Here is a 57,671-nt window from a genome sequence, read left to right as displayed (position 1 = left end):
TTTTTTCATTATCTAAAAAGCTCATAAAATTTGCTCTCTCCGTTTAGGTCGAAGCGTAAAATTTGAGCTATCTCATCGTCACTTAGATCGTAGTCGTAGAGGAGTTTGTAGCTCTTTTTCATCTCGTCTTTTAAATTTATATGCTCCGTTCCTGAAAATAGCACGCTAAACCACGCCCAGCCCAGGTGCGATTCACCCGTAGGCGGCTCCCACATATCGCCTCCCAGAGGCATTTTATAGACGGCTTTTTGCTTGACGGCTTTTACGTTTTTTAAAATTTTATCGTCAAAAAAGTCCCGCGGCGTAAGCTCGTCAAAGTTGCTAAGCAAGATAACGTCTGGATTTTGAGCGAGAATCTCTTCTTTATTTAAAATTTTAAATCCCCCGAAATTCGCCGCATTTGCTCCGCCGCTTAGCTTTATCTCGTAGTCGAAATACGTCCCGCCTCCTGCGGCCTCGTAGCTTTTATCTCGGCCGAATATAAAAAGAACCTTCGGTTTTTTACTAAGCCCTTCTACGAAATTTTCAATCTTAGCTCTTACCTCGGCTCTATTTTGCAAAATTTGCTCCGCTCTTTGCTCTTTTTCGTAAATTTTACCCAGCATCGTAAACCAAAAAAGCGGGTCTTCCTCCGTGCCGCTTAAATTTACCAAAGCTACGCTTAGGCCTACTTTTCGCAGCGGCTCGATGATCTTTTCGCCTCTCATGCCCCACTGCACGACAAGATCCGGAGAGAGCTTTAGCAGCTCCTCGATATTTGGAGTAAAATCCTCTCCGATACCGCCTGCGGGGATACTAGCTGCGCCTTTGATCATTTTTCCGAGCATTCCACGCCCAATATTTTTCTTAGCCATCGGATGGACGGAGGCTAGGCGAGATACGTTGTTTTCGACACTAAGGGAAAACGAAGCTAGCGGCACCGGAAACAGCGCTACACTCTTAACGGAGCGGTCGAAGTGGAGTTTATTGCCGTTTTGATCGGTAAATTCAAGCGCGCCCAGCGTCGCTGCTAGTAACAATAAAGCAGATATGATTTTTCTCAAATTTGATCCTTAAATTTGTAAATTTTAGGGTTTTTGAGCGGGCCGGTTTAAAACCCGCTCGGCAAATTTAAATTTTAAAAGCTAGCCTTAAAGCCTAGTTTGAAATTTCTGCCCGGATTTATGAGCGGGTTGCTAGCGCTTCTAGGCTGGCTGATTAGCTCGTAGCTTAGGCTCGGGGCGTATTCTTTGTCGAAGATATTTTCGACGCCGAAATTTAGGCTAAAATCTTTTAGGAAGCCTAGTTTGCCTAGGCTCTTGCCCAAGTATAGGTTATGCACGAAATATCCCGCTCGCTCGCGCTCTATGCTGTCGTCTATACGCGTCTTTCTCGCCGCCCAGTCGCCGCTATACTCTATGTAAGAGTTAGCCAAAAACTCCGGCGAATAAGAAACAGCCACGCGTCCGCTAAGCGGAGCGATCTCCGGAAGCGGTTTGCCGGTTTGTTTATTTTTGCCGCGCGTGTAGGCGAGGTTTGTTTTAAATTCCAAATTTGACAAAATTTTATAAGCTAGGTCAAATTCCGCTCCGCTTATCTTGGCTCTATTTACGTTCTGCGACTGATAGTAGGTTACGCCGCCGCTTTGCCAGTTTCGCTCGACGATCAGATCTTTATAATCTCCCGTGTAAAATATCAAATTTGATCTAAGCGCTTTATCCGTATAGCGAAGTCCGGCCTCGTAAGTGACGCCTTTTTCGATATTTAGATCAGGGTTTGGCAGATACGCCTCGCTGCCTGAAAACGTAAGTATCGGAGCAACCTCGCCGCTCATAGGAGCTCTAAACGAAGTCGAGAAATTTCCTACAAACTCAAACCCCTGGGCGATAGGGTAAATAAGCCCTAGTCCGTAGCTCGCTCTACCGTCTTTTCTATCGTTGGCGTTTTCGTATAGGGCTTTTACGGCGGGACTCATCGAGCTATCCATATCAAAGGACGTTTTTATGCGGTCGTAGCGTAAATTTGCACTTAAAATCGCGTCGTTGCTAAACGCATATTCGAGCAATCCAAATCCGGCGACGTCAAGCTGTTTGGTTCTTAGCCTGTTGCGCACACTTGGGCCTTTGTTTACGCTTTGATACACGCTGTCCCAGTCCTCGTAATAAAAATCTACGCCGTAGGTTTGGGTTAGGCTGTCGCCTATAAATTTGCCGATAAATTTACCGCCGTAAACTTTCGGGCCGTTTACGTAGTTATCGACCTGTCTAGGCGAAAACGAGCCGATGTAGGGCCTTATGTTTAGATGAGTATAAAGCTCTCTATAATACAAGCTAGAATCTAGCAAAAATTTGTCGTTTATGTTGCCTTCGTAGTTTAGCGCTACGTATTTTTCTCTAAGAGGCGCTTCTTTTATGTATTTTTGAAAGCCTTTTTTGTTCGCCGTTCCGGGAGCGCCGACCGCCGTACCGACTACGCCGCGCTCGGACTCCGTATATCTAGTTACGAGCTCAAGTCTGTGAAAATCGGCAAAGCTATATCCGCCTTTAAAATCAAGGCTTCGGTAGTTATACCTTGTGTTTGGTATTTTACCCGCCGGAGTGTCATAGTCCTTGCCGTGCTTGTAGTTTAAGCCGAGCAATGCGTCAAACCCGTGTCCGACTACGCCGAGTTGTAAGCGGTTTTGCACGCCTTTGTTCGCGCTTTGATACTGGGTGCTTAGATACGTATCCGATAGCGCCCAGTCGCCGTGCACGTCCCCGCTAGCTCTTTTGGTGACTAAATTTACTATGCCGCCAAAGGCATCCGTGCCGTAAAGCGTGCTAGCAGGACCTCTTATTATCTCTATCCTTTCGATTTGATCGGGCGTAAAGATCGAATACTCAAACACAGGCCTACCTCTAAATCTAAGCCCGTCTACAAACATCGGCACGCGGTAATCAGACGAACTAAAACCTCGCACGTTTACGGTGCCCGAGTCCATACCTTCGTTTACGATTGAAACTCCAGGCGCCTCGCTGATTAGCTCCGGTACGCTTTTGCCGAGCTTTCTTTCTATCGTCTCTTTATCTACTACCGAGACACTTTTGCTTATCTCGTCTACACTTTGAGATGATCTTTGCGCCGTGACGGTTACGCCTTCTAATGATTTTAATTCTACTTCATTCTGCGCGGCAGCTAAAACGCCCGCAAGCGCTAAACTAAGCGCGATTTGCTTTTGCATTTAAACTCCTTTAAAAATATTTAAGTAATTATATAGAAATATATAATGATTTTCAATATGCATAAAAGTGATATTATATTTTAAAAAGCTATAATTGATATATTTATACTATATATTAAGACACTAAGATATACCATGTTGACTGGCATGATATTTATGATATGTGCTAAATAGTACCCCCTATTGTACCCCAGTACAATAGACAAGCCCTTCTAAAATTTATATAATTCATTCAAAATTTCAAATACTATAAACAATAAGGAGAACATGATGGCTAAAGAAGCCGGAGTAGTTAAAAGTATAAACGGAGGAATAGCAAGAGCACTTAATGACTTAACAGGAGAGGTAAGACAATTAAGTGTAGGAGATATTGTATACCAAGGTGAAAAGATAGTTACAGAGGGTTCTAACTCTAAAGTAACAATAACTCAAACTGATGGTAAAGATATAACTTTAATAGGTAAAGATACTCTAACTCTAGATCAAGACTCTAACAATAACGAAACAGTAGCTGATATCTCAGCTTTACAACAAGCCATCTTAAAAGGAACAGATCTTAATGCTCTAGAAGAAACTGCTGCAGGTGGTCCACAAGCAGGTGGTAATGGTGGAGATGGCGTAAGTTTATCTTCTACTAGCTTTGCAGAAGGAGGCCACATTAGTAACATCAATGCTAATGTAGGAAGCATAGATGCTTTAGCTCTAGCAGCAGGTGGAGATAATAGCTTTGGTGTAAGTGGTGGAAGTGCTGTTGGAGCTGGAGCTGAAGCAACTACGCCCAAAGTTGGTATAAATATAAGCTCTGCTGGCTCTAACGAAGGTGGAGTTATGACTTACGACCTATCTTTACCTACTGCATTAACGGCTAGACCTACTACGTTAAATTTAAATTTTAGCGGCGGAGTAGCCGGAGTAGATTATGATGCAAACTCTGTAGAGTATTCTACCGACGGCGGCAATACTTGGACGCGCGGTACTACCGTAAATCTTACCGACGCAAATCAAATCAATAACGTCAAAGTAAGAGTAACTACTATAGATAACTACGGACACGAGGGTGTAGATATAGCTACTAATCCTACGGCCCAAAGCGCCAATCAAAACCAAGGCGAACAAGACGGAAGCAAGTATTCTAATCTAAACGGAGTAGAGTACGGCGTATATAAAAGAAATTTAACCCTAAACGTAACTACCGATAACGACGAGATTATTAACTCTCAAGCTAACGGCAAAATTACCGATAACGACGATTATGTAAATATTAACGAGGGGCTAAGCGAAGCGGTATTTACGGGCGACGGCGACGACACCGTAAATATGAGCGGAGCGTTTAGCGATGTAAATTCGTATGTTAGCACAGAAGACGGCGATGACGTTATCAACGTAAAATCAGGCTCCGTGTTGAATTACGGAAACGCCCAAATAGATGCCGGCGACGGTAACGACACGATCAATCTTAATCAAGGCTCATTCGTAGGGATTAGCGGTAGCTCCGGCACTAGAATATACGGCGGAGACGGCGACGATACCTTTAACATGGATGGAGAGATCAAGGGCGGACTTGTTTACGGCGACGACGGCGATGATACGTTTAACGTAGGTTCGACAGGAGTTCTTAAGGACGGCGCGACTATTTACGCTAATGAAGGCAACGATACTATAAATTTCGGCGGAAGGGCTGAAAACGGAACTCAAATCCAAGGTAACGAAGGATACGATACTATAAACATCAAATCCGGTGCGGTAATAGATAATTCATCGGTATACGGCGACGACGTCAATGAGAATTCTTTTGACGCAGGTAACGAAATAAATATCGACGGAACGGTTAGAAATAACTCTAACGTATACGGCGGCGCGGGAGTAGATACCGTAAACATAAACGGAACGGTAGAGAACTCGTCGACGATAAATACTCGCAGCGGTGACGACAAGGTAAACATAAATGCTGGAGCGGAAATAAAAAATAGCAATATAAATACCGGCGAGGGAGGCGACGTAGTCAATATCAAGGGCAAGCTAGGCGATAATACGATGATAGATACCGAAGACGGCGATGATACCGTAAATTTTGCCGGAGAAGCGAGCGGATATGCCGCAATAAATACCGGACTCGGAAAAGATACGTTTAATATCGAAAGCGGAGCAACTTTTAACAAATTTCTTGGCGTAGATACCGGTGAGGATGATGATACGGTTAATATTAAAAATGGCGCAAATTTATCTTGGGGAAGTATAAAAACTGGAGCCGGAAACGATACTGTAAATATAGATGGCAATATGATCGGTAATCCAAATCATTTTAATGAGATAAGTACTGGAAGCGGCGATGATAAGATAAATATAAACGGGCACGTATCCGGAGAATCAAGAATAAAAGCCGGCGAGGGTAACAATACCGTATACGTTAGAGGAACCGTCGACGGCAAAGCTAGAATAGAAGCGGGTGATGTCGATAATGACGATAAACACAGCGAACTTCATATAGAAAGCGGAGCTACGCTAAGCGGAGGCAGTAGCGTAGGTATGGGCGGCGGCAACGATACTATTTATATTAAGGAAGGCTCAAACGTAACTAGTGCCACTATATCTGCCGGAAACGGAAATGATACCGCATATATAAATGAAAATCTGGATACGGTTAATATAAAGATGGGTAATGGCGAAGATACGATAAATTTCAAAAAAGGGATAACTATAAAAAGCGGCGTAATAGATTTCGGAGAGGGTAACGATAAAATCGATATCGACGGTATTACCTTTACTAATGGCGCGGAACTACGCGCCGGCGTATCTGATCAACCTGCTTGGTATAGCGACGATGACGACGATATTATAAACATTACAAATTCTAAATTTGAACAAAATAGTAAAATAGACGCCAAAATCGGAGACGACAGGATAAATATCGGTACCGGAGCGATAATAGACAACTCAAAAGTTATAGCCGGATACGGTAGCGATACTATAAATATTAATGCGGGTTCTAAGGTAATAAACGGTAGTAAGATTTATTCCGGACTAGATAATAAAGACGGCGGCACAAACGACTTAGATACCATAAATATTAACGGCGGCGAGATTACGGACTCTGAAATTCATACATCTCATAGCAAAACGACGACGAATATAAATGACGGAATTCTTACGAATGCGAAAATTTTAGGCGCTTACGGAGAAGACAAGATAAACATAAACGGGGGTGTAATTAAAAATTCGGAAATAACCGGCGGCGACGGAGACGATAAGATAAATATAAACGGCGGAAATTTTACCGAAACTAAGATAAGTACTGGAAACGGGAAGTATATGGGCAATGGGGATGTCGTAAATATCGCCGGAGGTACGTTTAGTAAAACTACCGTAGAATTACAAGGAACAAAAAATACCGTAAATATAAATTCCGGAGCGGTATTTGGCGATCAATCGGACGCTATAGTCAATAGGCAATATCAAACCAAGATAGTAAACTACGGTAACGACGAAGATCACGTAAACGTAAATGCCGGAGCTATCGTTAAAAACGCGACATTTGATCTTAACGGAGGTAGCGATACTATAACCGTAGCATCGGGCGCTACTGTAGAACATTCTCAGCTTATAACCGGAGACGATGTCGATACGCTAAACATAAACGGTACTGTTAGCGGAGATACGCATGTGGATTTAGGATACGGTGCGGATGTCTTAAATATAGGAAACGGCGCCATCGTATCGGATTCTGATATCCATATGGACGACGGTAGTCAAGGATACAACGATACTGTAAATATCGCAAACAACGTTACCCTTAAAGACTGGGCGGATATCAAAGGTGGCGGTGGAGTCGATACTATTACCGCGGGCGACAACCTAAAGCTTATTAATGGCGCGGGTATACACGGCGACTGGGGAAATAACGGAAGCACTGGAACTGGTAGCAACGATGACGGTGATATAATTACAATAGGTAAAAATTTAAATATGAGCGGCGGTTCTATGATAAGTGGCGGCGGCGGAGACGATATTATCTCTATCGGTAAAAATGCAAGTATTCAAGATACTTCGACTATCGATGGTGGAGCTGGATATGATACATTAAAGATTGCTGATGATAGCGTAAACCTTACTAAAGTGACAAACATAGAGAAACTGGATTTAACCCAAGGCAATCACAATATAACTCTATCAGCTAAAGATGTTCTAGATATGACTGATAGCAACAACAGACTAAGAATAGATGGCGATAGTGGCGATAATCTTGGTCTTGCAAGTAAGGGTTGGGTTGAAGATACTAGTGCTAACATTACTGGTTATAAAGTCTATACTAACACAGAGGGTGTACATACTGTAACTCTAGAAGTTCAAGACCAAGTACACGTATTTTAATATTTAGCTAACTAATCCCAAAGGAATTTTCCTTTGGGATATTTTTTATCTCACTAAAATTTATAATTGCTCTAGATTTAAAACCAAAATAAGATCAAGAAATAAATCTATCAAGCCAAAAGAGCTGCTAAGATAGTGCTGTTAGAGACAAGTTTTATAAAAATTCGGAGATAAATAAAAGCCAAGTGATTTAAAATTTAGCGAGCAAGAGCTTTTTAACCCACACTCACTATAAAATTTCTATTTTCCCTCTGAGTCTAGGCCATTTAGGATATAGTTAACTTCATTGTCATTTAGATCGTAGTGCAGAAATTCTTTATAAAATTTCTTTGTTTCAGTAGCTACGTCGATATCTTTAAAAAGCTCAGGATGTAAAGTTTTAGCCGCCCATAAAATTTGCAAAGCTCCCTCGGCTCCGTATCTATCCCAGCTAAAAACGCCTGCTGGATTTACGAAAACTTTTTTGTTTTTGATAGCATTTGTGACAGCATAGGCGTTGTTTTCATATATCTTTTCTGCGTTTAGTTCAAGCATATTTCCGGTTATAAAGTATACTCTTTTATATTTAAGTGGTTAAATTTATTGTTTTGATTGTTTTAGAATGAATGAAAAACGATGTTGGTAAATTTGTAGCAAGTGCTCCCCCTCTTGCACTGGGCAAAAAAGGGAGAAAAGAGAGATTATTTCTCAAAAGCTTTTTGCAAGCTAAATGGAAATGCCTGATAACCCATCGCATTTGTCATTTTTATCTCGATGCCAGGCTCTTTTGCGCCCCACTCAAACTCATCGATGTGTGGGCTAGGAAGTCCTACTGGGCGACCTTTTGCAATGTCAAACTGCATGCCAGCAACAGCTGAATAGACCATCACGCTATCAAGGTCATCTTGATACTGCGTAAGGCTAGTAACCGAACTATACCACTCTTTGCCACGCTCTTTGCCGTACTCCCAAATTTGCTCAACGGTCTTTTTCTTTTCATCTATCTTATAAACGACTGCGCGAGAGTACTTCATGCCAGCGATGGCTGGTTGCTCCATGCCCCTTGTGTCGCCGTTGTCAAAGACGCTTAGATAAATTTCGCCTTTTTTAGACTTGCTATCTATCCTAAATGCTGTGTGTTGCGTCCATTGCCAGTCAAAGCCACCTTTGTCGCTCTCGTATCCTGGACATTTTGAGTACTCATCTTCGCAGATGATCTTGTTGCCTTTGCTATCAACTGGCTGAAGGAGTTTATCTTTAAATTTATCGCTCCAGTCCTTGTGAGCGCCCATGATCCATTTTACTTGTTTATCACGGCCGATCTTGATGACCGCATCTTGGTGGCGGCTTGAGATGATGATGCTATCGTCGCTTGGGTCATAATCCACGCTATTTACGTGCGCCCAGTTGCGTCCCGGACCAGCGCCAACTATGTCGCCCCATTTATCATGCGTATCCATAGACTGAAGCTCATCAGAGCTTGCAGTGTGACCTGCTTTTTTAGCGTCTATGTTTAAGCAAACCGCACCTTGATCAAGCGTTTTTAGCACGATATCGCGGTAAGGATCGAGAATTTCATATAGTCTAAAGTCATCAACTACGTTGCCATCTCTGTCAAGCTCAACGATCACGTCGCGCACTGTTCTTACGTTTTTGCCATCAGCTCTTTTATAATCAGCATTTGCTACGCGCAAGAAGTAGTGTCCATTTTGCGCTACGTCCATTGAGTGTGAGAAGTCGTTGTAGCTAGCTGGTAGCTCGCGGTTAAAAATTTCTCTACCCATGATGTCGTATTTTGCGTATCTTTGGCCGTATCCCCAAGTCATAGCGCCGTCGTCATTTTGCTTAAAGCCCATCATTACGCCAGCGTGAAATGGCTGTTTTAGATCATAAATTTTGCTTGGCTCAAGATACCATCTAACCTCGCCTTTTGTATCAAGGATGAAGTTATTTGGGCTGTAGTTCCACTCGATCGCACCGCCAGCTGGGTTGTTCCAAACGACTTTTGTGCCCTTGCCTGTTTTATTTACGAAGTTATTTACGTAGTAGAGGCGGTTAGCAAATTTAGCACTCGCAGGCTTAGTAACCTCGATCTTGTCAAATAGCGCGCCCTTTTGATTTGGCGTGCCAGCGCTCTCTAGATAGATAGCTGGAGCGTAAATTTTATAGCTCTCTTTTATATGCTCAGTCTTGCCTTTGTAGCTCTTGTCGTACTCGACCTCAACAGTATTTTGGTAGTCAGGATACATTCCAAAAACTGGGATGCCGCCATGTGTGCGAAGATGCTTATTAGCCACTTTGTAGCTTATCACCTGACCGCCTTGTTTTGGCACGATGGTTACTTTGGCATTGCTTAGTGTGTAGCCGCCATTTTTGATGACTGCTGTAAGTGGGGCAGTGTCGTACGGATTTACCACTACTTCGCCGATTTGCCCAGTGATAGCATAGTCAAGCTTGGCTCCACTTGGACCACCTATGGCAAAGGCCGATGAACAAAGCACAGAGGCTAGTGCAAGACAACTCAAAGTATTTTTCATAACATCTCCTTTAAATAAATTTTATAAATTCTACCCATAGAACTTATAAAATTTAGTAAAGCCCTGGAACGCCCAAGGCTTAAATCAGGTAAAAGGAGTAATAAAAAATATTGCGTCCTTCGTAATTGTAATAAAACCTTATAACATAAAAATCACGATAAACTTTATAATGGCTTAAAACCTAAATTTATATTAAAAATTTTTGTCTTTTCGGATCTTAAGCTAGCATTTACGCTTTAGCACTTATAATCAGCCCCAAACAATGGAGCAAAACTTATGACACTAACTTACAATGCAAAGAAAATTTATGAAAATTGGTTTGACTCAAAAAGTGAGCTTGAAGAGAGCAATGCTAGCTTTTTAGAGGATTATTTAAATTTTTTAGGCGATATTAGTGAAGTGATAAATATTGATGAAAAAACAAGACTTTCGGTTATCATCGCCTCTCTTTGCGTGAGTAAAGGCGCAAAAAGCTCATTTAAAAGCTTCATTAGGGCTGCTTTAAATGTAGGCATATCAGCAAAAGAGATAAGAGAAATTTTATATCAAGCAGTGCCTTATGCTGGGCTTGGCAAGGTAGAAGATTGTATATTTTTAGCTGATGAAATTTTTAATGAGCGCTATATAGAGCCTGAAAATATGCCTAAAAAATCAAGAGAAGGCAGAGGTGAACGAGGCCTTGAGATACAAAGAAAACTCTTCCCAGCGGTTGATAAATTTATCGCATCAATGCCAAATGATCAAAAACATATAATGGAGTTTTTATCGCAAAACTGCTTTGGCGATTTTTATGCAAGAGATGGACTTAGCTTAGAGCTTAGAGAGCTTTTGACATTTGTCTATATCACGACTCTTGGCTTTGCAAAACCACAGCTTTTAGGGCACATTGCTGCAAATTTTGGCATCGGCAACGATAGAGCTAAGCTAATAAGCGTTGTTACGACACTTATACCATTTATAGGCTATCCAAGTGCTTTAAACGCATTATCAGCAATAAATGAGATAAGTTCTAGTAAAAATTAAATTTTTAATCAATGCGATATCTTATAAATTTCAGCCAAAATTTATTCTAGCGTTAAATTTGCGGTTGAGCTTGGTTGTAGAATAACTCAAAATAAATCATCTAAAGGAGATTATCATGAGTTTTCTATCTAAATTTAGCAAGGCTATCTTTGCTGTTGCGGTGGCTGGAGCGATCAGTGCTAGTGCATTTAGCGAGGGTGAGGACTACGTCAAGCTTGAAAAGCCACTAAGTGTGGGACAAAATACGCTAGTTAAAATTTTTAGCTACGCTTGCCCATTTTGCTACAAATACGACAAGAGCGTCACTCCAAAAGTAGTTGAGAAAATCCCTGGACTAAAATATGAGCCATTTCACCTAAAGACAAAGGGCGATTACGGCGAGGTTGCGAGCAAGGTCTTTGCCGTGCTTATCGTTATGGACGAGGCAAAGGGAGTGAGCTTGTTTAATGAAAATTCGCTATTTAAAAAGGCTAAATTTGCCTACTACAAAGCTTATCATGACAAAAAAGAGCGCTGGAGCGATGGCAAAGATGCTGAGGGCTTTTTAAAGACTGGACTTGATGCAGCTGGCGTTAGTAAAGCAGACTACGAAAAAGAGCTAGCTAATCCAAAAGTGACTGAGCTACTTAAAAAGTGGGACGAGAGCTATGATGTGGCTAAAATTCAAGGCGTGCCAGCATTTGTCGTAAATGGCAAATATCTCATCATGACAAAATCAATCAGCTCGCTTGACGGCATGGCAGCACTCATCGAAGAGCTTCTTAAAAAATAAGGCGCCACATGAGCTTTTTTAAAAAAATGGCTAAATTTCAAGACTCACGCATCTCTTGGGCGATCTTAGTCTTTGTAAGCGTTGCACTTGTCGTTATCGCGCACTCGCTCTTTCAAAACTACGCTTATATGCCTCCTTGCGAGCAGTGCGTCTATATACGTTTTGCCTTTTTATGTATGGCGCTTGGTGGCGTGATCGCTATGATAAACCCAAAAAATTTACTCTTTGCTCTAGTTGGCTACGTCTTTGCCTTTTGGGGAGCGGTGCAGGGCATAATGTATAGCGTAAAGCTAGCTAAAATTCACGATGCGGTGCATGGCGATGATCCTTTTGGCGTGCAGGGCTGCTCGACTGAGCCACACTATCCATTTGGTTTGCCGCTTGAGAAGTGGGCGCCTGACTGGTTTATGCCAACAGGCGACTGCGGATATGACAGCCCTATGGTGCCTGATGGCGTGGTGCTAAGTGATTTGCAAAAGAGCATAGTTGATCTTTATGCGGACGGCTGGTATCTTGTGCCGTCGTCTAAATTTATGTCGATGGCTGATTGCACGCTGCTTGGATTTGGTGTTTGTTTTGTAGTGCTTGCACTTATGCTCGTTTCAAAGCTTTTATCCTTTTTAAAATGAATTTAGTTAGCCCAAATTTGGGCTAACTTAGGATATACTGCACGCATGGGTATTAATTTAAAATCACAAAATATTAAAATCTACGCCATCATCTTGCTTGCTAGCCTTTTTGTAATACTTCTTGGGCTAAATATTTACAGCAATGCAAAAGAGAAAATCATAGAGCTATCTGATAAAAATAACATAGCAGTCAGCAAAAATATCGTAAATAACTTTCAAATTTGGCTTGATGAACGTATAAATTCACTCATTCGTGCGTCAAAATTTATACAAAATGCAGGCATCGTAGATGACGATAAAAAGATAGCTGGCTTTATAAAGCTCTTTAAACAAAACGCAAAAGAATTTGATCTAATGCAGCTTTTAAGGGATGATGGAGAAATTTTTGTAGATGGAGAAAAAATTTTAGAAGAAGTTATGCCAAAGAGCGAAAGAGCAGGGCTTATCTGGTATGTTGAGACAAAAAATACAAATGCCCCAAGCGTAAATTTCATGCAAAAACATAAAATTTTAAAAGGCTCAACTCTAAATTTATGCGTTCCAGTCACAAAACAAGCGAAATTTAAAGCAGCACTTTGTGGCGTCGTGCGTATAGAAAATATCTTTAATAGCATTAAAAATTTTAGCCTTGCACCAAATTCTTACTCATTTTTAGTAACTCATAGCGGTGAAATTTTAACATCGATACCTGATCTTGTTTTAAAAAAAGAGATCGAGGAGAAATTTAAAGAGTTGTTTTTAAAAGATGAAGACATTACAAGCTTAAAAATAGGACAAAATTTAATCCAAGTAGCTGAGATACCAACGATAAATTGGTTCATAGGAGCTGGCACAAATAACGAAGAGGAAATTTCGGCCTTAACAAAAGAAGCTTTAAAAAATGCTCTAAGCTTGCTCTTTGCCTTCGTTGCGCTCACATTTTTGGCAAATATTCTTCATAATTTTATGTATAACAAGATAAAAAAGATACAAGATGAGTATGAAACATTGCTAACTCATAGAGCCAAAATGAGTGAGGCTGGCGAGCTAATAAGTGGTATCAATCATCAATTCATTCAGCCAGTAAATTCGCTAAAACTAATGCTAAGCTCGTGCATAATGTTAAAAAAAGAAGGCAAATTAAGCGATGAGGAGCTAATAAATTTACTTGAAAAAGGGCAAAGCTCGGTCAAACTTCTTTCAAGTACTATTGAAATTTTTAGGAATTTTTACAAAAGCGCTGAAAATGTGAGCGAATTTGAGGTGCAAACAAGCGTTAAAAACCTAATAACTCTCATGCACACAGAGCTAAGCCGTGCAAATGTTAGTGTAAAATTTAGTGGCTTTAACGAACAAAAAGTTCGTCAGATAGAAAATATAATCCAACAAATTTTGCTAATCCTAATACACAACGCAAAAGACTCACTTGTCGAAAGTTACAAAGATGAGCCACTAAAACGTATCATCGAGATAAAATTTAGAAGCTTTAAAGATAAATGCTACATCGGAGTTTATGACAATGGGAATGGCGTAAGCGAGCAAATGAGCGAGAAAATTTTTACTTGGCTAAATACCACCAAAAAGCAAGGAAATGGCATAGGGCTTTATTTTGCTAAAAAGCTAGCACAAGAAAAGCTAAATGGTGATGTAAGGCTCGTAAATAACGCAAAGCCAACGGTGTTTGAGCTAAGTTTTGATATAAATTTAAAGGACTAAAATGCAAGAAGTCTTAGAAATTTTAAAAAAGACGTCCGTCTTGGTAGTTGAAGATGATGATATGGCAAGAGAGCTTATTATTAGCGGGCTTAAACCTTATTGTGAACAGGTAATTGGTGCTTGCAATGGACAAGATGGCGTGGAAAAATTTAAAAAGCAAGGCTTTGATATTGTGATGAGCGATATTCACATGCCAGTGCTTAATGGCTTTGAGATGATGAATGAGATGAAACGTACAAAGCCGCACCAAAAATTTATCGTCTTTACCTCTTATGATAGTGATGAAAATTTGATAAAAAGCATGGAGGAAGGGGCGATGCTTTTTTTAAAAAAGCCTATTGATATGAAGGATCTTAGAGCAATGCTTATTAGTTTAAGTTTTGAACGAGATGAAAAGCTAGTTTATTTAAGCGATGAGGTGAGTATAAATTTAAAAAGAGAGAAAATTTATAAAAACGGCATTGAAATTTATCTTAGTTTTTTGCAAAATAAGATATTTTGGCTCTTTGCTTATAATCTAAATAAGCTAGTTACTTATGAGATGATAGAAGAATTTGTCTATGAGAGCGATGTTAGCAAGGCGGCTATCCAAAATGTGATACTTCGTCTAAAGCGTGAGCTTGGTGTGAAATTTAAAAATATCAGTGAGAGTGGATATATTTTAATCACAAAATCTGAATGATTTAGAATTATCGCTACCTTGTACCATAGTACAATATACAAAAGTAATTAAATATACTAAAATACCGACAAATAAAAATAAGGAATAAAGATGGCAGCAGTAGCTGGTATAGTTAAAAGTGTTTCATCTGATGTTATAGCGATAGACCAAAATGATCATGTAAGAGTTTTAGACGTAAATGATAAAGTATATATCGGAGAGGCTATAAAGGGCGAGAGTGAAAGCTCAAGCATTACAATCACTGCAAATGATGGACAAGATATATCAATAAACGGATACGATACTCTTTGGCTAGACAGTAGCGTAGTAAGCGATGATGTTGGCGAGTCTAGCATAGATACTGACGCATTGTTTAAAGCGCTTCTTGGCAATGATTATGTATCGATTTTAGATCATATAAATGAAAAAGTAGATGATATCCTTAGTGCAACCAATTTAGAGCAAGAAGAGCCAAATGATGAGGCTAGCGTAAATATTAGTTTTAATGAAATAGATCCAAATTTAGCAAATGAGCATGGATTAAGAGAAGATGATCTTTTAGCTAAAATGAATGAACATAAAGAGAGCGATAAGCAGGTAGATCCTAGCTTTGAACATACAAATCTTAACGCAACTACGATATATATAGATATCGATAACGACTTCAATAAACTTTCATAAATTTGAGCTTTTTGCTCAAATTTCTTCTGTTTTAAAAAACTCAAATTTATATAATATCCTCTATAATAAGCTAAAAATTTCAAAGGAAAACGATGAAAAAAATTCTAATCATCGCAGGCTCTTGTAATAGTGGCACAGCTGGGCTTCAAGCAGATATAAAAACATGTGCTAGGTTTAATTGTTATAGTGCAACAGCGGTAACTTCTTTGGTCGCTGAGACTACGGATGCCGTAAAAAGCGTGGTTTGCTTAGAGCCTAGTTTTGTCAAAGATCAGCTAAATACGCTTGCGGAAGAATTTAGCTTTGATGCGATTAAGATAGGCATGTTATTTAGTGAGGAGATCATGGAGGTGGTGCGTGAGTTTTTACTAGCTCAAAATACCAAAGTAGTGCTTGATCCAGTTTGCGTCTCAAAAAGCGGACATAAGCTTATAAAAGATAGTGCGGTGGCAAAACTAAAAGAGCTAATGAGCTTAGCAACGGTAACTACTCCAAATTTAGATGAGGTAAATGTACTTTTTGGTGATGATTATAAAGATTTGCCTTGTGATGTTATCGTAAAGAAACATATCAGCGAAGATAGCAGTATAGACACACTTTATAAAAAAGATGGTTCGCTAAGAAATTTTAAGACCCCACTTGTTAATCCGCTTGTAATGAGTGGAACTGGTTGTAGCTTCTCAACTGCACTTGCTTGCTTTTTAGCAAAGGGCAAGAGCTTAGAGGAGTCTATACAACTTTCAAAAGAGTATATTTGCTCTATCATAAAAGAGAGCATAGATACAAAACTTGGTAAAAATCGCCTACTTTGGCATGGAGCGAAGTAAAATTTATCCCTCTGATCTTTGCACGGCAGCTGAGTGAGTGATGATGTCGTGCAGATTTAGTTTATCTTTTCTAAAGAAACAAAGGCAAAGTCCAAGTATGCTAAAGCCAGCAAAGGCAAAGCAAATTTGGCGCAAGATGGTGTGAAAAAAGCTTAGTTTTCTACCGGTTTTTAGGTTTATTAGATAAATTTCTTGTGCTTTGTAGCCTGGAGTTTGTGCTTTTATGCTAAAAAAAAGGCACATTATAAGTGAGATCAAGCTATTTGCACTAAAAATAGCAATTTGGTTATGCAAAAACGCCTCTTTGCCATCAAGCACAAGATATGTTATCGCATAAAATATCGGCATACCGATGATAAAAAGATCGATAACGAAGGCCTTTGCTCTAGCCCAAACAGGTGCGATTTTTGCCTTTTGCTTTGCCAACTCAATTTCCTGTATTTATGTAGATACGGCTAAATTTCTCCCAGTCGTATAGATAGACTAGGTTGTCACTCTCGCCATTATCATGCGTGACGCAGAGCATAGTAGAGGCACGTGAGACTTTGCACCAGTGATTATAGAGATCAAGTTTTTTGATATCGCTTTCTAGTACACCAAAACAGCCTATATATTCATAAATACTAAGATCAAAAAAGCTCTTATTTTCGGTTTTTAGCAAGCATTTTTTGCTATTTTCTTGCATTAAATTAGCTCTACACCTTTGCCATTTACTACTTCGCCGATCACGTAGCCATCGCTGCTAGCTAGGACAGCGTCAACGTTTTCTTTTGGCACAACTAATATCATACCAACGCCCATGTTAAAAGTCCTCATCATCTCGCTTTCTTCTACTTTTTGAGCGAGGATTTTAAAAATTTCAGGCGTTTTTACAGCACTTTTTTGCACCTTCGCACCAAGTCCAGCAGGAAAGACTCGAGGTAAGTTTTCAACTATGCCACCACCGGTGATGTGAGCCATTGCCGTAATCTTATCTTTTAATCTTAAAAAGTCGCTCACGTAAATTCTAGTTGGCTCAAGAAGCACGTCGATAAGCTTTCGCTCACCTACTTTTTCATCAAATTTTAGTCCAAGCTCGCTAACTACTTTTCTTGCAAGAGAGAAGCCATTTGAGTGCAGGCCGCTACTTGGAAGCGCGACTAAAACGTCACCAGATTTTACAAATTTGCTTCTGTCGATCTCATCAGCCTCAGCGATACCAACGGCAAATCCAGCAAGGTCAAAGTCGCCTTTTTCATACATCGATGGCATCTCGGCTGTCTCACCGCCAATAAGTGCGCATTGCGCCTTTTTGCAGCCATTTGCGATGCTTTTTACCACCTCTTTGGCACTCTCTATCTCAAGCTTTGCTGTCGCGTAGTAATCAAGGAAAAAGAGTGGTGTAGCGAAGTTGCAGATGAGATCATTTACGCACATTGCGACTAGATCCTCGCCCACACCGTCAAATTTCTTAGCATCAATAGCTAGGCGAAGCTTCGTGCCAACGCCATCAGTCGCTCCCAAAATGGCTGGATTTTTATATCCGCTTGGTAGTCTGACCGCTCCTGAAAATGACCCAATGCCACCTATAACGTTTGGTGTTTGTGTAGACTTTACGAAAGGCTTTATCGCCTCAACAAAGCTATTTCCAGCATCTATATCCACTCCAGCATCTTTATAGCTTATCATCTTTGACCTTTTTTGTAATTTTTTAAAACTTTAGCCAAAAGTTGCTAAAATTGTCATCAATTTTCAAAAATGGAGCGAGTTTGCAGAAATTTCCAAACGCCTACGTCATCACAGGCTCGATCGCTAGCGGCAAAAGCACGGTTGTAAATTTACTAAAAGAGCGAGGTTTTAGCGTGATAGATGCGGACCTCATCGCTCACGAGCAGCTTGAAATTTGTAAATGTGAGATAGTGGAATTTTTTGGAGAGCAAATTTTAGATGAAGCTGGCAAGATCGATCGTCAAAAACTTGGTGTCATTGTTTTTAATGATCCAAAAAAATTAAAAATTTTAGAGCAAATTTTGCATCCAAAGATAAAGGAAGAAATTTTATCTCGCGCTACGAAGCTTGAGTGCTTGGGGCAGGTTTATTTTGTAGATATCCCTTTATTTTTTGAAAAAGAGGATCGCTACGCTGAGTTTAAAAATATAGCTGTGATCTATGCGCCAAAAGAGCTTTTGCTAAGCCGCTTAATGAGCCGAAATGGTCTAAGTTTAGAAGAAGCAAAAGTAAGAGTGGAGCTTCAGATGGATATCGAGCAAAAGCGAAAAAAAGCAAATTTTATAATAGATAATAGTGGCGATAAAGAAAATTTAGAGCAAGAACTAGAGAAATTTCTAAGGCAAATTTGTGGCTAGTTTTATATAAATTTGGCAAAAAGTAGAGCAATTTTAAAGGAAAAATAATGCAAGTTTCAAAGTACAACGCTAGTGGCAATGATTTTGTCATATTTCATACATTTTTGAACAAAGATAGAAGCGAGCTAGCAAGGCAAATTTGCAGCCGAACGAACGGCGTGGGAGCTGATGGGCTCATCGTGCTTTTGCCTTACGAAAAGGGCGTGAAATGGGAGTTTTACAACAGCGATGGAAGCTACGCTGCGATGTGTGGCAACGGCTCGCGTGCGGCTGCTAGATATGCCTATCTAAACGACCTTGTAAGTTCAAGCGAATTTGCTCTGCTAACTGGTAGCGGCGAGGTGATGGCAAATGTGAAAGGTGAGTGCGTCGAGGTTGTGCTAACAAGTCCAAAGATTTTAAGCGAGCCATTAAATGAAAACAGCAAAACTTGGTATTTTTACGATACTGGCGTGCCACATCTTGTAAATTTCACACAAAATTTAGAGGAATTTGACGTCAAAGAGTGCAGGGCGCTTCGTCAAAAATACAATGCAAATGTAAATTTAGCCAAATTTGAGGGCGAAGTTTTAAAGGTGAGAACCTACGAAAGGGGCGTGGAGGACGAGACGCTAGCTTGTGGCACTGGCATGGCGGCTTGCTTTTACGGCGCTACTTTAAATTTAAACGCAGCGCAATGCCTAAAAGTCTATCCAAAAAGCGGCGAGGAGCTTGGTCTTAGACTAGAAAACGGCAAAATTTTATTTAGCGGAGCGGTGAAACACTGTTTTGATACGAGTATTGAAATTTAGCTTTTAGGGTGAGTTTTATACTTGCTCTTGGCTAGTTTGGCTATTAATGATAAGCAAATTTTTCAAATTTATATTACTAAATTTGCACCTAGCTGATGAGGTAAAATTTTATAGTGGCAATTATTTAAATTTTGAATACAAAATAACTAATTAAAAAACTTAAAAATAAATTTTGATAAAAATTTGATAGTAATTTAAAAAAAGAAGATCTCCGCCGAAGCGGAGAAAAGGTGTTATTTCAAAGCATCTTTTGCTTGTTTTGCAAGTGCCGCAAATGCCTTCGCGTCATTCATAGCTAGATCAGCTAAAATTTTTCTATCAAGTTCGATCTTAGCTTTGTTTAAGCCGTTGATAAATCTTGAATAGCTAATGTCGTTTAGTCTGCAAGCTGCATTGATACGAACGATCCATAAACGTCTAAAATCACGTTTTTTCTGACGTCTGTCGCGATATGCATAAACTAAACTTCTCTCTAGTTGCTCTTTAGCTTTTCTAAAGTGTTTATGTCTAGCACTGAAAAAGCCACGTGCTAGCTTTAAAACTTTCTTATGGCGTCTTCTTCTAACTACGCCTGTTTTTACTCTTGCCATATTTATCCTTTTACAAATTGGCGCTCACTAAGTGAGTCTTGCCCCTAAATTTGGGGGAGTTTGAATGACTTTTTGTCAAAAACTTAAATCTACGCTACTTTATACGCCGAGCATTTTGCGAACGGCTGAGACGTTTGTGCTATCCACATAGTGTGGGCCACGAAGGTCTCTCATACGCTTAGTAGGTTTTTTTGTTAAGATATGGCTTCTAAAAGCAGAGCCTCTTTTTATCTTATTTTTACCTACTTTAAAGCGCTTAGCAGCACCGCGAACGGTTTTCATCTTTGGCATGCTAATCCTTTTTGAAATTTTATACGCAATTGCGTAAGTTTTGGATTATAGCGAAAAATCCTTTAGAAAATTTAAATTTCACTTAGGCAAAATTTGCAATAAATTTACATTTAACTTAAAAAAGTTTTAAAATATGGAACTAATTTATTAAATTTGGCGTATAATCACATGAAGAAATTTTATTTTACTAAAGGAGTAAAAATGAAAGGCAAAATTATTGCATCAATCGTCGCTATGAGTGCGATTTTAGGCACAAGTAGCTTGGCATGCACTACTATTTTAGTAGGAGATAAAGCTTCAAACGATGGCTCTATGTTAGTCGCCAGGAGTGCAGACAGCAAGGCTGTAAAGGCACAAGTCTTTTTAATCCATCCGGCAAAGAAAAACCAAACTGGCATGCATAGCTCAAAAGCCCATGACGGCGCAAATGACTTTACATATCCGCTTCCAAAAGATGGTATGAGATATACAACTGTTGCAAATTCGCACACAAAACTTCATGGAGCAGTTGGCTACAACGAGGCAGGGGTTGGACTAAGCGGCACTGAGACCATTTACGCAAAAGATGAGCTTTTAAAGATCGACCCATATAATGAAGAGAGTGGCATCACCGAGGATGACATCCCAGACGTGCTTTTGCCACGTATGAAGAGTGCAAAAGAGGGCGTTAAGCTTCTTGGCGAGATAGTAGAGACAAAGGGCGCTGGAGAAGGCTTTGGCGTGGTATTTATCGATGCAAACGAGCTTTGGTACTTTGAGACAGGTACAGGCCATAAATGGATCGCTTCAAAGATCCCACAAGATGAGTACTTTGTCACTGCAAACCAAGGCAGACTTCACGCTTATAAAGAGAATGATCCAAATTTCATGGGCGCAAAAGATGTTATCAAATTTGCGATTGACAACAAAACTTACGACCCTGCAAAAGATGGCGAATTTAACTTTACAAAGGCCTATACAAGGGACGATGAGAGGGATGTGACCTACAACTACCCACGCGTTTGCTGGGTTCAAAGCATGTTTAACCCAAGTCTAAAACAAGACTTCGCCGATGGTCAGAAATTTCCAGTATTTTTAAAACCAGAGAAAAAACTAAGTGTTGAAGACCTAAAAGCTGCGATGAGAGCCCACTACAACGGCACTGCGTTTGATAACTACGCCAGCAAAGATGAAGATAAGAAAAACGTCTACCGCGCTATAAGTGTCTTTAGAACATACGAGTCTCACGTCATGCAGGTGCGCCCATGGCTACCAAAAGAGATCGGCCGTGTGACTTACGTAGCTCTTGGCATGGCTGATCTTAGCGTTTATTTGCCGTATTATGAGGGGCTTGATGGCTTTATAAAAGGTTACTCAGATGGCTCTTATGACGCTGATGATACTTCGATATACTGGGTTTATAGAAAGCTTCAAACACTTGTGATGACCGATTATGAGAAGTATTCGCCAGTGGTTAAAGAGGCTTACGCTAAATTTGAAAAAGAGTTGGCGGTAAAACAGGCTAAATTTGAAGATGAGTACGTAAAGCTTTATAAAAAAGATAAGAAAAAAGCGGACAAACTCCTAAATGAATTTAGCCAAAAGACAATGCAAGAGGCAAAGGATCTAACTCAGGAGCTTACAAACAAAGTCTTTACTATGCTTACAGCTGATATGGACGCTAAGCTAAAATCTCTAAATAAAGGCAAAAAAGACTAAAAACTCTGGGCGTGAAATTTAGTAGCGCCCAAACTTTAAACAAAAATTTGGCAAAGAGCGTTTATAATGCGACAAAAATTCACTACAAAGGAAAAACGCTGATGCCTTGTCCCATGCATAAAGCTCATTAATCTCGGCAAAAAACATATCAGCGATTTTCAAAAAACACGCAAATTTTTAAATGATTTTACATTTTTTCACATTGATATAAATCCATTTTTACTAGCAGGTCCGCTGCATTGTAACTGCATTTTTAATAGCAAAGCTAAGCAATGCCTGAAATTTGGCAAGGATCTTTTCAGTAGGGTTTTTTATAAATTTTACTTTAGTTTAAGAAGAAGTGGGTGTCATCCACCGCGTGTGAGGTGACACAGACTTGTGCGCAGCGCAACAACATTGAACGTGCTGGGGTTTGGGTCGCAGGGATAAGGGGGCGGTTTCGTAATTCTAGCCCCCTTGCACCTGCATAAAAATATTCAAAGTTGCTGTGCTTTGCACAGTTTTAATTAAAAATAGAAATTTAAAAAGGATAAAAATGATAAAAAGTTATGTTTTAGGTTTTCCAAGAATCGGAGAGAAAAGAGAGTTAAAGCGCGCGTTAGAGGGCTTTTGGGCTGGTAAAGAGGGCTTTAGTGAAGAAAATTTGCAAGAGACTGCAAAGACACTTCGCCAAAGACACTGGAAATATCAACAAGACGCTGGTATTTCGGCTATTAGCGTTAATGATTTTTCGTTTTACGACCTAATGCTTGATAACATCATCGCTTTTGGCGCGACACCTCCAAGATTTGCAAATTTAAGCGGCTTAGAGCAATATTTTGCTTGCTCAAGAGGCAACAAAAATGGTGTTGCGATGGAGATGACAAAGTGGTTTAACACAAACTACCACTACATCGTGCCAGAGCTTAGCAGCGAGAGTAAATTTAGCCTAAAAGCGGACAAAATTTTAAATGAATACAAAGAGGCGAAGGCTAACGGCGTAAAAGGCAAGGTAAATTTGATCGGTCCTATCACATTTTTGGCCCTTTCAAAGACGACTGACGGCAGTTGCCCATTTAAGCACCTTGACGCGCTTGTAGGCGAGTATAAAAAGCTACTTGAGCAAATTTCTAAGCTTGATGATGAAATTTTAGTGCAGTTTGACGAGCCGATCTTTGTAACTGACAAAAATGAAAGCGATCTTTTGCCACTTATCACAAAGGTCTATAACGAGCTAACAGGCGTTGCTAGCAATATCAAAATCGTATTTGCGACATATTTTGAGCATGCGATTAAAGCAGTTAGCGAAGTGGCTAAAACTAAAATTTACGGCATCGCACTTGACTTCATCCATGGCAAGAGAAATTTCGAAGCACTTGAGACTATCAAAAACAGCCATTTGACGCTATTTGCTGGCGTGATCGACGGCAGAAATATCTGGAAAAGCAACATCGATGAAAAAGTAAAACTTGTTCGTGAAATTTCAGAGAAAATAGGCGGCAAAGACTTTTACATCGGCACTTCGTGCTCGCTTCTTCACGTACCATACACGCTAAAATATGAAGAGAATTTAAACCCTGAGATCAAAAGCTGGCTAAGCTTTGCGGTTGAGAAGCTTGATGAGATCAAGATCATCACAAAACTAGCAAACGGCGAGAAGCTAAATGAGGCTGAAGCTAAAATTTACGAAGAGAACAAAAATGCCGTTAAAACTCGCGCCACTTCAAAGCTCATCCACTCTGAAAGCGTTCAAAAACGTATCAAAAATTTAAGCAAATTTGAGCGTGACGAGAAATTTGAAGATCGCATCAAAATTCAACGCGAAACACTAAAATACGGTATCTTACCAACAACAACGATAGGTAGCTTCCCTCAGACTGTTGATCTTCGTGTACTTCGCCAAAATTTCAAAAAAGGCGAGATCGACGCGGCCGCTTATGAAGCTGGTATCAAAAAATATATCGATCACTGCGTGAAATTTCAAGAAGATATCGGCCTAGACGTGCTAGTACACGGCGAGCCAGAGAGAAACGACATGGTCGAGTACTTTGGCGAGCAGATCAGCGGATACGCATTTAGCCAAAATGGCTGGGTACAAAGCTACGGCAGCCGCTGCGTCAAGCCACCACTTCTCTTTGGTGACGTAAGCCGCCCAGAGCCGATGACTGTTAAGTGGATGAAATACGCTCAAAGCATCACAAAACACGTAATGAAGGGCATGCTAACAGGTCCTGTGACTATGCTAAACTGGAGCTTTGTGCGTGACGATCTGCCAAGAAGTGAAGTGGCAAAACAGCTTGCGCTTTGTATCTATGACGAGATCGCAGACCTTCAAAATGTAGGCATCAGAGTGATCCAAGTCGATGAGGCAGCGTTTAAAGAGGGCTATCCACTAAGAGCTGAAAATATCCCAGCTTATGAGAAATTTGCGGTTGATTGCTTCAAGCTTTCAGTAAGCTCGGCTGAGGCAAAAACTCAGATCCACACGCATATGTGCTACTCTGAATTTAACGATATTATTAAGACCATTGAAGCAATGGACGCTGATGTTATCAGTATCGAAACTGCAAGAAGCGGCAACGAACTACTTAAAATTTTCAAAGCCGTTGGCTACAAACAAGAGGTCGGACCTGGCGTTTACGACATCCACAGCCCACGTGTGCCAAGTGTTGAGGAGATCGTCGCTCAGATCAAAGCTCTACTTGAAGTCTTGCCAAAAGAGCAACTCTGGATCAACCCAGATTGTGGCCTAAAAACTAGAAAATGGGAAGAGGTCGAGCCAAGCCTTAAAAACATGGTAGAAGCCGTCAAGATCGTAAGAGGTCTATAATACAAATTTTAGCGTCTAGCAAGCCTAGGCGCTAAACTCCGTTTAAATTTCAAAAAAAGTTAGAAAATGTTAAAAGATAAGATCATAAACAATGAAAGTGGCATAGTGCTTTATGGCCTAACGCCTCCAAAGGCTGAATTTGACGAGGCGAAGCTTAAAGAGATCGCCGCAAAGTGGAACAAGAGGATCACGGACGTGCAGGCTGATGGCTTGGTGCTTTATGAGATCCAAGATGAAAGTAGCCGTATAAAAAGCGAGCGAACTTTTGAATTTAGTGATACATTAAGCCCTGAAATTTACTACTCAAAATACCTAAATTTAAAGACACCAAGCATCTTTTATAGGGTCGCGAACAAATATAATGAGAGTGAATTTAGAGCAAATTTAGCCAAAAGTAGTAGCGATATAAATGTTTTTGTTGGCGTTGCTTCTGGCAAGGTAGAGCCTAAAATGAGCTTAGAGCGTGCTTATGAGATCGCTAGAGATGAGTTTAAAGAGCTTGTAGTGGGCGGTGTTTGCATAGCTGAGAGGCATGCTAAAAAAGGCGATGAAGAGCAAAGGATGAGCCAAAAGGCCAAAATGGGTGCGAAATTTTTCATCTCGCAGGCGGTTTTTGATATAAATTTGGCTAAAAATTTACTAACAAGCGTGGCAAAAAGTGGGTTAAATTTGCCTATTATTTTGACATTTACAACTTGTGGCACGCCAAAAACGCTAGAGTTTATCAAGTGGCTTGGTATAAGCGTTGATGAAAATAGTGAAAAAAGGATGCTTGAAAGTGATGATTTTTTAGCCACAGCATCGCAAATTTGCCTTGAAAATTTCGCAGAGCTTTATGAATTTGCCAAAAAGCTTGGTATAAACGTCGGCGTCAATGTTGAAAGCGTCATGGCAAAACGTGCCGAGATCGAAGCGAGCCTAGAGCTAACGCATAAGATGAGAGAGGCGTTTTGATAGTTTAAAAGCTATCAAAACTTATATTTTATATGGTTTTAGTAAGTTCTTAGTCTTTTTTAGCTTTAATTATATAAGATTTTTAAGCTCATTTTAAAGTAGATAAAATTTATGACAAATATATTATTATGTGGCGGTTCTGGTACGAGATTGTGGCCTATTAGCAGGACTTTGATGCCAAAACAATTTATTAAATTATTTGATGACAGGTCGCTTTTTCAGCTAACCGCACTACGAAATAGCGAAATTTGTGATAATACATTTGTAATTACAAATATCGATCACTACTACTTGGCGATGGATCAGATAGAGAATTTAAATATCACAAATTTTAAATATCTGCTCGAGCCAGTTGGTAGAAATACTGCACCAGCGATCACATTAGCTTGCCTCGCACTTGATCCAAATGAGATTGTTTTAGTAACGCCATCGGATCATTTGATAAAAGAGATTAAAGCATACCACACAAGCGTAAAAGCTGCAAAAGAGCTGGCAGAGCAAAATTTCTTAGTTACTTTTGGCATAAAGTCAAGGTCGCCTGAGACGGGATTTGGATATATAGAAAGCTATAATGGTGATGTAAAGGCTTTTTATGAAAAGCCAGACTATGAAAGGGCATTGAAATTTCTAAAAGATCAAAATTTCTACTGGAATTCAGGTATGTTTGTCTTTAAGGCAGGCGTTTTCTTGGATCAGATGAAAACTTTTGCTCCTGAGATACTTGAAGCATGTAAATTAGCTTTTGATAACGCAAAAAAAGACGAAATTGATATCAAGATAGATGTTATTGACATGCAAAATATTCCGCAAAATAGCATAGATTATGCTGTGATGGAAAAGTCTGATATCGTAAAAATGGTAGCCCTAGATGCATCTTGGAGTGATCTTGGAAGTTTTGATAGTTTGGATGAGCAGCTACAAAAAGATATCAATGGAAACACAATAAATAGCGATCTGGTGCAGATAAATTCTCACAATAATCTAGTCCTATCTAGTGGTAAAAAAATAGCTTTGATAGATGTTGATGATCTAACTATAGTTGATACAAAAGATGCTCTTTTAATATCTAAAAAATCCTCTAGCCAAAAGGTAAAAAATGTGGTGGAAATTTTAAAAGAGGAGAGCTCTGAGCTTTGTAATACTCATCTTACTACGAACAGACCATGGGGAAACTACACTGTCCTTGAAAATCAAGATGGTTATAAGATAAAGATAATAGAGGTAAAACCTGGCAAAAGACTATCTTTGCAAAAGCATTTTCATAGAAATGAGCATTGGATAGTGTTATCAGGTAGCGCTACCGTTACGATAGGTGAGACAACTAGACTCGTTTGTCCTAATGAGTCTATCTATATAAAAATGGGTGAAATTCATAGGCTGTCTAATGAAGGAAAAATTCCTGTGGTTTTAATAGAAGCTCAGGTCGGTGAATATACAGGTGAAGATGATATAATTCGCCTAGATGATGATTTTAAAAGGTGATTTATGGATAAAAAAGTAGCGTTAATAACTGGTATAACTGGTCAAGATGGATCGTATTTAGCGGAATTTTTACTAAAAAAGGGCTATATAGTCCATGGTGTAAAAAGGCGAACGAGTCTTTTTAATACAGATAGGATAGATCATCTTTACCAAGATCCTCATGTTGATAATAGAAATTTTTTCTTGCACTATGGCGATATGACAGACTCTATGAACTTAACAAGGATCATCCAAGAGGTACAGCCAGATGAAATTTATAACCTAGCTGCCATGAGTCACGTGCATGTAAGCTTTGAAACTCCAGAATATGTCGCAAATGCTGATGGCACAGGCACTCTTAGACTACTTGAAGCTATAAGGATATTAGGACTTGAGAAAAAGACTAAAATTTATCAAGCCTCTACCTCTGAGCTTTATGGAAAAGTGCAAGAGACACCGCAAAGCGAGACTACACCGTTTTATCCAAGAAGCCCTTATGCTGTCGCAAAGATGTATGCATACTGGATAACGGTTAATTATAGAGAGGCTTATGGCATTTTTGCTTGTAATGGTATATTGTTTAATCACGAATCGCCAGTTAGAGGCGAGACATTTGTCACTAGAAAGATCACAAGAGCAGCTAGTAAGATAGCGCTTGGACTTCAGGACAAACTTTATCTTGGAAATTTAGATGCCAAAAGAGACTGGGGGCATGCAAAAGATTATGTAAAGATGATGTGGATGATACTACAAGCCCCAGAGCCAGAAGACTGGGTGATAGCAACTGGACAAACAACAGCGGTTAGAGATTTTGTAAAATTTGCATTTTCTTATGCTGGCATAAATTTGAGATTTGAAGGGGCTGGCGTAGACGAGGTAGGAGTCGTGGACTCACTAAATTTTGAAAAAGCAAAAGAGTTAAATTTAAATTTATCCCATTTAACTATCGGACAAACTGTGGTTTGCGTAGATCCAAGATATTTTAGACCAACGGAGGTTGATTTGCTGCTTGGAGATCCTAGTAAAGCAGAGAAAAAACTAGGCTGGAAGAGAGAATTTAACCTTCAAGATCTAGTAAACGATATGATGAAGTCGGACTTAAAGCTCATGACAAAAGATGTCTATCTAAAAGATGGTGGATATGAGACAATGAGCTATTTCGAGTAAGAAATGGATAAAAATAGCAAAATTTATGTAGCAGGGCACAAGGGTCTGGTAGGCTCTGCTATAGTGAAAAATTTACGATCAAAGGGCTATGAAAATATAATCACAAGAACTCATAGCGAGCTTGATCTAATGGATCAAAAGGCGGTTTGTGAGTTTTTTGAAAAAGAAAAGCCCGAGTATGTGGTGCTAGCTGCTGCAAAGGTTGGTGGAATAGTGGCAAATAGTACCTATAGAGCCGACTTTATCTATGAAAATTTGCAAATTCAAAATAATGTGATCCACCAAAGCTATGTACATAAGGTAAAAAAACTACTATTTCTAGGAAGTACTTGTATATATCCTAAAAATGCTCCACAGCCAATGAATGAAGAGGTGCTTTTGACATCTCCACTTGAATACACAAATGAGCCATATGCGATCGCTAAAATAGCTGGTATAAAGATGTGTGAGAGCTATAATCTGCAGTATGGTACAAATTTTATATCTGTGATGCCTACAAATTTATATGGTCCAAACGACAACTTTGATCTAGAAACCTCGCATGTGTTGCCGGCGCTTATAAGAAAGATACACCTAGCAAAACTTTTAAGCGAAGAAAAATTTGATGCAGTGGTAAAAGATCTAAAAGTAAAAGATATAAATGAAGCTATGGCTTATCTTGATAAATTTGGTATTTCAAAAGATAGAGTAGAAGTTTGGGGTACAGGAGAGCCTAGACGAGAGTTTCTATATTCAGAAGATATGGCCGATGCTTGCGTGTTTTTACTGGAAAATAGAGACTTTAAAGATACTTATGACAAAAATAGCAAAGAGATAAGAAATACGCATATAAATATAGGAACTGGCAAAGATATATCTATAAAAGAGCTAGCAAATTTGGTTAAAAATATAGTTGGCTTTAAAGGCGAGCCACATTTTAATGATAGCAGGCCCGATGGCACAATGCTAAAACTAACGGATCCCTCAAAGCTCCACTCTCTTAGTTGGAAGCATAAAGTAGAGCTTGAAGATGGAATAAAGACGCTTTATGAGTGGTATTTAAATGACTAATTTGAAAAAGCTATTAGCAATAACAACAAGACAAGAAAAGAAAAATTTTATTATTTTGATTTTTATGAGTATTTTTTTGTCGGTTATTGAAACCATTGGAATATCTGCTATTATGCCGTTTATTACCTTAGCATCAGATCCATCAAAAATAGTTGGTAATGAATATTCAAAAAAAATTTATGACTTTTTTGACTTTTCTGCTACTACTAATTTTATGATTTTTTTTGGTCTTTTTTTAATAGGTTTTTATATTTTTAGAGCTTTTTACTCGATATTTTATAATTATTTGCTTAATAAATTTGCATTTGGAAGATTTCATTCTTTTGCATTTAGACTTTTTAAAAACTATACAAATTTACCGTATAAAAGATTTGTAAAAAGAAATAGTTCGGAACTAATAAAGACTATTGTAAATGAAGCTTCAAACCTTTCTTTTTATATGCAAAGCCTACTTTTGACATTCTCAGAATTTTTTACTATAGTATTGCTGTATACCTTATTGCTTTTAATGAATTGGAAAATGACTCTAGTTTTAACTATTCTTTTGGGGGCAAAAGTATTATTTCTATTGTTTTTTCTAAAAAAAAGAATAGAAAAAGAAGGCACAAGAAGATCAATAATGCAATCAAAATTTTATAAAATTTTAAATGAAACATTTGGAAATTTTAAAATTATAAAACTTATACAGAATGAACAAAAACTTTATAGTGAATTTTCTAGTATAAGCTATGGCTATGCAAAAGCCAATATTGTAAGCAATACTTTAAACCAACTACCTAGACTCTCGTTAGAAACGATTGGTTTTGGTGTTCTTATAGGAATTGTTGTCTACGTTCTTTTTAAATATAATGATGCAAACTTTGTTTTGCCAATCATTTCTATGTATGCTCTAGCTTTATATAGAATTCTTCCTGCTTTAAATAGAATACTTTCTAACTATAATACTCTTTTGTTTTTATCTAGCTCTCTTGATATTGTATATAGCGATCTTAGCTATACTCCGCAAACAGAAGGTAAAGATTTTATGGATTTTAAAAACAAAATAGAACTAATAAATGTAAGTTTTGAATATAATAAAAATAAAAAGGTTCTTAAAAATATCAATATAACTATAAATAAAGGCGATAAAATTGCTTTTGTAGGAGAGAGTGGGAGTGGAAAGTCCACACTAGTTGACTTAATTATCGGATTATATAAACCTCTTAGTGGCGAAATAATCATAGATGGAAAGAAATTAGCTTCTGATAATATAAAATCTTATAGATCAAAAGTAGGCTATATACCACAATCGATATATCTTTTTGATGGTACAGTCGGAGAAAATGTGGCTTTTGGCTATGAATATGATAAAGAAAGAATAATAGAAGTCTTAAAGAAGGCTAATATATATGATTTCTTATCCTCAAAAGAAGGGATAGACACACTGGTTGGAGATGGTGGAATTCAGTTGAGTGGCGGACAAAAACAAAGAATAGGAATAGCTAGAGCTCTATATAGTGACCCCGAAATTTTAGTATTAGATGAAGCAACAAGTGCTTTAGATAACGAAACAGAAGCAAAAATAATGGACGAGATATATGAAATAAGTCAAGATAAGACATTATTAATAATCGCACACAGATTAAGTACAATTGAAAGATGTGATAGGAAGATAATGCTATCTAATGGAAAAATAATATGAACAATATCTTAAGTTTAATAGGACGCACGAAAAATCTTTTTGAAGATGATATAAATGCGCTTGGGAAAAATTTAAAAGAGATAGTTTCAAGTTCGAGCTTTCTAGTTATTGGTGGTGCCGGTTCTATCGGTTCAGCTGTGACAAAAGAAATTTTTATAAGAGATCCAAAAAAACTATATGTCGTCGATATCTCTGAAAATAACCTTGTCGAGCTAGTGCGTGACATAAGAAGCGAGTTCGGATATATAAATGGCGACTTTAAAACTTTTGCTATAGATGTTGCAAGTGCTGAGTTTGACGCACTTGTGTCACAAAGTGGTGGATTTGACTACGTGTTAAATTTATCAGCACTAAAGCATGTTAGAAGCGAAAAAGATCCGTTTACACTTATGAGGATGCTCGAAACAAATATCTTTAACACCGATAAAACGCTAATGCAAGCCTTTAGTATGAAGTCAAAAAAATACTTTTGCGTTAGTACTGATAAGGCTGCAAATCCTGTAAATTTAATGGGAGCTAGCAAGCGCATCATGGAGATGTTTGCGTTTAGACACTCTTTAAATATTGACGTCTCAATGGCTAGATTTGCAAACGTGGCATTTAGCGACGGCTCACTTCTTTTTGGCTTTCAAAAGCGTATAGAAAAGTCTCAGCCTATAGTTGCTCCAAACGATGTCAAACGCTACTTTTTAACACCAAAAGAGAGTGGCGAGCTTTGTCTTTTAAGTACCATTTTTGGCGAAAATAGAGATATATTTTTCCCAAAATTAGATGAAAATTTAGACCTCATAACATTTAGCGAGATAGCCAAGCGCTACTTGGCAAATTTAGGCTACGAGCCATTTTTGTGTGAAAATGAGGAGGAGGCTAGAAAGCTTGCAAAAGTGCTTCCAAAAGATGGCTTTTACCCTTGTCTTTTTTCGCCTAGCGATACGACTGGAGAAAAGGACTATGAGGAGTTTTTCGTTGACGGCGAAAGACTTGACATGCAAAGACTTCAAAATATCGGCATAGTCAAAAATGATACAAATTTTGATAGCAAAAAGCTAGAAATTTTTAAAAACAATATTTTAAATTTAAAATCAAGCTTGACATGGAGCAAAGAGGACGTTTTACGCGAAGTTTTTGAGCTCATACCAAATTTTATGCATAAAGAAACAGGAAAATATCTCGATGAGAAAATGTGATTTTGACGAGGTTTTGAAATTTATAAAAAGTGCCTTTGGCAAGGACAAAGTCCCACTTCACGAGCCTAAATTTATAGGCAACGAGAAAAAATATCTGCTTGAATGCATCGACTCTAGCTTTGTCTCAAGTGTTGGTAAATTTGTCGATGAGCTTGAGAGTAAGCTAGCTCAAATGGTCGGAGCAAAATTTGCAGTTGCTACGACAAATGGCACCTCTGCGCTTCATATCTGCCTAAAGTTAGCCGGCGTAGAGCAAAACGACGAAGTGATCACGCAGCCAGTTACTTTTATAGCCACTTGTAACGCCATTAGCTACCTTTTTGCAAAGCCGGTTTTTGTGGACGTTGATCTTGATACTCTTGGTATGTCGCCAACGTCACTTAGTGCGTTTTTGGAGAAAAACTGCGAGCTAAAAGAGGACAACTGTGTAAATAAAACTAGCGGCAGGATAGTGCGTGCCTGCGTCCCTATGCACACTTTTGGACTGCCTTGCAAGATAGTTGAGATAGCTGAAATTTGCAAGCGTTGGAATATCGTTTTGGTAGAAGATAGTGCCGAGAGCCTTGGCAGCTACTATAAAGGCACTCATACAGGGAATTTTGGTAAGCTTGCAGCGATGAGCTTTAATGGCAATAAGATCGTTACCAGCGGAGGTGGCGGAGCTATCATCACAAACGATGAGGAGATAGCAAGGCATGCTAAATTTATCACCACCACAGCCAAAGTGCCACATCCTTTTGAATACCACCACAGCGAGATCGGCTACAACTACCGCCTGCCAAATTTAAATGCGGCCCTGCTTGTGGCGCAGCTTGAAAATTTGGAACTTTTTTTAAAGAGCAAACGCGAACTAGCGATGATCTATAAAGAGTATTTTTCTAAATTTGATGATGTGAAATTTATAGATGAGCCGGTGGATGCCAGGTCGAATTTTTGGCTAAATGCAGTGCTTTTTGAAAGCTATGAAAGACGAGATGAATTTTTGAAATTTAGCAATGAAAATGGCGTTTTTACCCGTCCTATCTGGCAACTCATGAATGAGCTTGATATGTTTAAGGACTGCCAAAGAGATGAGCTAAAAAATGCTAAATTTCTAAGCGATAGGATAGTAAATATCCCAAGTAGTGCAAGAGTGTAATAATATGAGGACAATAAATTTTTTCCCAAAATTTAATGATTTGAAATTTAATGATTTGATGGTTGATTTTCATTTGCATTCAACTTGGACTGATGGCCAAAATTCAATTACAGAAATTATAAAGAGTGTAAAAAAAAATAATATACATTCAATCGCAATTACTGATCACATTCGAAAAACATCGACATATTTCAATGATTATAAAAATGAAATCAATCATTTAAATAGTCATGAAAATATTAATATATATATAGGCTTTGAGGCAAAAATCAATGATTTTGTAGGCAATATTGATGTGAAAGATATTGTGGTTAAAGAGGCTGATATTGCAATAGCCAGTGTTCATAGATTTCCTATTGGACAAAGACTATATAATGCTTCAGAATTTAAATCAAATATTGCACAAGAAATAGAACTAGAGCTGTCATTGGCTGCCTTAAATATGGGGGGGTTTAATGTGCTAGGGCATCCAGGAGGTATGTCGCTAACCGCTCACAATGAATTTCATCAGAGTTTTTTTGAGGAAATTATTGTTATGTGTAGTAAAAATGATATAGCGTTCGATCTAAATGGTAGATATCATTGTAATCAGTTAAATATTTTATTACCATTGCTTAAAAAATATAACCCTTATGTTTCAATAGGGACCGATTCTCATAGTGTCAAAAGTATCGGTTATTGGAATAACATATTAAAAGGATGCATTAAATGTATGTTATAGGAATTACTGGAACGGGCTCTTTAGTTGGACAAGCTATTATCAAATCAATAAAAAAATCATCATTTAAGAACGAGCTACTTATTGGCATGGATTATTTTTCAGATACAATAGGCTCTTTTTGGGTTGATAAAAATTATGTTTTACCAGACATACTGAATAAAAGTATCAAAGAAAAAGATTGGATAGAAAATATAATCAATATTATTAATGTAGAAAAAATAAATATTTTATTTATTGGTGTTGATTTTGAGTTAAGGTTATTTGCAAAATATAAATTATATATTGAGCATAATACTTCTTGTATAGTTGTTGTAAGTGATGAAAAAACCATACAAATAGCAGATGATAAATATGAAACATATAAATTTTTAAAAGAAAATGGATTGTATTATCCTAAAACTTATTTGAAGGAAGATATTAAAATAGCTATCAATAATAAAGATGTGACGTTTCCTTTGATTATAAAACCAAGAAACGGTTACAGGAGTATAAATGTTTTTATTGTTTCAAATCTAAAAGAACTAAATGATAAATTAGAAATAATTCCAAATCCAATTATTCAAGAATATATAGGTTCAAAAGATACAGAATATACATGTGGTGTTATTGTCTTGGATAATAAAGTAAAAGAAAGTATATCACTAAGAAGAGACTTAAGAGATGGAAATACAATAAATACATATTTTAATATTAACTATCCTAAAATCATTAAAAAATACATAGAGAACATTTCAAGTAAATTAAATCAGTTTGGAGTTTGTAATTTTCAGTTAAGATTAGACTCTGATGGTTTGCCAAAATTGTTTGAAATTAACGCTAGACATTCTGGTACAACATATATTAGAGCATTATATGGTTTTAATGAAGTAGAATATATTTTAGAATATTTATTAAAAAATAGGGAAATATCTTTTAAGTTGCAAGAAGGAGTTGTAAAGAGATACTTTGATGAAATGCTAGTTGAAGGTAGTAGTATATGAATATTTTAATAACCGGTTCTGGCGGATTTATAGGAAGTAATTTAATAAATAATTTAAAAAATGAATATTTTATACTTGAACTATATAATGGGTTGGAATATAATTTTAATGAAAATAAAATTGTATGCAATATGCAAAATGAAGAACATGTAGAAAAGTTATTAAATGAAGATATTAAAATTGATATAATTATTCATGCTGCATCTGTCTTAGCAACTAAAGATAATGTTAGAGATTTGTCTTTATTTTATGATAATATTAAAATATATGAAAATCTTTTGCTTATTGTAAATAAATTTAAACCACAAAAATTGATAAATTTTTCTTCTATAGCGGTTTACCCAAACAAGGATGGGTTTTTTTCTGAAATATCAGAAATTAGACCTTCATTGAATACTGAGTGTTTATATGGACTATCTAAATTTTGTGGAGAAAATATTTTAGATTTTTACTTAAAAAATAAGGATATAAAAGTAATTCATTTAAGGCTTTCTCAAGTATATGGTCCAGGTATGAGAGAAGATAGAATCGTAAAATTAATGGAGAAAGAATTAAAAGAGACCAATAAAATAACAGTTTTTGGTATGGGAAAAAGAGCTAGTAATTTTATAAATATAGATACATTAATCAAAAAAATAAGAATTGTGCTAAATTATAATTCATCGGATATATTTAACATCGGAGAAGAAAATATATCTTATAAAACTTTAGCTGAAAGAATTATACAGCAATATGGCAATAAAGACTCTGTTGTTAAACTAACAAAAGTTGGAATTTCATCCAATGTAATAATAGATTGTAGCAAAGAAATGGAGGTTTTAGTATGAATAAAATATTCATTATAGCCGAAGCCGGAGTTAATCATAACGGGAATATGGAGCTAGCCAAAAAACTAATAGATGCAGCAGTGGAAGCAAAAGTAGATGCAATAAAATTTCAAACATTTAAAACAGAACTTTGTATATCCAAAAATGCAAAAAAAGCTGAATATCAGGTGGAAAATACTGGAAATGCTAAAGAAAGTCAATTTGAGATGGTAAAAAAATTGGAATTAACTAGTCAAAATCATTGTGAATTAATATCTTACTGCAAAGAAAAAAATATCACGTTTCTCTCAACCCCTTTTGATAGCGACAGTATTAAGCTTCTTCATGAGCTTGGGCTTAGTACATTTAAAATTCCAAGTGGCGAGATAACAAATTTACCTTATCTTAGGCAGATAGGCGGCTTAAATAAAAAGATCATTCTCTCAACTGGCATGGCAAATTTAGGCGAGGTGGAAGCCGCGATAGAAGTACTTGTAAAAAGCGGCACAAAACGTGAAAACATAAGCCTTCTTCATGCAAATACGCAGTATCCAACGCCAATGGAGGATGTAAATTTAAAGGCGATGATAACACTAAAAAATGCCTTTGGGCTTGATGTCGGATATAGCGATCATACGCTTGGCATTGAGGTTGATATCGCAGCGGTTGCCATGGGTGCAAAGATCATAGAAAAGCACTTTACACTTGATAAGAATATGCCTGGACCTGATCATAAGGCTAGCCTTGAGCCAGATGAGCTGGCGGCTATGGTTAGGAGCATTAGAAATATCGAGCTAGCACTTGGAGATGGGCTAAAACACTTTAGCAAAAGTGAGAGTGAAAATATAAAAATAGTTAGAAAATCGATCGTAGCAAAACGAGATATAAAAAAAGGTGAAATTTTTAGTGAGCAAAATATCTGTGTAAAACGTCCAGGAGATGGCATAAGCCCTATTAGATGGGATGAGGTGATCGGGCAAATTTCACAAAAAGACTATAAACAAGATGATCTGATATGAGAAAAATTTGTGTAGTAACTGGCACTAGAGCTGAATACGGTCAACTTTACTGGTTCTTAAAAGAGATCGAGGTAGATAGCGAGCTTGAGCTTCAAATAATTGCCACCGGCATGCACCTAAGTCCTGAGTTTGGACTCACATACAAAGAGATTGAAAAAGAATTTAAGATAGATAAAAAGGTTGAAATTCTTTTATCGTCGGATACATCTATAGGAATTTCAAAATCAATGGGGCTAGCTCAGATATCTTTTAGTGAAGCTTATGAAGAACTTAATCCAGATATTGTTGTTGTGCTTGGTGATAGATATGAAGTATTTAGTGCAGCTAGTGCTGCAATGATAGCTCGAATTCCGATCGCCCATATTCATGGCGGAGAAGCAACCGAAGGATTAATAGACGAAGCAATAAGGCATAGTATTACGAAAATGAGTCATTTGCATTTTACTGCAACTAATGAATATAAAAATAGGGTGATTCAGCTTGGTGAGCATCCAGATAGAGTTTATAACGTAGGTGGCATGGGGGTAGAAAATATAAAAAGACTAAAACTCCTAAATAAACAAGATTTTGAAGAGTCAATAAATTTTAAGTTAAATAAAAAAAATATATTAGTTACTTTTCATCCTGTTACTTTGGAAGATGATACTGCGGAAGAGCAATTTCAAGCGTTATTAAATGCTATAGATGAGCTAGAAAATACAAATATTATATTTACTAAGGCAAATAGTGACACAGATGGAAGGATTATAAATTTAATGATTGACAGATATGTATCTAATAATCAAGATAAATCCGTTTGTTTCGCTTCTCTTGGGCAATTAAGATACTTGAGTGCTCTTCAGTATGTAGATGCGGTGGTTGGAAACAGCTCTAGCGGGCTTGCGGAAGCTCCTAGCTTTAAGATAGCTACCGTAAATATCGGAGATAGACAAAAGGGGCGCATAAAGGCGTCTAGTGTAATCGACTGCAAGCCCAATAAAAATTCTATTTTAGAAGCTTTTAATAAGGTATACTCTTATGATTTTCAACAAGTTTTAAAAAATATAGTAAATCCATATGGCGATGAATGCACTAGTAAAAAAATAATAGAAGTTATAAAAAGAGTGGATTTAACAAATATTTTGAAGAAATCATTTTATGATTTAAAGGTTGATTTATGAAAATTCTATTTATAGGCGCCGTTGAGTTCTCATACAAATCCTTGGAAAAACTTATTGAGTTAAATGCGGAAATAGTTGGCGTCTGCACTAAAAAAGTATCAAATTTTAATTCAGATTTCGCAGATTTAACTCCACTTTGTAATAAGGCTAATATACCCTTAAAATATGTTGATAATATAAATTCTAATGAAAATATTGATTGGATAAGAAGTTTAAGCCCGGATATTATATTTTGCTTTGGCTGGTCAAATTTAATAAAAAAGGATTTACTCGGTTTACCAAAAATGGGAGTTGTTGGATATCATCCAGCCTTGCTGCCAAAAAATAGAGGTAGGCACCCACTTATTTGGGCTTTGGCTCTTGGGCTTAATGTTAGTGGCTCTACATTTTTTTTCATGACAGAGGGCGCGGATGATGGTGATATATTGTCCCAAGAAGAAGTTGAGATTTTCTATGAAGATGATGCAAAAAGCCTATATAATAAAGTTTCAAATGTTGCACTAAAGCAAATAGAAACCTTTTTGCCAAAACTACAAAATAATAGCTTTAAGGTAATTAAGCAAAATAATGATTTGGCTAACACATGGAGAAAAAGAGGTAAAGTTGATGGGAAAATTGACTTTAGGATGACTTCTAGGGCGATATATAATCTTGTTCGGGCATTAACAAAACCTTATATTGGAGCTCATGTGGAATATAATGGACAAGATGTATCTATATGGAAAGTAGAGGAAGTGGAATTTGACCAAAATAATATTGAATTTGGTAAAGTTCTAGAGAATGATGGCAAGGGTATTGTGGTAAAAACATACGATAAGGCAATCAAAATTATAGACCATAATTTTAAAGAGCTACCTAAGGTCGGAGATTATATATGAAAAACAAAATTCTTGTGGTGGCTGTTCATCCAGACGATGAGACATTAGGTTGTGGTGGTACGCTACTTAAACACAAGTATGATGGAGATAAAATTTATTGGCTTATTTGTACAAAAATAGATGAGGGTAGTGATTATTATACTACTAGGGAAAATGAGATAAAGCAAGCTTTAGACGTTTATAAATTTGATGGCGTTTTTAGTTTGGGGCTTAAGACAATGCGAGTAGACGAGTATAGTATGAGCGAACTTATAGATAAAATCTCAAGTGTAGTAAATAAGGTAAAGCCAAATATCATATATCTTCCATTTAAGAGTGATGTGCATAGTGATCATAGAAAAATTTTTGAAGCGAGTTATAGCTGTACAAAGGCGTTTAGATACCCGTTTATCAAAAAGATATATATGATGGAGACTCTAAGTGAAACAGAATTTGCACCTAGCGTAAAAGAAGATGCATTTTTGCCAAATTCATTTGTGGATATAGAGAAGTATCTTGATAAAAAAATAGAAATTATGAGAATTTTTAAAAGCGAAGTTGCTGAGCATCCATTTCCAAGAAGTGAAAAGAATATAAGAGCTTTAGCTGTCTTAAGGGGGGCAACTTGCGGGTGTGGATATGCTGAAAGTTTTATGCTTTTAAAGGAAATTTTATGAAAAACATAGAAAACATAAAGCTAGAGCAAAATGCCACTATAAAGGAAGCCTTGGGGATTATAGATAGCGGAGCTATGCAGATAGCTTTAGTTGTTGATGATAATGATAAGCTTCTTGGAACACTGACTGACGGCGATATAAGAAGAGGTATATTAAGAGGGCTAGACCTTGACAGCTCTATAGAGACGATCATTTATAAAGAGCCAGCTGTTGCAAAAATTTCTAACACAAAAGAAGAAATTTTAAAGATAGCATTATCCAAAAAACTTCACCAGATACCAATAGTAGATGATAACGGAATAGTATTAGACTTAAAAGAGATAGAAGAGCTTGTTGAGCCAAAGATCAAGACAAATAGAGTGATTTTGATGGTGGGAGGGCTTGGTACTAGACTTAGACCACTTACGCAAGATACTCCAAAACCAATGTTAAAGGTCGGAAATAAGCCGATACTTCAAACGATAGTTGAGAAATTTGCAGAGTATGGCTTTGTAAATATCACGATGTGTGTAAATTTTAATGCAGACATCATCAAGGACTATTTTGGTGACGGCAAAGAATTTGGAGTAAACATAGACTACATTTTAGAGCAAAAAAGAATGGGTACGGCAGGTGCATTAAGCCTACTTAAAGAGCGACCAAACGAACCATTTTTTGTAATGAACGGTGATCTTCTTACAAATGTAAATTTCGAGCATATTTTTAACTACCACACTCTAAATAAAGCGACGGCTACAATGTGTGTAAGAGAGTATGACTACGAAGTTCCTTATGGCGTTGTAAAAATGAATGACAATAAGATAGTAGAGATCTCAGAAAAACCGGTGCAGAAATTTTTTGTAAGTGCTGGGATATATATGCTCTCGCCGGAAATTTTAGATCTAATACCAAAAAATGAGTTTTATGATATGCCTACGCTGTTTGAAAAGCTAATAAAATTAAGTAAAAATGTTATATCATTTCCAATCAGAGAATATTGGCTTGATATCGGACGTATTGAAGAATACCAAAAAGCAAATGAAGAATATAAAGAAGTTTTTTAATGTATAAAAACAATAGTTTTTTAGCGATTATACCGGCAAGAGGTGGCAGCAAAGGGCTACCTGGTAAAAATATTAAGGAATTATGCGGAAAGCCGATGGTGGTACATACTATAGAACAGGCACTTAAATCAAAGTATATTAGTGATGTAATAATTTCTACGGACTCTAAAGATATAGAAAAGATCGCTATAGAGCATGGAGCAAAAAGTTATTTTTTAAGACCAAAATATTTAGCAAGTGATAATGCAAAAGTTATTGATAATTATATATACACCATTGATAGATTAAATAAATACTTTGGATATAGCATTAAAAGTTTTGTATCACTTCAGCCAACGTCACCATTAAGAAATACGGAAGATATAGATGGTGCAATTGAGCTCTTTATTAATAAAAATGCAGATAGTGTAATCAGCTATACAGAAGAATATCATCCTATAGAATGGCATAAATATATTACAAAAGATGGAAAATTTGAAAATATATTCGAAGAAAGACTCCTGAACCGCCAAGAAATTAGAAAAACCTATTTTCCAAATGGTGCAGTATTTGTTTTTGATTATAATTTAATAAAGCAAAATAAATATTATGGAGATAACTCATACGCCTATATAATGCCAAGAGAACGCTCCATAGATATTGATACTATTGAAGACTTTAGGTATGCAGAATTTATAATGAATTCTATAATAAAAGTAAAAAGATGCAATGATGTATAAAGTTTTAAAAAGTAAGATAAAATTTATTCTAGAAAAAATAGGATTATATAGGGAGGATTGGGAATATAAGATTATAGCGCTAGAAAAGGAATTACTCTCAAGTGAAGTTATAAGAAATGGAAAAAAGGTATTATTTACCCATTCTTTTGGAATATATGAACCTTGTTATATTCACGATAAATTAATGGCATTTGCCTTGTATCTTAGGGGGTTTGAAATATGTGCAACTTTTTGTGATGGAATACAAGAAGTAGAATGCAATGTATATGGAGGGGTTTGGGGAGGTAAAGAAGAATTTAAAGAAAATTGTAAATTTTGTCAAAATAGATCAAAAGAGCTTTGGAGTTTTATAAAACCAGAATGTACTTATAAATATTCTAAATTTTTAAATGAAAAAGATTACATAGAAGTAAATTCTATTATGAAAAACATAAAAGAAGGTGATTGGGTAGACTATAAAGAAGATGGATTAGAAATAGGAGCGTGGGCAAAGGATATATTGGTTAATAACTATGTTGTAGAAGATTATAAGCTTATAGAGAATTATAATGTTTTAGGAAAAGCACACTTAAGAAATCTTCTGATATGCAAGATGGCATGTTGTAAAATTATTAATCAAGTTAAACCGGATAGGATTATTTCAAATGATAGCTATTATGGTATGTGGAAAATATGGGAAGTATTAGCCAAGAAATTTTCAATACCATTCTACTCTCATTGGAGTGGTACTAGAATCGGTGCATGGTGCTATGCTTATAATGATGCTGCTATGAATTTAGATTTTTCTGCTTCATGGGAGAGCTATTCTAGTACTTCACTATCTAATGATGAAAAGAATAGGATTGAAAAATGGTTGCAAAATAGAGCCAGTGGTAAAGAAATGATAATGGATACAGCATCTCTGTTGCCATATAAAAACGAAGATTTTGATTTGAGTGAATTGGATAGCAAGAAGCCAACGGCACTATTATCTGCAAATGTCGCATGGGATTTAGCAACTTTAAATAAACAAATTTTTAATAAAAATATGGCAGATTGGATACTTGAGACAATTGAGTGGTTTTCCGTTCATCCAGAATATCAGTTGATATTAAAATCACATCCTGCAGAATATTTTCCAGGTATTCCGGAAACAAAAGAAACAATCATGTCCATGATACATAAAAAAATTTCAGAAATACCATCAAATGTTTTTCTAATATCACCAAAAGCATCGGTATCTGTATATGATTTGATACCAATGTCTAAGGTCGGTCTAGTTTTTACAACTTCTGTGGGAATGGAAATGGCCGCAAGAGGATTTCCCGTAATAACTGCAGGAAGATCACATTATAGGGGCCGCGGTTTTACTTTAGATCCTAATTGTAGTAATGACTACTTTGAAATTATTGAAAAATGTCTGCTAGATCAGTATCTATTTAACAAAGAGCAAACTATAGACTTAGCACAGAAATTTATAAAATTCAATTTTTTCCACTATTTTATAAAACATGATTTGATAGAATTTAAATTTTACAATAACGCCTCTTATCCTAAGGCAAGGATAAATGTAGACAGTGTTTTAGATTTAAAGAGAGGAAAAAATATTGATTTTGACTATGTAGTTGATTCGATAGAACTAGGACAGCCAATTTTAGATAAAAATAAATGGATGAGGGAGAGTTTTTGATAAGTCGAATATTTAAAAAAATAAAAAATAAAGTTTTTAATATAAAAGAGAGTATATATTTAAAAAAATTTATTGGCAATAGTGCATCAGGGATATATAGTTTTAATAAAAATGACAAAGATTTATATATGGCTGAAAAAATAACTAAGATGCCAAAAATGATTCATAATAATTATAATAAAGATTTAGAATTAATAGCTATTGAAAATAGAAATATTTATTGGCCAAATGGAATTAACAAAAAAGATTTGCCATGGTTATATCACGAAATATTTGATGACTTTTTTAAAAATCCTTCTTCATATAATAATAAAAATATGCATATTGCTAGTGTAGAGTGGGTTGTAGATGCTGGTTGTTGCGAGGGTTTCTTTTCACTATTTGTATTTGAAAGAAATAAACAGACGAAGATCGTAGCACTTGAGCCCTTAAAAGAAATGAGGAAAGCATTGCTTAAAACATTTGAGCTAGAGAACAAGGCTGGTAGATTTTTTTTGGAAGAAAAGGCACTAGGTAAAAACAATGGCTTAATAAAATTTAAAACTAATCAAGATCATTTATGCGATAGTTCATCAATAAGCAATAATAAAGTAGCGGATGGTATTTTGGGTTATGATGTAAAAATGACTACATTAGATCAAATTTCTACTAAATATAATTTATTGCAAAACGGGTTAGTTAAAATGGATATAGAAGGTGCTGAAATGGAAGCATTAATGGGTGGAGTGGAGCTTATGAAGGAGTATAAGCCAAAACTAGCTATTGCTGTATATCATGATTATGAAAATGCAGCAAAGTGCAGAGATATTATTCTGGATGCGAACCCAAGTTATAATATTGAATTTAGAGGCATGTATGGTTATTTTAAACCACCTAGACCATATATTTTGTTCGCTTGGTAGAAACATAATATTAAAAGTATCAGAGTTTTTATGAAAGTTATAATAAGAAAATTTTTTTATTAAATTATTAAGTTTAATAGATAAAAATAAGCACAAGAGCATAAGAGTTTATGGCATATGTAGAGAGTTGATAAAACATATTTATGATATTGATATATTTTAATATGTAAATTTTGGAGGTAGCAATATATATAATTTTCGAAAAAGCTTATAAATGGACAATATAGATTGGGCAATTTTTTGTCTATTTGTAATTTGGGTAATTTTGCATTGACTGTAAGGTTGAAAGAAGGATTTGAATGGAGAGGTATGTAAAAAATGTGGATTATTAAAAAATTTTAATAAATTAAGACCAGAAGATATAAATAGTTTTTATGAATCAGTAGAATATCAATCTATTTGTATGTGGGATTTAGACGATGAAATACATTTTAATTTAGAATATAAAGTTATGAGTAAATATTTTATTGAAATTGTTAATAGACTTTCTTTGGAACCATCTGAAACTAGAATCATGGAGATAGGGTCCTATTCTAGTAGAATTTTATTTGCCCTAAAAGAGCGGAGTGTCTCTTTAGCAAAAAGTTATTATATAGACTCACACAGGATCGAATATAGCAAAAAATTTATAGAAGAACTAGAAGTTTTAGATGTATTAGCTATCAACTCAATAAATTATGATAATTATATTCTTCTAAGTAATATTTTAGAACACTTAAGTGGCCCATTAATCTTTTTAAAAAAATTATCAAGGTGGCTAAGCACAGACGAGGTCAAGATAATTATTGATACTCTAAATTTGGAAACTTATTATGTATATGGCAATAAATTTAATAGATTTTTATATATTGGACATATTTGGTATTTTAGTTCAATTATTACTGAAAGGCTATTAAATAATGCTATCTTAAAGATCTGGAATATTATTTTAAGAAAATCTGACTTTGCTATAATTTGTAGTAAAAATAAAAGTTTTGTTGCGAATGCTAATAATAGTTATTGAAATAGTACATTTCCAATTAATTATACAAACCATATGAATACCTAAAGATAAAATAAGGAGATCTAGTGCAAAAAATATTATATACGAGTCCAATTTTGGAATATCCAGCAGCTGGTGGACCACAGCTTAGAGTGGAAAATAGCATAAAAGCTCTTTCAAAGATTTCTGAGTTGTACGTAGTATCTAGGCAAGCAGAGTATTTTATTGGAGGTAAAAGGGCTATTAATTTCTATAAAAATATTTGCCAAGAATTTTTTTTTACACCATCGGTATCAAATCTTTGTTACAACAAATATTATAGAAAGATTCAAAGAGTTTATAGAAGATTGTTTTCAAATACATTGGCACAAGATGCTGAGTTTATAGTTTCTTTAGCACAAAGAAAAAACATAAAAGTTGTTTGGTTTGGATTCGGAAATATATCATATGATTTAATAAAAGAAGTAAAGAAGATTAATCCATGCTTAAAAATTGTGTGTGATACTGATAGTGTTTGGTCCAGATTTATTTTGAGGGAATTGCCATATGAAACTGATTCTAAAAGAATAAAACAAATCAAAAGTGATGGGTTAAAAAAAGAGTTAGAAGAAAAAGAATGGGTTAATGTTTGTGATATTACTACCGCAGTTTCAACAGTGGATGCAGAATATTATAAAGATTTGGCAGAAGATAAATCGAAAATAATGTTATTTTCAAATGTAATAGATTTGTCAGAATATTCTATACCTGTTGATATACCGTCAGACTTTATTTCACCTAGTATTTATTTGGCTGGAACATTTAGTCCCAAAAGCCCTATGGATAAAGCCACAAGATGGTTTATAAACAATATTTTTCCTTTAATAAAAAAGGATATACAAGATATTCATTTTTATATTATTGGTAATGGGTCGAAAGAGACTCTTTGTGATATCAACGAAAGCTCTATTTCTATACTTGGAAAGGTTGATTCTGTATTGCCATACCTAAGATCAATTGATGTAGCTTTGGTGCCATTGCAATTTGAGTCAGGAACTAGGTTTAAAATAATGGAAGCAGCGGCATGTAAAAAGCCAATTGTTTCTACTACTTTGGGAGCTGAAGGGATTCCGGTTAAAGATAAAATAGAGGTGTTATTGGCCGATAATGAAGTGGACTTTGCTAATGCTGTAATAAAATTAATAAAAGATAAAGCATTTGCAAATTTTATATCCGAAAATTGCTATAGACTTATAAAGAAATTTAATAGCATAGATAGCTTGGTTTCAGAAGGAAATAAAATATTAAAGAGGTTATAATGATACAAAATATAACATATAATCAAAAATTATTATCAGTAATCATAAGAGCAAACTATGAAAAGGATGGAATAGAATTTTTTACTCCGGATGATTTTTCTCAGCAGCTCGCATACATGAAAAGACCTAAAAATTATGTAATTCCTCCACATGTTCATAATGCAGTATCTAGAGAAGTTCAGTATACTCAAGAGGTTTTATATATTAAAAGTGGTAAAGTAAGAGTTGATTTTTATGATGACAATAAAAATTATTTGCAAAGCACTATACTCAACAAAGGAGACGTAGTACTTCTAGCTTTTGGCGGACATGGTTTTGAGATGATAGAAGAAAGTGAAATTATTGAAGTAAAGCAAGGTCCTTATGCAGGGGAAATGGATAAAATAAGGTTTGAACCAGTGCAAAAAGAAAGATTGGAGATTAAATGATGGACTTTATACCAGTAAATGAGCCATTACTAAATGGTAATGAAAAAAAATATCTAAATGAGTGTATAGATACTGGGTGGATAAGTAGCGAAGGTCCATTTATAAAAAAATTTGAAGAAAATATGTCTAGCTATATAGGTAGAAAATATGCTGTTGCTGTAACAAATGGAACCGCTGCTCTTGAGATGGCTATAGAAGCGCTTGAGCTTGGTAAAAATGATGAAGTTATAATGCCTAGTTTTACAATAATATCTTGTGCTCAAGCAGTTGTGAAAGTTGGGGCAAAGCCAGTATTAGTAGATAGCGAGTATGATAGCTTTAATATGAAAGTGGAAGATATTGAGGCAAAAATTACACCAAATACAAAAGCCATAATGGTTGTTCATATATATGGGCTACCTGTGGATATTGATCCGATTTTAAATTTGGCAAAAAAATATAATCTTAGAATTATAGAAGATGCAGCCGAGATGCATGGACAGACATATAACAATAAAATGTGTGGGTCTTTTGGCGATATAAGTATATTTAGTTTTTATCCAAATAAACATGTTACAACTGGTGAGGGTGGCATGGTATTAACAGATGATGAAAATTTGTATGAGAAATGCAAAAGTTTAAGAAATCTTTGTTTTTCGTCAGATGGAAAGAAAAGATTTATTCACGAAAGACTTGGGAGCAATCTTAGAATGACAAATATCCAGGCGGCACTCGGAGTTGCACAATTGGAAAGGATAAAGGAACATATAATTAAAAAAAGATGGATAGGCAGTATGTATCAGGAGCTGCTCGGCGATATAGATACCATAAATTTACCTATAAAAAATAAGCCATTTGCAGAAAATATTTATTGGGTATTTGCCATTACACTTAAAGATGTTTGCAAAAAAATAGCAAAAGATATTATGCAAGAACTTGCTATTAAAGGAGTTGGAACCAGACCTTTTTTTTATCCCATGCATGAACAACCAGTTTTTAAAAATATGGGACTTTTTAAAAATGAAGACTATCCAAATGCTAAAAAACTTTATGAAAGAGGATTTTATATTCCAAGTGGCCTAGCAATTACGGAAGAACAAATAAAAGAAGTTTCGAAAATTATGCATGAGGTTTTAAAATGAAACAATTTGGAGATTTATATTCAAAATACTATGATCTTCTTTATGAAGATAAAAATTATTCTGGTGAAGTTGAATATATAGATTTTCTAATAAAAAAGAATTGTCAAAATGCTAAAACGTTGCTAGATATGGGCTGTGGCACCGGAAAACATGCTGAACTTTTATGTGAAAAGGGCTATAAAGTTCACGGTATAGACTTAAGCCAAGATATGCTTAAAATTGCAAATAAAAGAAAGATTGGAAAGGAAGACAGGCTTGATTTTAGTCATTCAAGTATTCAAAATTTAAATATTGATAAAAAATTTGATGTAACTACTTCCTTGTTTCATGTTATGAGTTATCAAAATACGAATAGTGAGCTATTAAAAGTATTTGAGATAGCTAAGAAGCATTTAAATACACATGGAATTTTTATTTTTGATTTTTGGTATGGACCAGCCGTGCTTACGGATTTGCCGGTAACTAGAATTAAGAGACTTGAAGATAAGAATATAAAAATAACAAGACTTGCAGAGCCTATTATTTATGCCCAAAGAAATATTGTAGACGTGAACTATGATATTTTTATAGAAGATAAGATATCGAAAAAAGTAGTAGAAAAAAAAGAATTGCACAAAATGAGGTATTTTTTTGATACGGAGCTAGAATTTATTTGTGAAACGGTTGGTCTTAAGATTTTAAAGAAATATGAATGGATGAGCTATAGAAAACCTAGTTTTAAGAGTTGGAATGTGACATGGATAGTAAGAAAAGAATTTTGATTATTCATCCTGAAGGAAATATTTATAATAATCCAAATTTATATTCAATAATTAAGTTATTGAATGCTAACTATAGTTTAGAAATTTTTTTACCGAATTTAAAGGTGGCATATGATAGCCTTGAGTTTAAACATATAGTTAAGGTTTACAATAAAATATTCAATAGAATATTTAATAGAATTTTATGGAATCGTTTTTTATTTAAATTTTTTTATAAATTTTTTGAAAAAAAATATTTCTCAAGAGATTTGTATGATTTGATTATAGGTGTAGATCAACTTGGGCTACTATTGGCAAGCGAATTTGCAAAAAGAATAAAAGTTCCATTTGGACTTATATCGTATGAAATTTTTTTTTATGATGAATGTGGCTACAAAGAAAAAAAAATAGAAATAAATGCATCACAAGAATTAGATTTTGCAATAACTCAAGATGATATCAGGGCAAGATTTCTTTCTGAAGAAAATAAAATAAGTAGTAAAAAAATTTTCACAATACCAGTATCATCATCAGATTTTTTTTCTTATAAAAAAGAGTATTTAATTTATGATGAGCTTGATATTCCAAAAGATAAGAACATATTAATATTTATAGGATCGGTTGATAGATGGACTTGTATTGACAAGGTTTTAGCAAATGTTGATAATTTTCCAGATTCTTGGGTATTTGTTTTACATGATAGATATGGTGATACACAAAAAAAAGTAAATAAGCTATACCCACATATTCTTAAATACAAGAATAAGAAAGTATATTTTTCAAATATAAAAATAAAAGATACTGGCGATATGCATAAAATATTACATTGCGCAGATTTGGGGTTAGCAACATATTGTCCTAATTTTGCCAATAAATATACGGGAAAAAATATTGAATTTATTGGGCTAGCTTCTGGGAAAATAAGTACTTATTTGCAAAATGGATTACCAATTATAACTACAAAAAATAAAATTTTGGATGAGAGTATTAAAAAGAATAATTTAGGTTTTTCTATAAAAAGTATAGAAGAAATTCCAGTTATATTAGAACACTTTAAACCATCTCGGCATATTAATAAAGCTTGCATAGATTTTTTTTATAAAGAGTTAAGCTTCGATAATTATTCAAAAGATCTATTAAGATTGATAGAAAAATTATTAAATAAGACTGATGAGGTGAATAACATATTAAAAGAAACCAATGAATAAAGATATCTACTATAAAAATTATGAAGAAAGGCCCACAAGACTTAGTGTAATTACCGCAACTTATAATGTAGAAAAATTCTTACCTAGATTAATAAAAAGTCTACAAGAGCAAGTCGATAAAGATTTTGAGTGGATCATTTCTGATGGAGTGTCTAGCGATAAGACTTTAGAAATTTTAAAAAATACTGGCGGGATAAATATAAAAGTAATTTCGGGCGAAGACTTTGGGATTTATGATGCTTTAAATAGAGGCATAAAAGCTTGTAATGGAGAATTCTATCTTGTTATCGGTGCTGATGATGAGCTTTATCCAAATGCTATTAAAGATTATAAGAAAGCCATGGGGGACGGTGTAGACATAATAACAGCTTGTATTGATACTAATAATGGCAAAATTGAGCCAAATGGTGGACCAAGATGGCTAAAGGCACAAGCTCACTACATCTCTGGACATGCTGTAGGCTCAATATACCGCACAAGTCTTCATCAAAAACTTGGTTACTATTCAAGAAAATTTCCAATAGCGGCAGATCAGCTATTTGTATTGACTGCTGCAAATTATGGGGCAAAGATAAAAGTTGTAAAAAGTGTTGTAGGTAAATTTTCAAATTATGGAGTTAGTAGTATTGATATGTTAGGAGCTCTTTGTGAATTTTATAGAGTTCAGGTGGTGATGGGCGAAAATAAATTTGTGCAAACTACTCTATTTATTTTAAGACTTATTAAAAATTTTAGAAAATTATAAAGATATATAAATGAAAGACTATGGTGTTTCTATAATAGTTCCCATATATAATGTGGAGAAATATATAGAAAAATGTGCAACTACGCTTTTAGAGCAAGACTATAACAATATAGAGTATATTTTTGTAAATGATTGCACTCCAGATAGTTCTATGAAAATTTTGAAGGATATTATTGAAAGATACCCAAATAGAAAAAGCCATGTAAAAATCATTAATAAAATAAAAAATGAAGGCTTACCGCAAGCTAGAAAAAGTGGGTTGAAAATATCAAGTGGCAAATACATTTTACATGTAGATAGTGACGACTGGGTCGATAAAGATATGGTAAGTTCTTTGATGAGTGAAGCTAGAAAAAGTTATGCAGACATAGTTTGTTTTGACTATATTAAAGAATTTAATAAAAAAAGCGTTGTAAAAAGTTTTTTTTATACAAAAAATTACCCAAAGTCTAATTTGAACTTTGTAAAAGCTATTTTATCTCATGAAATTTCTGTTTCCATGTGTGATAAATTGGTTAAAAGAGAGCTTTATGAAAATGTTGAATTTCCATATTTTTCACACTGTGAAGATAGTTTTGTAAATTTACAGCTTGTTTATTGGGCAAAAAAAATTACTCACATTGCAAAACCATTTTATCACTATAGAACAAATCCTAATTCGCTTTCTAGTAGTTTTTCAAATAATAAAAAAGCTCTTGATGATTTTGCTGATTTTAGCAGAGCTGTAAAGAATTTTTTGATACAAAAAGATCTTTTTGATGAATATTTTAAATTTCACATTCCTACTATTTTAAAATTTACTTTGGATTATTCTGAAAGTGATTTTAAAAAACAAATAAATGCTATATGCCCAGAAGCAAATAATATAAAATACGTTTTTCAAATCAATAGAAATATAATCTATAAAATTTTATATAGCACTGTTTTTATAGGGTTCCCACAAATTTTTGTTTTTGCAAAAAAAGTATTTATTAAGCTTAGAAATTTTTAGATTCATATGATTGGAGTTGCTATGAAAATTTTTATAATCGGTAATGTCTCGTCTATGATGATAAATTTTAGAGAAGAGCTCATAAAATTACTTGTATCAAAAGGGCATGATGTCTACTGTTTAGTTAGTGACTACAATGAAAAAAGTAGAAAAAAAATAATCTCATTGGGTGCAAAACCGCTTGACCACACTTTAAATGCAAAAGGGCTAAATCCATTTAAAGATCTCATTGCTACATATGATTTGGTTAAACTATTTAGGCAATATAGGCCAGATGCGATTTTTTCTTTTTTTGTTAAACCAGTTATTTTTGCAACTATAGCCGCAAAAATAGCAAGAGTGCCACGAATAGTAGGCATGATAGAAGGGCTTGGCGGGGCTTTTACAGTTCATAAAAATGGGCAAACAAAAAAGGCAAAAATTATCAAAACTATACAAGTTTTTTTATATAAAATTTCACTACCATCTCTTGACGAGCTTATATTTTTAAATAATGACGATAAAAAGGATTTGATTGATAGATACAATATAAAAGTAAAGTCCATAAATATATTAGGTGGTATAGGTGTTGATCTTGATAAATTCTCATATACTAAAGCAAATACTGATCCTATAAGTTTTATTTTTATAGCAAGACTTCTTGCAGAAAAGGGAATATTTGAGTATTTAGAGGCAGCTAAAATCGTAAAAGAAAAATATAAAGATGTAAAGTTTTATATATTTGGTGGTTTTGATGAGCACAATCCATTTGGATTAACGCAAGAAGAGCTAAAACCTTATCTTGATAGTGGCGTAGTTATATATCCTGGCTTCGTAAATGATATAAAAGAACGGATAGTGAATAGTTCCATTTTTGTCTTGCCTTCGTATTACAGAGAAGGTGTGCCAAGAAGTACGCAGGAAGCCATGGCAATAGGAAGGGCAGTAATAACCACAAATGGCGTAGGATGCAAAGAAACTGTTGAAGATGGAGTAAATGGATTCTTGGTGCCACCATTTGATAGTAAAATTTTGGCACAAAAGATGATTTATTTTATACAAAATTCAGAAATGATAGTCCAAATGGGTATGGAAAGCAGAAAAATAGCTGAAGTAAAATTTAACATAAATGAAAAGAATGAAAGACTTGCAAAAATTATTATTGGGAAATAGCACATTGCCATTTTTAGGTTTTTAATTTAAAAATTTATATTGACTTGACTTCGGCAAGTTCATCGTGATTTAAATAATAAAACCAAGACAAGCTCACTAGTTTTCTAGGCTAGACTTCTACCCCGTTAGTCCACTAACTGATTTTGTATTATTCTTGTCAGCCTTTTGTTTTAAAATTCCTATTCATCTTTTGTAGGTTTAAACTCGTCTTTGAAGAATTTTTAGTATCAATCTTTTGCTCCAGCATCTTATTTTCATAAATTTTATATGTTAGCTTCCAGTATTCAAGATAATTTCCAAAGCTAGCACCATGTCCTACATCATAGTGGCAGCTTACACATTTTAGCTCTTTAGGGGTGCCAAGAGGTTTTTGTGGCGATAACTTGTGAGTTGCAGATATTGACTAGGTAGTTTTCATCTTTACCGATAACTGCGAGGTAAGCGTTAGCTAATTCTAATTTTTTCCATTGCATTTACTGCTTATAAATAAATTTAATTACTAAAGAATTAAGCTAAATAAAATAGAAAATAAAATATAATCCCAAATCTTTGGTCCCGTAGCTCAGTTGGTAGAGCACTACCTTGACATGGTAGTGGTCGATGGTTCGAGTCCATTCGGGGCCACCACTTCTAACAAAACATCCCAAAAAAGAGATTTAAAAATTAATTATTAGTAAATTTTATAAAGATGCGGTAAAGACTTATTTTAAATAATCTTTCACATCATACTCTTTACCAGCATCGTGATCTTTTAAAAGCTTTGCCACAATAGGGCTTAAAATGATGATGGCAATTAAATTTGGTACGACCATCAAGCCATTAAACATATCTGCTAGGCTCCAGACAAAATCAACCTTTTGTAAGCTTCCCAAAAATACAAAAACGACTACCAAAATTTGAAAAGCTCTGACCGCCTTTGCCCCAAGAAGGTATCTTACGTTGATCTCAGCAAAGTAGTACCATCCAAGAATCGTTGTAAATGCAAAGAAAAATAGGCAGATCGCTACAAAGCTATAACCGCCAGTTTTGCCAAATATGTGCGACGAAAAGGCCTCTTGCACCAAGGTGATACCTGTAAAGACTGCCTTGCCGTTTTCAAAGCTGATGACATTTGCGGTAAGTACTACAAAAACAGTTATATTTAAAACGATAAAAGTATCTACAAATACGCTCATTATGCCAAGTACTGCTTGATCGACTGGGTGTTTGACGTTAGCTGCAGCGTGTGCGTGTGGAGTTGAGCCCATGCCAGCTTCATTACTAAAAAGCCCTCTTGCTATGCCGTATCTCATCGCAGCTGCTATGCTAGCTCCAGTAGCTCCACCCCAAGCCGCTGAAGGATCAAATGCGGCTCTAAAAATGAGCGAGACTGCTTCTGGAATTTGCTGGAAATTTAAAAATATGATAGTTAGTCCTACACCTACGTAAAGTAGAGCCATGATAGGCACGATCTTTTCAGCTACTCTTGCGATCGCTTTTACGCCACCTATGAAGATGATTGCACAAACTATCGCCAAAAAGGCACCAGTTAGCCACTGTGGTATACCAAAAGCACCACTAAAGCCATCTGATATGGAGTTTGCTTGAACCATGTTGCCAATAAAACCAAGTGCAATGATGATAGCGATAGCGAAAAATCCAGCTAAAATTTTTGCCAATTTACCTTTTAAACCTCGGCTTATGTAAAATGCTGGTCCGCCTATTGTATGACCGCTGTCATCTTTTGTGCGGTAAATTTGAGCGAGGCAAATTTCAGCAAAATTTGTAGCCATGCCTAAAAATGCGGCACACCACATCCAAAATATAGCCCCAGGTCCTCCCATGATAAGAGCCGTCGTTGCGCCCACTAGATTGCCAGTACCTACTTGTGCGGCGATAGCAGTTGCGACTGCTTGAAACTGACTCATGCCGGCCTTGCCAGCCGCTTCGCCGTGGAGTGAGAAATTTCCAAAAAGCTCTTTTAGCCCCATTTTAAACTTAAAAATTTGAACAAAGCCAAGCCTAATGGTAAAAAAGAGTCCAGTGCCGCAAAGTAGGGCGATAAGGAAGTATGGGCCCCAGAGAAATGAATTTATACTTTCGACACAATTATTTAAAATTTCAGCAAAATTTGTAGGCATTTTTTAACTTTCGTGATTGATTTGAATTCGAAAAGTATATTTGAAAAAATATAAAATTTAAATTAATAGCTAAAAAATTATGGCCGGGTTAAAATTTTATTCCAGTACTCTGTAAAACGATATGTGAGTAGTAGTAAAAGCTGTAAAATAGCCTATCATCATAGCTTAGCTCGTCTTGATCTACGATATCAAGATACTTTGGCTCTAGCATCTGCTCCATCTTTGCAAGCGGCTTTGCATGATCCATCTGCTCTACTTTTTCGCAAATTTCAAGCATAAATTTAAAAAACTCTTCAAGCTTACGTGAGATAAATTTAGCTGCATCGCCTTTTTCGCTTAGCGTACTTTTATAAATTCGCACTAAAAAAACGAGCGCAAAGGGCGTTGTGTGCCAAAATGTCTCTTGATACTCGCACTGAGCCACTATCTCATCAAGCAGCCCACCAAGCTCATTTTTATCAAATTTGCTACTTTTCACAGCCTTTGCAAGGGAGTTTAAAATTTGTGCAAAAAGCTCCGCCGTACCGTAACTACAGCTTAGTCTCTGCCATGGCACGTTTTCTATCTTTAAATTTGCTATATATGCCAAATTTTGCTCGTTCATCTGCACTCCTTTTTTAAATTTCACCCTTATACTTGCCGTAAATTGAAAAGAGCTCTTTTAAATTTGATAGAATAAAGTCTAATTTTAACCTTTTGATCTTATCTTTTCTAGCCACTCATTTAGTGTTTTTTCAAAGCCTATGCCCTTGCTTTTGTAAAAAACGAGCGGTTTTTCTAGGTATTTTTGCTCGACCCAGCCGCCAAAATCATGCGGATAAAGGTAGTCTTTGCTCTCTTTTGTGTGGTTTTTTAGATATGGCGGAATTTTTAAAATTTCTTCACTTTGCACGTATCTTAGGGCAGCATTTATCGCATTGTAGCTGGAGTTTGACTTTGGCGAGCTAGCTAGATAGATGGCGCACTGAGCTAGTATGATCCTAGCCTCTGGAAAGCCTATCTCCTTTACCACACTAAGCGTACTTGCGGCTAAATTTAGTGCATTTGGGTTTGCATTGCCGATGTCTTCGCTAGCAAATATCGCCATCCTTCTAGCGATGAAGTCTGCACTCTCGCCAGAGTCTATGAGCCTTGCGAGGTAGTAGATGACGGCGTTTTCGTCGCTTCCACGCATGCTTTTTATAAAAGCACTTGCTAGCTCGTAGTGCGTGTCGTCCTCTTTTGCTCCCTCTTTTAGGGCGTTTTGACGTAGTGTCTTTAAATTTTTCAGGCTCACATTTTCATCAAGTGTGACGGCAAATTCGAGTAAATTTAGCATAGCTCTTGCGTCACCACCACTACTTTTAAATAAATATTCTTTGGCTTCATCATCTATGCTAAAAGAAATTTGCTCCCTGATCTTGCCAAGAAGCTCCTCAAAATCGTCACTACTAAGCGGCCTAAACTCAAAGAGCATCGAGCGGCTTCTGATGCCTGAGCTTAGCGTGAAAAAGGGATTTTCCGTACTAGCGCCGATAACTAGGGCTTTGTAGTTTTCCATGGGGATTAGCAGTGCTTCTTGCTGGGTTTTGCTTAGGCGGTGGATCTCGTCTATGAAAAAGAGTGGTTTATTTAAGGCGTTTTCGTAGTTTTTTAAAATTTTGCGAAAGTCATCTATCTTCAAATTTCCGCCATCAAACTCGTAAAAGTCGTAGTTTGCACCGCTTGCCACAGCCCTTGCAAAGCTCGTCTTACCACAACCTGCTGGACCATAAAAGATGGAGTGTGGGATCTTCCAGGTGGCTATAAATTTTAAAAAAGCCGCTTTAACTGCCTTTTGCCCGCAAATTTCATCCAAGCTTTTTGGTCTAAACATCAGTGCAAGTGAGCTCAAATTTACTCCTTTACCGCTTTTGGCAAAATTTTGGCCTTTGCGCTAAGGCTCTCTATCTTTAGCTCGTAAATTTTCATATTTTTTAGCCCATACTCTGCCGCCACGTCAAAGGTGCTCATCGCGTAGGCGGTGTATTTTTGGCTAAGAATTTTTAAAATTTCATATTTTTTAGCTTCGTCTGTGATCTCGTAAACTCTAGTTTTTGCGATGGCACTTTTGTACTCAGTCGTAAAAACCTTGCCTCCAAGTGCCTTGCCATCGTCTTTTATCGCATCTAGCTCGCTTTCGCTTAGATACGGGACTTTGTTAAAACTAAAGCAGACAAACTCTACTTTTCGTCCATCTTGAAGTAGTTTTGCCTTACAGCCAGCGGTAGCTCCGTGTATAAAAATGCTTTCACCAACTCTAACAGGCGAGATCGGTACGCTAAAAATTTCTCCCTCATCATCCACGCATGAAATTACCGCATATTCGCATTCATCTATGATTTTTAAGCCATCTTCACGGCTTAGCTCTCTATCTTTTCGTCTCATTTTTTATCCTTTTTTTTGAAAGAGCATTTTAAAATTTAAGTGCTTAAAGGCTAGTATAACGCAAAAATTTCAAGGAAAAACATGAAAAAAATAGCTATTTTTGCCATTTTACTTGGCGTAAATTTAGTCCATGCAAACGATGTTTGCAATGAATATATCAAACAAAGTAGGCTCTATCTTGACGAGTTTTATGCCAAAGAGAGCAAGCGACTCGCAAACGATGAAAAGGCGTTAAGACTTTTTGAGCTTAAATTTGATGAGTTTAAACAAAGACAAAGCGGCCAAGAGGCGATGATACTTCAAAACAAAGATGAGAAATTTTGCAAAAGAAAGCTTGAAGAGACAAACAAACTTTTAAATGATCTAAAAAAATAGATCAAATTTTTACGTTTAG

General features: G+C 36.0%; 55 protein-coding genes and 1 tRNA gene (2 of these 56 running past the window's edge). 41 read left to right on the top strand and 15 right to left on the bottom strand.

Features of this window, described 5'->3' with window-relative positions:
• From CVS95_RS04720 to CVS95_RS04710, 3 genes are all read right to left on the bottom strand, one after another.
• Positions 1–9 carry the start of a FecCD family ABC transporter permease gene (locus CVS95_RS04720; RefSeq protein WP_107695750.1) on the bottom strand. Its footprint begins 954 nt before the window's first position, so the window shows 9 of its 963 coding nt (coding positions 1–9); its start codon is at positions 7–9; the stop codon falls past the left edge of the window.
• Positions 9–1,043 (bottom strand): ABC transporter substrate-binding protein, encoded by a 1,035-nt coding sequence (locus tag CVS95_RS04715; protein ID WP_107695749.1) that lies wholly within the window; start codon positions 1,041–1,043, stop codon positions 9–11. Before CVS95_RS04715 ends, CVS95_RS04720 begins: the two co-directional genes overlap by 1 nt.
• Before the next feature lie 74 nt (positions 1,044–1,117).
• The gene (locus tag CVS95_RS04710; protein WP_107695748.1) at positions 1,118–3,199 is read right to left on the bottom strand and encodes a TonB-dependent receptor; all 2,082 of its coding nucleotides are present in this window, start codon (positions 3,197–3,199) and stop codon (positions 1,118–1,120) included.
• 270 nt (positions 3,200–3,469) lie between these two features.
• On the opposite strand from CVS95_RS04710, the gene CVS95_RS04705 reads away from it, so the two are divergent.
• On the top strand, positions 3,470–7,567 hold the full coding sequence (locus CVS95_RS04705; RefSeq protein ID WP_107695747.1) for a beta strand repeat-containing protein: 4,098 nt from the start codon (positions 3,470–3,472) through the stop codon (positions 7,565–7,567).
• A gap of 240 nt (positions 7,568–7,807) precedes the next feature.
• Here CVS95_RS04705 and CVS95_RS04700 read toward each other — a convergent pair whose 3' ends face one another.
• Positions 7,808–8,101: a hypothetical protein gene (locus CVS95_RS04700; protein WP_199906331.1), complete on the bottom strand. Its 294-nt coding sequence runs from the start codon at positions 8,099–8,101 to the stop codon at positions 7,808–7,810.
• 146 nt (positions 8,102–8,247) lie between these two features.
• Positions 8,248–10,083, bottom strand: a complete 1,836-nt coding sequence (locus CVS95_RS04695) for an aryl-sulfate sulfotransferase (RefSeq protein WP_107695746.1) — start codon at positions 10,081–10,083, stop codon at positions 8,248–8,250.
• A gap of 276 nt (positions 10,084–10,359) precedes the next feature.
• On the opposite strand from CVS95_RS04695, the gene CVS95_RS04690 reads away from it, so the two are divergent.
• From CVS95_RS04690 to CVS95_RS04660, 7 genes are all read left to right on the top strand, one after another.
• A complete protein-coding gene (locus CVS95_RS04690) occupies positions 10,360–11,106 on the top strand; it encodes a carboxymuconolactone decarboxylase family protein (protein WP_107695745.1) in 747 nt (248 codons plus the stop codon).
• A 115-nt stretch (positions 11,107–11,221) separates the two neighbouring features.
• Positions 11,222–11,878 carry a thiol:disulfide interchange protein DsbA/DsbL gene (locus tag CVS95_RS04685; RefSeq protein WP_107695744.1) on the top strand — a complete coding sequence of 219 codons (657 nt, stop codon included), beginning with the start codon at positions 11,222–11,224 and terminating at the stop codon, positions 11,876–11,878.
• 8 nt (positions 11,879–11,886) lie between these two features.
• Positions 11,887–12,507, top strand: coding sequence for a protein-disulfide oxidoreductase DsbI (dsbI, locus tag CVS95_RS04680; RefSeq protein WP_087578143.1), 621 nt, complete (start codon positions 11,887–11,889; stop codon positions 12,505–12,507).
• 45 nt (positions 12,508–12,552) lie between these two features.
• Positions 12,553–14,202, top strand: a complete 1,650-nt coding sequence (locus CVS95_RS04675; protein WP_107695743.1) for a sensor histidine kinase — start codon at positions 12,553–12,555, stop codon at positions 14,200–14,202.
• Position 14,203: 1 nt separating this feature from the next.
• Positions 14,204–14,884: a response regulator transcription factor gene (locus CVS95_RS04670; RefSeq protein WP_021090255.1), complete on the top strand. Its 681-nt coding sequence runs from the start codon at positions 14,204–14,206 to the stop codon at positions 14,882–14,884.
• A gap of 90 nt (positions 14,885–14,974) precedes the next feature.
• Positions 14,975–15,544: a hypothetical protein gene (locus tag CVS95_RS04665; RefSeq protein WP_107695742.1), complete on the top strand. Its 570-nt coding sequence runs from the start codon at positions 14,975–14,977 to the stop codon at positions 15,542–15,544.
• A gap of 92 nt (positions 15,545–15,636) precedes the next feature.
• Positions 15,637–16,371: a hydroxymethylpyrimidine/phosphomethylpyrimidine kinase gene (locus CVS95_RS04660; protein WP_107695741.1), complete on the top strand. Its 735-nt coding sequence runs from the start codon at positions 15,637–15,639 to the stop codon at positions 16,369–16,371.
• 3 nt (positions 16,372–16,374) lie between these two features.
• Here CVS95_RS04660 and CVS95_RS04655 read toward each other — a convergent pair whose 3' ends face one another.
• Genes CVS95_RS04655 through purM form a run of 3 tightly spaced genes read right to left on the bottom strand, consistent with a single transcriptional unit; the run spans position 16,375 to position 18,039 of the window.
• Positions 16,375–16,797, bottom strand: coding sequence for an RDD family protein (locus tag CVS95_RS04655; protein ID WP_107695740.1), 423 nt, complete (start codon positions 16,795–16,797; stop codon positions 16,375–16,377).
• A gap of 1 nt (position 16,798) precedes the next feature.
• Complete coding sequence (locus CVS95_RS04650) at positions 16,799–17,056, bottom strand: hypothetical protein (protein WP_103618825.1); 258 nt, start codon at positions 17,054–17,056, stop codon at positions 16,799–16,801.
• Positions 17,056–18,039 carry a phosphoribosylformylglycinamidine cyclo-ligase gene (purM, locus tag CVS95_RS04645; protein ID WP_107695739.1) on the bottom strand — a complete coding sequence of 328 codons (984 nt, stop codon included), beginning with the start codon at positions 18,037–18,039 and terminating at the stop codon, positions 17,056–17,058. Before purM ends, CVS95_RS04650 begins: the two co-directional genes overlap by 1 nt.
• A gap of 80 nt (positions 18,040–18,119) precedes the next feature.
• On the opposite strand from purM, the gene coaE reads away from it, so the two are divergent.
• Positions 18,120–18,716, top strand: coding sequence for a dephospho-CoA kinase (gene coaE, locus CVS95_RS04640; protein ID WP_107695738.1), 597 nt, complete (start codon positions 18,120–18,122; stop codon positions 18,714–18,716).
• A gap of 47 nt (positions 18,717–18,763) precedes the next feature.
• Positions 18,764–19,507, top strand: coding sequence for a diaminopimelate epimerase (gene dapF, locus CVS95_RS04635; RefSeq protein WP_107695737.1), 744 nt, complete (start codon positions 18,764–18,766; stop codon positions 19,505–19,507).
• Positions 19,508–19,740: 233 nt separating this feature from the next.
• Here dapF and rplT read toward each other — a convergent pair whose 3' ends face one another.
• Both rplT and rpmI read right to left on the bottom strand, forming a co-directional pair.
• Positions 19,741–20,097, bottom strand: a complete 357-nt coding sequence (gene rplT / locus CVS95_RS04630) for a 50S ribosomal protein L20 (RefSeq protein ID WP_004317321.1) — start codon at positions 20,095–20,097, stop codon at positions 19,741–19,743.
• A gap of 99 nt (positions 20,098–20,196) precedes the next feature.
• Positions 20,197–20,388, bottom strand: coding sequence for a 50S ribosomal protein L35 (gene rpmI, locus CVS95_RS04625; RefSeq protein ID WP_021090212.1), 192 nt, complete (start codon positions 20,386–20,388; stop codon positions 20,197–20,199).
• A gap of 201 nt (positions 20,389–20,589) precedes the next feature.
• Between rpmI and CVS95_RS04620 the strand changes: the two genes are divergently transcribed.
• From CVS95_RS04620 to CVS95_RS04465, 30 genes are all read left to right on the top strand, one after another.
• A complete protein-coding gene (locus CVS95_RS04620; protein ID WP_084109778.1) occupies positions 20,590–22,086 on the top strand; it encodes a C69 family dipeptidase in 1,497 nt (498 codons plus the stop codon).
• Between the two features lie 535 nt (positions 22,087–22,621).
• Positions 22,622–24,895 (top strand): 5-methyltetrahydropteroyltriglutamate--homocysteine S-methyltransferase, encoded by a 2,274-nt coding sequence (gene metE, locus CVS95_RS04610; protein WP_107695736.1) that lies wholly within the window; start codon positions 22,622–22,624, stop codon positions 24,893–24,895.
• A 66-nt stretch (positions 24,896–24,961) separates the two neighbouring features.
• Positions 24,962–25,849 (top strand): DNA-binding protein, encoded by an 888-nt coding sequence (locus CVS95_RS04605; protein ID WP_107695735.1) that lies wholly within the window; start codon positions 24,962–24,964, stop codon positions 25,847–25,849.
• 111 nt (positions 25,850–25,960) lie between these two features.
• Positions 25,961–27,331, top strand: a complete 1,371-nt coding sequence (locus CVS95_RS04600) for a mannose-1-phosphate guanylyltransferase/mannose-6-phosphate isomerase (protein WP_107695734.1) — start codon at positions 25,961–25,963, stop codon at positions 27,329–27,331.
• A gap of 3 nt (positions 27,332–27,334) precedes the next feature.
• Positions 27,335–28,477 (top strand): GDP-mannose 4,6-dehydratase, encoded by a 1,143-nt coding sequence (gmd, locus tag CVS95_RS04595; protein ID WP_107695733.1) that lies wholly within the window; start codon positions 27,335–27,337, stop codon positions 28,475–28,477.
• Between the two features lie 3 nt (positions 28,478–28,480).
• A complete protein-coding gene (locus tag CVS95_RS04590; RefSeq protein ID WP_107695732.1) occupies positions 28,481–29,527 on the top strand; it encodes a GDP-L-fucose synthase family protein in 1,047 nt (348 codons plus the stop codon).
• Positions 29,520–31,208 (top strand): ABC transporter ATP-binding protein, encoded by a 1,689-nt coding sequence (locus tag CVS95_RS04585; RefSeq protein WP_107695731.1) that lies wholly within the window; start codon positions 29,520–29,522, stop codon positions 31,206–31,208. Before CVS95_RS04590 ends, CVS95_RS04585 begins: the two co-directional genes overlap by 8 nt.
• The gene (locus tag CVS95_RS04580) at positions 31,205–32,395 is read left to right on the top strand and encodes a UDP-N-acetylglucosamine 4,6-dehydratase (protein ID WP_107695730.1); all 1,191 of its coding nucleotides are present in this window, start codon (positions 31,205–31,207) and stop codon (positions 32,393–32,395) included. Before CVS95_RS04585 ends, CVS95_RS04580 begins: the two co-directional genes overlap by 4 nt.
• Positions 32,382–33,533, top strand: a complete 1,152-nt coding sequence (locus CVS95_RS04575; protein ID WP_107695729.1) for a LegC family aminotransferase — start codon at positions 32,382–32,384, stop codon at positions 33,531–33,533. Before CVS95_RS04580 ends, CVS95_RS04575 begins: the two co-directional genes overlap by 14 nt.
• A gap of 40 nt (positions 33,534–33,573) precedes the next feature.
• Entirely contained in the window at positions 33,574–34,254 is a 681-nt protein-coding gene (locus CVS95_RS04570; protein ID WP_159071257.1) for a PHP domain-containing protein, read from the top strand.
• A complete protein-coding gene (locus tag CVS95_RS04565) occupies positions 34,242–35,234 on the top strand; it encodes an ATP-grasp domain-containing protein (protein WP_107695727.1) in 993 nt (330 codons plus the stop codon). Before CVS95_RS04570 ends, CVS95_RS04565 begins: the two co-directional genes overlap by 13 nt.
• Positions 35,231–36,061, top strand: coding sequence for an NAD-dependent epimerase/dehydratase family protein (locus CVS95_RS04560; protein WP_107695726.1), 831 nt, complete (start codon positions 35,231–35,233; stop codon positions 36,059–36,061). The genes CVS95_RS04565 and CVS95_RS04560 overlap by 4 nt, the downstream gene beginning before the upstream one ends.
• Entirely contained in the window at positions 36,058–37,059 is a 1,002-nt protein-coding gene (gene neuB, locus CVS95_RS04555) for an N-acetylneuraminate synthase (RefSeq protein WP_107695725.1), read from the top strand. The genes CVS95_RS04560 and neuB overlap by 4 nt, the downstream gene beginning before the upstream one ends.
• Positions 37,056–38,219 carry a UDP-N-acetylglucosamine 2-epimerase gene (gene neuC / locus CVS95_RS04550; protein ID WP_107695724.1) on the top strand — a complete coding sequence of 388 codons (1,164 nt, stop codon included), beginning with the start codon at positions 37,056–37,058 and terminating at the stop codon, positions 38,217–38,219. Before neuB ends, neuC begins: the two co-directional genes overlap by 4 nt.
• Positions 38,216–39,097 (top strand): formyltransferase family protein, encoded by an 882-nt coding sequence (locus tag CVS95_RS04545; protein WP_107695723.1) that lies wholly within the window; start codon positions 38,216–38,218, stop codon positions 39,095–39,097. The genes neuC and CVS95_RS04545 overlap by 4 nt, the downstream gene beginning before the upstream one ends.
• Positions 39,094–39,753 carry a PIG-L deacetylase family protein gene (locus CVS95_RS04540; protein WP_107695722.1) on the top strand — a complete coding sequence of 220 codons (660 nt, stop codon included), beginning with the start codon at positions 39,094–39,096 and terminating at the stop codon, positions 39,751–39,753. Before CVS95_RS04545 ends, CVS95_RS04540 begins: the two co-directional genes overlap by 4 nt.
• Positions 39,750–40,796, top strand: a complete 1,047-nt coding sequence (locus tag CVS95_RS04535; RefSeq protein WP_107695721.1) for a nucleotidyltransferase family protein — start codon at positions 39,750–39,752, stop codon at positions 40,794–40,796. The genes CVS95_RS04540 and CVS95_RS04535 overlap by 4 nt, the downstream gene beginning before the upstream one ends.
• A complete protein-coding gene (locus tag CVS95_RS04530; protein ID WP_107695720.1) occupies positions 40,796–41,515 on the top strand; it encodes a cytidylyltransferase domain-containing protein in 720 nt (239 codons plus the stop codon). The genes CVS95_RS04535 and CVS95_RS04530 overlap by 1 nt, the downstream gene beginning before the upstream one ends.
• Positions 41,508–43,184 (top strand): hypothetical protein, encoded by a 1,677-nt coding sequence (locus tag CVS95_RS04525; RefSeq protein ID WP_107695719.1) that lies wholly within the window; start codon positions 41,508–41,510, stop codon positions 43,182–43,184. The genes CVS95_RS04530 and CVS95_RS04525 overlap by 8 nt, the downstream gene beginning before the upstream one ends.
• Positions 43,163–44,086 (top strand): FkbM family methyltransferase, encoded by a 924-nt coding sequence (locus CVS95_RS04520; RefSeq protein WP_107695718.1) that lies wholly within the window; start codon positions 43,163–43,165, stop codon positions 44,084–44,086. Before CVS95_RS04525 ends, CVS95_RS04520 begins: the two co-directional genes overlap by 22 nt.
• A 295-nt stretch (positions 44,087–44,381) precedes the next feature.
• A complete protein-coding gene (locus CVS95_RS04515; protein ID WP_107695717.1) occupies positions 44,382–45,089 on the top strand; it encodes a hypothetical protein in 708 nt (235 codons plus the stop codon).
• 65 nt (positions 45,090–45,154) lie between these two features.
• A complete protein-coding gene (locus CVS95_RS04510) occupies positions 45,155–46,366 on the top strand; it encodes a glycosyltransferase family 4 protein (RefSeq protein ID WP_107695716.1) in 1,212 nt (403 codons plus the stop codon).
• Entirely contained in the window at positions 46,366–46,794 is a 429-nt protein-coding gene (locus tag CVS95_RS04505; protein WP_084109755.1) for a hypothetical protein, read from the top strand. The genes CVS95_RS04510 and CVS95_RS04505 overlap by 1 nt, the downstream gene beginning before the upstream one ends.
• Positions 46,791–47,915 (top strand): DegT/DnrJ/EryC1/StrS family aminotransferase, encoded by a 1,125-nt coding sequence (locus tag CVS95_RS04500; protein WP_107695715.1) that lies wholly within the window; start codon positions 46,791–46,793, stop codon positions 47,913–47,915. The genes CVS95_RS04505 and CVS95_RS04500 overlap by 4 nt, the downstream gene beginning before the upstream one ends.
• On the top strand, positions 47,912–48,676 hold the full coding sequence (locus tag CVS95_RS04495) for a class I SAM-dependent DNA methyltransferase (RefSeq protein ID WP_107695714.1): 765 nt from the start codon (positions 47,912–47,914) through the stop codon (positions 48,674–48,676). Before CVS95_RS04500 ends, CVS95_RS04495 begins: the two co-directional genes overlap by 4 nt.
• Positions 48,652–49,863, top strand: a complete 1,212-nt coding sequence (locus CVS95_RS04490) for a hypothetical protein (protein WP_107695713.1) — start codon at positions 48,652–48,654, stop codon at positions 49,861–49,863. The genes CVS95_RS04495 and CVS95_RS04490 overlap by 25 nt, the downstream gene beginning before the upstream one ends.
• On the top strand, positions 49,856–50,608 hold the full coding sequence (locus tag CVS95_RS04485) for a glycosyltransferase (protein WP_107695712.1): 753 nt from the start codon (positions 49,856–49,858) through the stop codon (positions 50,606–50,608). The genes CVS95_RS04490 and CVS95_RS04485 overlap by 8 nt, the downstream gene beginning before the upstream one ends.
• Before the next feature lie 10 nt (positions 50,609–50,618).
• The gene (locus tag CVS95_RS04480) at positions 50,619–51,599 is read left to right on the top strand and encodes a glycosyltransferase family 2 protein (RefSeq protein ID WP_107695711.1); all 981 of its coding nucleotides are present in this window, start codon (positions 50,619–50,621) and stop codon (positions 51,597–51,599) included.
• 21 nt (positions 51,600–51,620) lie between these two features.
• Entirely contained in the window at positions 51,621–52,751 is a 1,131-nt protein-coding gene (locus CVS95_RS04475) for a glycosyltransferase family 4 protein (protein ID WP_107695710.1), read from the top strand.
• Between the two features lie 551 nt (positions 52,752–53,302).
• A tRNA-Val gene (locus CVS95_RS04465) sits at positions 53,303–53,378 on the top strand.
• A 74-nt stretch (positions 53,379–53,452) separates the two neighbouring features.
• Here the strand turns inward: CVS95_RS04465 and CVS95_RS04460 are convergent.
• The 4 genes from CVS95_RS04460 to CVS95_RS04445 form a co-directional block, all read right to left on the bottom strand.
• Positions 53,453–54,871 carry an alanine/glycine:cation symporter family protein gene (locus CVS95_RS04460; protein ID WP_107695709.1) on the bottom strand — a complete coding sequence of 473 codons (1,419 nt, stop codon included), beginning with the start codon at positions 54,869–54,871 and terminating at the stop codon, positions 53,453–53,455.
• Between the two features lie 88 nt (positions 54,872–54,959).
• Entirely contained in the window at positions 54,960–55,475 is a 516-nt protein-coding gene (locus CVS95_RS04455) for an ATP-dependent DNA helicase RuvA (protein ID WP_103648579.1), read from the bottom strand.
• A gap of 84 nt (positions 55,476–55,559) precedes the next feature.
• Positions 55,560–56,726: a replication-associated recombination protein A gene (locus CVS95_RS04450; RefSeq protein ID WP_234400032.1), complete on the bottom strand. Its 1,167-nt coding sequence runs from the start codon at positions 56,724–56,726 to the stop codon at positions 55,560–55,562.
• Between the two features lie 20 nt (positions 56,727–56,746).
• A complete protein-coding gene (locus tag CVS95_RS04445; RefSeq protein ID WP_107695707.1) occupies positions 56,747–57,277 on the bottom strand; it encodes a pyridoxamine 5'-phosphate oxidase family protein in 531 nt (176 codons plus the stop codon).
• Positions 57,278–57,358: 81 nt separating this feature from the next.
• On the opposite strand from CVS95_RS04445, the gene CVS95_RS04440 reads away from it, so the two are divergent.
• A complete protein-coding gene (locus CVS95_RS04440; RefSeq protein WP_107695706.1) occupies positions 57,359–57,652 on the top strand; it encodes a hypothetical protein in 294 nt (97 codons plus the stop codon).
• A 1-nt stretch (position 57,653) separates the two neighbouring features.
• On the opposite strand, the gene ung is transcribed toward CVS95_RS04440, so the two are convergent.
• A protein-coding gene (gene ung, locus CVS95_RS04435) for a uracil-DNA glycosylase (RefSeq protein ID WP_107695705.1) crosses the window boundary here: on the bottom strand, positions 57,654–57,671 show its final stretch. Its footprint extends 675 nt past the window's final position; only the last 18 of its 693 coding nucleotides appear in the window; its start codon lies off the right edge, out of view; the stop codon is at positions 57,654–57,656.

The sequence above is a fragment of the Campylobacter concisus genome (genome assembly GCF_003048905.1).
Lineage (GTDB): Bacteria > Campylobacterota > Campylobacteria > Campylobacterales > Campylobacteraceae > Campylobacter_A > Campylobacter_A concisus_V.
This window is presented reverse-complemented; position numbering and strand designations above follow the sequence as displayed.

Excerpts from the sequence above, each read along its gene's own strand:
- neuB (WP_107695725.1), top strand. The coding sequence starts at position 36,058 with ATGAATAAAATATTCATTATAGCCGAAGCCGGAGTTAATCATAACGGG.
- gmd (WP_107695733.1), top strand. The coding sequence starts at position 27,335 with ATGGATAAAAAAGTAGCGTTAATAACTGGTATAACTGGTCAAGATGGA.
- CVS95_RS04575 (WP_107695729.1), top strand. The coding sequence starts at position 32,382 with ATGAGAAAATGTGATTTTGACGAGGTTTTGAAATTTATAAAAAGTGCC.
- CVS95_RS04500 (WP_107695715.1), top strand. The coding sequence starts at position 46,791 with ATGATGGACTTTATACCAGTAAATGAGCCATTACTAAATGGTAATGAA.
- dsbI (WP_087578143.1), top strand. The coding sequence starts at position 11,887 with ATGAGCTTTTTTAAAAAAATGGCTAAATTTCAAGACTCACGCATCTCT.
- CVS95_RS04670 (WP_021090255.1), top strand. The coding sequence starts at position 14,204 with ATGCAAGAAGTCTTAGAAATTTTAAAAAAGACGTCCGTCTTGGTAGTT.
- CVS95_RS04710 (WP_107695748.1), bottom strand. The coding sequence starts at position 3,199 with ATGCAAAAGCAAATCGCGCTTAGTTTAGCGCTTGCGGGCGTTTTAGCT.
- CVS95_RS04565 (WP_107695727.1), top strand. The coding sequence starts at position 34,242 with ATGTATGTTATAGGAATTACTGGAACGGGCTCTTTAGTTGGACAAGCT.
- CVS95_RS04685 (WP_107695744.1), top strand. The coding sequence starts at position 11,222 with ATGAGTTTTCTATCTAAATTTAGCAAGGCTATCTTTGCTGTTGCGGTG.
- CVS95_RS04460 (WP_107695709.1), bottom strand. The coding sequence starts at position 54,871 with ATGCCTACAAATTTTGCTGAAATTTTAAATAATTGTGTCGAAAGTATA.
- CVS95_RS04585 (WP_107695731.1), top strand. The coding sequence starts at position 29,520 with ATGACTAATTTGAAAAAGCTATTAGCAATAACAACAAGACAAGAAAAG.
- CVS95_RS04530 (WP_107695720.1), top strand. The coding sequence starts at position 40,796 with ATGTATAAAAACAATAGTTTTTTAGCGATTATACCGGCAAGAGGTGGC.
- CVS95_RS04455 (WP_103648579.1), bottom strand. The coding sequence starts at position 55,475 with ATGAACGAGCAAAATTTGGCATATATAGCAAATTTAAAGATAGAAAAC.
- neuC (WP_107695724.1), top strand. The coding sequence starts at position 37,056 with ATGAGAAAAATTTGTGTAGTAACTGGCACTAGAGCTGAATACGGTCAA.
- CVS95_RS04505 (WP_084109755.1), top strand. The coding sequence starts at position 46,366 with ATGATACAAAATATAACATATAATCAAAAATTATTATCAGTAATCATA.
- CVS95_RS04485 (WP_107695712.1), top strand. The coding sequence starts at position 49,856 with ATGAATAAAGATATCTACTATAAAAATTATGAAGAAAGGCCCACAAGA.
- CVS95_RS04590 (WP_107695732.1), top strand. The coding sequence starts at position 28,481 with ATGGATAAAAATAGCAAAATTTATGTAGCAGGGCACAAGGGTCTGGTA.
- CVS95_RS04700 (WP_199906331.1), bottom strand. The coding sequence starts at position 8,101 with ATGCTTGAACTAAACGCAGAAAAGATATATGAAAACAACGCCTATGCT.
- CVS95_RS04605 (WP_107695735.1), top strand. The coding sequence starts at position 24,962 with ATGTTAAAAGATAAGATCATAAACAATGAAAGTGGCATAGTGCTTTAT.
- CVS95_RS04665 (WP_107695742.1), top strand. The coding sequence starts at position 14,975 with ATGGCAGCAGTAGCTGGTATAGTTAAAAGTGTTTCATCTGATGTTATA.
- CVS95_RS04695 (WP_107695746.1), bottom strand. The coding sequence starts at position 10,083 with ATGAAAAATACTTTGAGTTGTCTTGCACTAGCCTCTGTGCTTTGTTCA.
- CVS95_RS04475 (WP_107695710.1), top strand. The coding sequence starts at position 51,621 with ATGAAAATTTTTATAATCGGTAATGTCTCGTCTATGATGATAAATTTT.
- dapF (WP_107695737.1), top strand. The coding sequence starts at position 18,764 with ATGCAAGTTTCAAAGTACAACGCTAGTGGCAATGATTTTGTCATATTT.
- metE (WP_107695736.1), top strand. The coding sequence starts at position 22,622 with ATGATAAAAAGTTATGTTTTAGGTTTTCCAAGAATCGGAGAGAAAAGA.
- CVS95_RS04545 (WP_107695723.1), top strand. The coding sequence starts at position 38,216 with ATGAAAATTCTATTTATAGGCGCCGTTGAGTTCTCATACAAATCCTTG.
- CVS95_RS04520 (WP_107695718.1), top strand. The coding sequence starts at position 43,163 with ATGGATGAGGGAGAGTTTTTGATAAGTCGAATATTTAAAAAAATAAAA.
- CVS95_RS04660 (WP_107695741.1), top strand. The coding sequence starts at position 15,637 with ATGAAAAAAATTCTAATCATCGCAGGCTCTTGTAATAGTGGCACAGCT.
- CVS95_RS04600 (WP_107695734.1), top strand. The coding sequence starts at position 25,961 with ATGACAAATATATTATTATGTGGCGGTTCTGGTACGAGATTGTGGCCT.
- CVS95_RS04525 (WP_107695719.1), top strand. The coding sequence starts at position 41,508 with ATGTATAAAGTTTTAAAAAGTAAGATAAAATTTATTCTAGAAAAAATA.
- CVS95_RS04560 (WP_107695726.1), top strand. The coding sequence starts at position 35,231 with ATGAATATTTTAATAACCGGTTCTGGCGGATTTATAGGAAGTAATTTA.
- rplT (WP_004317321.1), bottom strand. The coding sequence starts at position 20,097 with ATGGCAAGAGTAAAAACAGGCGTAGTTAGAAGAAGACGCCATAAGAAA.
- CVS95_RS04450 (WP_234400032.1), bottom strand. The coding sequence starts at position 56,726 with ATGTTTAGACCAAAAAGCTTGGATGAAATTTGCGGGCAAAAGGCAGTT.
- CVS95_RS04480 (WP_107695711.1), top strand. The coding sequence starts at position 50,619 with ATGAAAGACTATGGTGTTTCTATAATAGTTCCCATATATAATGTGGAG.
- CVS95_RS04535 (WP_107695721.1), top strand. The coding sequence starts at position 39,750 with ATGAAAAACATAGAAAACATAAAGCTAGAGCAAAATGCCACTATAAAG.
- CVS95_RS04445 (WP_107695707.1), bottom strand. The coding sequence starts at position 57,277 with ATGAGACGAAAAGATAGAGAGCTAAGCCGTGAAGATGGCTTAAAAATC.
- CVS95_RS04620 (WP_084109778.1), top strand. The coding sequence starts at position 20,590 with ATGAAAGGCAAAATTATTGCATCAATCGTCGCTATGAGTGCGATTTTA.
- CVS95_RS04580 (WP_107695730.1), top strand. The coding sequence starts at position 31,205 with ATGAACAATATCTTAAGTTTAATAGGACGCACGAAAAATCTTTTTGAA.
- rpmI (WP_021090212.1), bottom strand. The coding sequence starts at position 20,388 with ATGCCAAAGATGAAAACCGTTCGCGGTGCTGCTAAGCGCTTTAAAGTA.
- CVS95_RS04490 (WP_107695713.1), top strand. The coding sequence starts at position 48,652 with ATGGATAGTAAGAAAAGAATTTTGATTATTCATCCTGAAGGAAATATT.
- CVS95_RS04650 (WP_103618825.1), bottom strand. The coding sequence starts at position 17,056 with ATGCAAGAAAATAGCAAAAAATGCTTGCTAAAAACCGAAAATAAGAGC.
- CVS95_RS04540 (WP_107695722.1), top strand. The coding sequence starts at position 39,094 with ATGAAAAACAAAATTCTTGTGGTGGCTGTTCATCCAGACGATGAGACA.
- CVS95_RS04705 (WP_107695747.1), top strand. The coding sequence starts at position 3,470 with ATGGCTAAAGAAGCCGGAGTAGTTAAAAGTATAAACGGAGGAATAGCA.
- purM (WP_107695739.1), bottom strand. The coding sequence starts at position 18,039 with ATGATAAGCTATAAAGATGCTGGAGTGGATATAGATGCTGGAAATAGC.
- CVS95_RS04440 (WP_107695706.1), top strand. The coding sequence starts at position 57,359 with ATGAAAAAAATAGCTATTTTTGCCATTTTACTTGGCGTAAATTTAGTC.
- CVS95_RS04675 (WP_107695743.1), top strand. The coding sequence starts at position 12,553 with ATGGGTATTAATTTAAAATCACAAAATATTAAAATCTACGCCATCATC.
- CVS95_RS04495 (WP_107695714.1), top strand. The coding sequence starts at position 47,912 with ATGAAACAATTTGGAGATTTATATTCAAAATACTATGATCTTCTTTAT.
- CVS95_RS04690 (WP_107695745.1), top strand. The coding sequence starts at position 10,360 with ATGACACTAACTTACAATGCAAAGAAAATTTATGAAAATTGGTTTGAC.